The sequence below is a fragment of the Blastococcus goldschmidtiae genome, from assembly GCF_031845325.1.
Taxonomy (GTDB): Bacteria; Actinomycetota; Actinomycetes; order Mycobacteriales; family Geodermatophilaceae; genus Blastococcus; species Blastococcus goldschmidtiae.
Genome location: NZ_JAVREI010000003.1, coordinates 1 through 55,538, shown reverse-complemented (window position 1 = coordinate 55,538; position 55,538 = coordinate 1). Strand labels below are relative to the sequence as shown.

The following is a 55,538-nucleotide window of genomic DNA, read 5'->3' as shown; positions in this document are numbered from 1 at the left end:
CGGGTGGACCCGGTCTGGGTTCGTGGAGTGGGGCCCGAAGGGTCCCCGACGGGGATGGGGCTGCAGGGCTCGGCCGGGGTCGGGACGGCTCGTGGACGCGGTGCGATCCGGAGGATCGCGATGTAATGGCCCCGATGAGTGCTGCAGAGAGCTCGCCGGTGCCCCCCGCCAACCCGCTGTTCGGCGCGTCACCGCTGCCCTACGGCCTCCCACCCTTCGGCGAGATCACCCCGGAGCACTGCCGCGAGGCGCTGCTGGCCGGGATGGCCGAGCAGCGGGTGGAGGTGGCGGCGATCGTCGGGTCCAGCGAGCCGCCCGGCTTCGAGAACACCGTCGTCGCGCTGGAGCGCTCGGGTCGGCTGCTGACCCGAGCGTGGAGCGTCTTCGGGAACCTGACCTCGTCGGTCTCCACCCCGCGGCTGCGCGAGATCGAGCGCGAGGTCGCACCGCTGGCGGCCGCGCACTCCGATGCGCTGCGGCTGGACCCGGCGCTCTTCGGACGCCTCGCCGCCGTGCACGCCGAGCGCCACGAGCTCGGCCTCGACGAGGAGTCGGTACGCCTGGTCGAGCGCTACCACCTCGACTTCCGGCTCTCCGGCGCACAGCTGGACGAAGGGGGGCGGGCCCGGCTCACCGAGCTCAACCAGGAGCTCTCCGGCCTGACGACGACGTTCGGGCAGAACGTGCAACTGGCCATGGAGGCCGCGGCGGTGCACGTGACCGACGTCGTACGGCTGGACGGGCTCGGCGCCGAGGAGATCGCCGCTGCGAGGACCGCCGCGGCCGACCGCGGGCTCGAGGGCTGGCTGCTCCCGCTGCTGCTGCCCACCCGCCAGCCGGTGCTGGCCAAGCTGCGGGACCGCGACCTGCGCCGCCGGCTGCACGAGGCGTCGGTGGGCCGGGCGTCTGCCGGCGAGCACGACAACGGACCGGTGGCCGTGCGCATCGCCAGGCTGCGGGCCGAGCGGGCACGCCTGCTCGGCTTCGCCACGCACGCCGACCTGGTGCTGGCCGACCAGACCGCCCGCACCACCGATGCGGTCGACGCGATGCTCGCCTCCATGGTGCCGGCGTCGGTGGCCAACGCGCAGGCCGAGGCCGAGGTGCTCGCGGAGGCGGCCGCCCGCGACGGCGTCGAGCTGGCGCCGTGGGACTGGGCGTTCTACAGCGAGCAGGTGCGCGCCGAGCGCTACGCCGTCGACACCGCCGCCCTGCGGCCGTACTTCGAGCTGGACCGGGTGCTCCACGACGGGGTGTTCCACGCGGCGGAGCTGCTCTACGGCTTCCGCTTCGCCCCGCGCCCCGACCTGGCCGGTTACCACCCCGACGTGCGGGTCTGGGAGGTCTCCGACGCCGACGGGTCCGCGCTGGGGCTCTACCTGGGTGACTACTTCGCCCGCGAGGGCAAGCGCGGCGGCGCCTGGATGAACTCCTTCGTGACCCAGTCGCGGCTGCTCGGAACCCTGCCGGTCGTCGTGAACAACCTCAACGTCTCGCGTGCACCGGACGGCCGGCCGGCGCTGCTGACGCTGGACGAGGTCGACACGCTGTTCCACGAGTTCGGGCATGCGCTGCACGGCCTGAGCTCGGCGGTGACCTACCCGCGGTTCGCGGGCACCAGCGTGCCGCGCGACTTCGTCGAGTTCCCCAGCCAGGTCAACGAGATGTGGGCGATGTGGCCGGAGGTCCTCGCCCACTACGCACGGCACGTCGACACCGGTGAGCCGCTCCCCGGTGCGGTCGTCGAGGCGGTCGACGCCGCCCGCCTCTGGGGCGAGGGGTTCGCGACGCTGGAGTACCTGGCGGCCACGCTGCTCGACCAGGCCTGGCACCGGATCGCGCCCGACGCCGAGATCAGCGACCCCGTGCAGTTCGAGCGGGAGGCCCTCGAGAAGGCCGGCGTCGCCTCGGAGCTGGTGCCGCCCCGCTACCGGACCACGTACTTCAACCACGTCTTCGCGGGGGGCTACTCGGCCGGCTACTACTCCTACATCTGGTCGGAGGTGCTCGACGCCGACACCGTCGACTGGTTCCGGGAGAGCGGCGGCCTGACCCGCGCGAACGGCGACGCCTTCCGGCAGAAGCTGCTCGCCGTCGGTGGCTCGGTCGACCCGCTCGCGGCGTTCCGTGCCGTGCGCGGCCGGGACGCCGACCCCGCCCCGCTGCTGCGCCGCAGAGGACTGGCGCCGGCCTGAGCCGGGTCCGGGACGGCGGTCGTCCTAGTCCGGGTACACGTCGTCGACGAACTCCGGGACCTGGCCGGCGGGGAAGCGCTCGTAGCCGGCCGGGGGCTCCTCGCCGTCCGGAGCACACGCCATCCCGCCGTCAGTCGGGTCGACCGTGCGGACGGGGTACTCACCGGAGCTGCACACGCGTTCCCCGAGCGAGCAGCCGCTCGTGCCGAGACCGGAGACGACGAGCACGGACAGTGCGGCGACCAGGTATCTCGGCACGGCGTCCAACCTACGGACCGCCGCGCGTGGCTGATCGCGGGGAGCTGACCGCCGGTCGGATCCGACCGGCATCGGTCAGGCCAGGCGCGCGTGGAGATGCATGTCGTGCCAACCGTCCTGGTGCAGGCCGGCGCGCCGCTTGGTCCCCTCGAGGACGAAGCCGGCCTTCTCCGCCACCCGGCACGACGCCGGATTGCCGGTGGAGTGCTGGAGCTCCAACCGCTGCAGGCCGAGGTCGAACGCCCAGGCCGCCACGGCCTCGACGGCGGCCGGCGCCACACCCGTGCCGCGTGCTGCGGGTGCCGTCCAGTACGTCACCTCGCCCTGGCCGCCGTCCAGCACCAGCCGGCTCACGGTCACACGCCCGACCAGCGCCTTCTCGCGGACGACGGCCCAGCCGGCCCTCGACCCCGTGCGCCAGAGGTCGGCCCACCGCCGGGCGTATCCCGCGGCCTCGTCGGCATCGAGGAACTCGCAGTGCCAGCGCTGGACGGCCTCATCGGCGTAGACCAGGAGCAGAGCGGGCGCGTCCTCGTCCAGCCACGGACGCAGGGTGAGATCGCCGGCCTGCAGGGTGGGCTGCTGCTCGGGCAGTCCGGTGAGAACAGGCGGGACGAGCGCTGGCATGCGCCGAGGCTAGGGCGCCCGGTGCGCCGACGGTCAGGGTCCCGCGGCCGGCCGAGGATCCGGGCCCGGCCCCGGTGCTGCCGCCCTCCCGGCACGGGCATGATCCACCGGGAGGAGGGAGCTCCTCCTCCCGGTCCCGGTGGTCCGCGCACCGGGGGCCGCCCGTCCCGTGGAGGTCAACGCATGGAGCTCTTCCCGCCGGTCCCGTACCCGGGGTGGTCGGACACGCTGGCGACGGTGCACCGGTTCGCCCAGGTGGTCGGCCGTGTCCGGCTGCTCGCCAGCCCCCGGCGCAACCACTGGTGGAACGTGCCCTTCCACCTGTCCGGCCGGGGCATCACGACCCGGCCGATGGGTCTGGACCCGACCTTCACCATCGACCTGGACCTGCTCGACCACCGGGTCGACGTGAGCACCGTGGCGGGGCGCCGAGCATCCTTCGGCATCGTCGGCCGGTCCGTGGCCGACTTCCACGGCGAGCTGCAGACCGCGCTGGCCGCCGTCGGGGTGCATGGCGTGGACATCGGCTCGGCCCGTCCGTTCGACCTGCCCGACTCCGACCGGCCGTTCGCCCAGGACACCGAGCACGCGACGTACGACCCGGCCGCGGTGACCCGCTACTGGCAGGTGCTCAGCCAGGTCGACGTCGTCCTCGAGGAGTTCGCGGGCCGGTTCTCCGGCAAGACCAGCCCGGTGCACCACTTCTGGCACACCTTCGACCTCGCGGTCACCCGGTTCTCCGACCGGGTCGTGCGACCCGCGGACGGCGCCGACGCCGTCACACGGGAGGCGTACTCCCGGGAGGTCGTCAGCTCGGGCTTCTGGTTCGGCGATCCGACGTTCCCCGAGCCGGCCTTCTACTCCTACACCGCTCCGGAGCCGGCCGGCCTGGCCGATGCCCCGCTCCCGGAGGGCGCGACCTGGCTCGAGCGCGGCGGCAGCCATCTGGCCGTCCTGCCCTACGACGCCGCCCGGGCCGCCGACGACCCGCGAGCGGCGGTGCTGGCCTTCCTCGAGGCGGCGTACCTGGCCGGGGCGACGCGGGCCGGATGGGACGTCGAGGGCCTGGCCTGCCGGGACGGGATCACCGACCCGCTGCTCAGAGGCTGAGCACGGGTCCGGCTACAGCCAGGGGAGCGACAGCACCAGGTCCAGGTCGTCGGGCGACTCGCCCCCGCGGACCAGCCGGTTGGGCTGGCGGTGGCCGCACGCCGTGCAGCGGTGCACCACCTGCCAGCCCTTGCCCGACTTCTCCACCAGCCCGATCGGCTCCATGGGCTGCCGGCACTCGCTCGCCCGATCGCCGGGCAGGTCGTCGACGTGCAGCGACCACAGGCAGTACGGGCAGTGGTTGCGGTAGTGCCCGTCGGTGTTCGCGGGCACCGGGATCGTGCAGTGCACGCAGGCGAACCCGGTGTTCTCGGCCCGACGGGAACGGGTCACCGGCGGATCAGGGGACGAACGGCTCGACGCCGACGACCTCGACGGTCATGTCGCGGCCGTTGGGCGTCTGGTAGGTCACGGTCGCACCCGGGGCGGCACCCATGATCGCCGAGCCCAGCGCCGACTCGGGGGAGTACACGGTGAGCTCGGTGGTTCCGGCGATCTCCCGCGACCCGAGCAGGAACTTCTCGGTCTCGTCGTCACCGGCGAACTTGATGGTGATCACGGTGCCCAGCGCGGCGTTGGTCGCCGTCGTCGGGGGCTCGCCGACCTGCGCCTTGCGCAGCAGGTCGGTCAGCTGACGGATCCGGCCCTCCTGCTTGCCCTGCTCGTCCTTGGCGGCGTGGTAACCGCCGTTCTCCTTGAGGTCGCCCTCTTCGCGGCGGGCGTTGATCTCCGCGGACATGGCTGGGCGGTTCGCCACCAGCTGGTCGAGCTCGGCCTTCAGCCGGTCGTAGGCGTCCTGGGTCAGCCAGACGCCCTGGTCCTGCTCGTCAGTGGGGGTGGACACGACGGACTCCTGAGAATCGGGAGGCCGCCCCCGAACGGGGACGGCCGATGGTCGAACGGCCAAGCTAACACCGCGCGAAGGCCGGATGCACGGATCCGCGAGGCAGCTCCAGGGTTGCGGAACGGTACCGGGTCGGGCGTGACGAGTAGCACATTTCACCCGTCCAGGGCACTGGCCAGCGTCGTCCCGGCGGCCGCTGCGGGACGGTCCGCCGGCTCTCCGGCGGGACGGGGGACAATGCTCCGGTGACCCGACCCGACCAGTTGCGCCTGCTCGCCGTGCACGCCCACCCGGACGACGAGTCGAGCAAGGGCGCCGCCACCATGGCCAAGTACGTCGCCGAGGGCGTGCGCGTCATGGTGGCCACCTGTACCGGTGGCGAGCGCGGCTCCGTGCTCAACCCCGCGATGGACCGCCCCGAGGTCTGGGAGCGGTTGCCCCAGATCCGGGTCGAGGAGATGGCCAGGGCCCGCGAGATCCTCGGGGTCGAGCAGGAGTTCCTCGGCTTCGTCGACTCCGGGCTGCCCGAGGGCGACCCGCTGCCGCCGCTGCCCGAGGGCTGCTTCGCGCTCGTGCCGCTGGAGGAGGCCGCCGCGCCGCTCGTGGCCCTGATCCGCCGGTTCAAGCCGCACGTCCTCACCACCTACGACGAGCGCGGGGGCTATCCCCACCCCGACCACATCAAGACGCACGAGGTCTCGATGTACGCCTTCGACGCCGCAGGCGACCCCGACCGGTACCCGGAGCTCGGGGAGCCCTGGCAGCCGAGCAAGCTCTACTACCACATGAGCTTCACGCTGCCCCGGACCAAGGCGCTGCACGAGGCGATCCTGGCCACGGGTGCGGAGTCGCCGTACACGGAGTGGCTGGCCAACTGGGACCCGGCGCGCGACATCTCCCACCGGGTGACGACGCGGGTGCCGTGCGGGGAGTACTTCTCCGTCCGTGACGCCGCGCTGATCGCGCACGCCACCCAGATCGACCCGCTCGGCCGCTGGTTCGCCTGCCCGATCGAGACCCAGCAGCAGATCTGGCCGACCGAGGACTACGAGCTCGCCCGCTCCCTGATCGACGCCCCCAAGCCGGAGGACGACCTGTTCGCCGGCCTGCGCAGCGAGGTGGGGGTCCGATGAGCACCGCCGTCGCGACCGTGCTGGCCGTACAGCAGGACCTCCCCGAGGACATCGGGAAGTCCGGCCCGCTGGGCCTGCTGCTGATCGTCGTCCTGCTCATCGCCGTGGCCCTGCTGGTGAGGTCCATGTCCGGGCACCTGAAGAAGCTGCCCCGCAGCTTCGACTCCGACGAGGCCGCGCCCGAGGTGCCCGACAGCCCCGCGGAGCTCGTCGACCGGGCGCCCGGCGCGGAGGTGCTGGACAGCCTGCGCCGTCAGCCTCTGGCGATCGAGCCGCCGCGGGACGACGACGGCCGACCGGCGGGCCCCACCGCGCAGGGCTGACTCCGGCCGGCCGCCGTCGGGTGGGCTACCAGCGGTGCGCGACGTCTATGACCAGCCGCGGCCCGAAGTCTGACCGGGCGACGCCTGGCAGCACGAACACCCGGAACGGCAGTCGCGCCCGGACACCGAGGGCCAGCGTGGTCGAGCCCTCGAAGGAGCCGGCCCACGCGACCTGCCGGAAGGTCCGGTAGCCGGCCACATCGACGACCTCGCGACGGTTGGCCGGAGTGAACGTGGCGTTCCCGTCGCCGTCGTAGGCCGGGGCCAGGACCGTGATCTGCAGATCGGCGGCGCCGCGGACCGGCACCGTGCGGCCGGAACCGTCCTCGACGACACCCGGCACGTAGCGGACGTCGTAGGAGCCGAAGGTGGTGTCCTGGCCCAGCAGGTCGACCACCAGCCGGTCGTAGCAGCCATGCCGGCCGGAGCGGACGCCCATGACCATGTCGGTGTCGGCGGGGGCGGCGCCCGCGCCCACTTCGGGCTGAGATCCCCAGACGAGGCCGCAGTACGGCGCGGCCTGCGCAGTGCCGGGGACGGCGACGGCGGCGAGCACCATCGTCAGGGTGAGTGTGAGTCGGCGGATCCGGTGGCGCCTCATGGCGGGCCTCCTGTGGGGGTGTGGGACGCCTGCAGGGTCCCGCCGACACGCCCATTACCACCATGGGTGGAGAACGCCAAGCATTGTCGAAAACGGAGCGCGTCAACTGGCGGCTCTTCCCCATCCGGAGCGGTTCGTCCCGATCCTGAGTTGGCACTTCTCTCCGGCTGGACCGCCCCCTCACCGTCGGTGACGACACGGCTGCCTCGGTCGCGCCTCGGCAGGTGTGTCCGCTCTCGGCGCAACGCGTCCGCGTCAGGGGAGGGGCCGAACGGCCTACCGTGTAAGCGTGTAATCAATCGCTGCCACAGGAGGCCGCCATGCATGCACACCGTTTCGCCGACGCCGACCTCGGTGCCGCCTTCCGCCGCGGGCGGGCCCGCGGGGCCGGCGGCCGTGGGCAGGAGGCGCCCCCGGTCGAGCGCGCCGAGGTGGCCGGCTGGTTCGCCGGCCGGCTGCCGGACGGCTGGTTCACCGGGCCGGTCGAGCTGACGATCGACCGCGACGAGATCGCCGTGGTCGGCACGCTGCCCGAGCCCTCCGCCGGGGAAGGCGACGCCGCGGCCGCGCAGGCCGGGCGGATCGTCCGGTTCCGCGAGGACACCCGCCACGAGCGCATGGGCATCGCGGACGCCGCCCAGCAGCGGTACGGCCGCTCGGTGGCGTGGGGCGCCGCCTGCGGCGGCAGCCGGGAACTGTTCACCAGCCTGTCGGTGCCGGTGATGACGCGACTGCGCCAGCCCGAGCGACTCGTCCTGGACACCCTGGTGGACGCCGGGGTCGCGCGGTCCCGGTCGGAGGCGTTGGTCTGGGCCGTGCGCCTGGTGGGCCGCAACGCCGAGGACTGGCTGGCCGAGCTGCGCGCGGCGATGGCCTCGGTGGAGGAGGTCCGGGCGCGGGGGCCGCAGGCCGACTGAGACGACCAGGGACACTGGGCGGCGTGCCAGCCAGCGCCGTCCCCGCCGCGACCGACGTCCTCGTGGTGGGGGCCGGCCCGGCAGGCGCTGCCGCCGCAGCCTGGGCCGCCCGCTCCGGCCGGGACGTCGTCCTCGCCGACGCGGCCGTCTTCCCCCGGGACAAGACCTGCGGCGACGGCCTGACCCCCCGCGCGATCGCCGAGCTCGACCGGCTCGGTCTCGGGGACTGGGCCCGCGGTAAGGCGCGGAACCGCGGGCTGCGGGCGGCGGGCTTCGGGCGGGAGTGGCAGCTGCCCTGGCCGGGTGGGGACCTCCCCGACCACGGCAGCGCGGTGCCGCGCACCGAACTCGACGCCCGCATCCGGCAGGTGGCCCTCGATGCCGGGGTCCACGCCATGGACGGCGCGCGGGCCGTCGACGTCGAGCGGGATGGCGAGCGGGTGCGGGGGGTGGTCTTCGAGCACTCCGGCGGGGAACGGTCCACGGTGTCCTGCCGGCGGCTCGTGGTGGCCGACGGGGTGCGCTCGCCGCTGGGCCGGGTGCTCGGCCGCGAATGGCACCGGAACACCGCCTACGGAGTGGCCGCCCGCGGGTACGTGCGGTCCACCCGTAGCGACGACGAGTGGATCTCCTCGCACCTGGAGCTGCGTGGGGTCGACGGCGAGCTGCTGTCGGGCTACGGCTGGATCTTCCCGCTCGGTGCCGAGGCCGGTGAGGTGAACATCGGCGTCGGGACGCTGGCGACGGCCCGCCGTCCGGCCGGGGTGCAGCTCAAGCCGCTGCTGGAGAACTACACCGACGCCCGGCGGGACGAATGGGGGATCGACGGTCCTGTCCGGTTGCCGGCGTCGGCGCTGCTGCCCATGGGCGGCGCGGTGTCCGGGGTGGCCGGGCGCAACTGGGCGTTGATCGGCGATGCGGCCGGCTGCGTGAACCCGCTCAACGGCGAGGGGATCGACTACGGCCTGGAGACCGGCCGGTCGATCGCGGACCTGCTCGACGAGCCCGACTGGTCGGCGGCGTGGCCCGCCACGCTGCGGCGGCACTACGGCGAGGCGTTCTCCATCGCCCGCCGCCTGGCGGGACTGCTGACGATCCCGCGTTTCCTCCCGGCCGCCGGGCCGGTGGGCATGCGCTCCCGCCCGCTGATGACCGTGGCGCTGCGCGTGATGGGGAACCTGGTGACCGAGTCCGACCGCGATGCCACGGCCCGGCTGTGGCGGGCGGCCGGACGACTCTCGGTGCGCCTGGACGACCGACCGCCGTTCAGCTGACGCCGCCGTCCGGCGCGCCCGGTGCCTCGCTGCGCGCGGTACTGCGCACTGAGCAGTACTGTGCGGAGCACCGACCGGGAGGCGCTCATGGACACCACGCAACTGCTCAAGGGAGTGCTGGACCTCGCCGTCCTGGCCGTCCTGGACGACGAGGACGGCTACGGCTACGACGTGGTCCGGCGGCTGCGCGCGGCCGGCCTCGACGACGTCGCCGACGCCTCGGTCTACGGCACCCTGCGCCGGCTGTTCGCCGCCGGGCACCTGACGTCCTACGTCGTGCCCTCCGTCGAGGGACCGCACCGCAAGTACTACGGCCTGAACGCGTCGGGCCGCGCCGAGCTCGAGGGCTCGGCGAAGACCTGGTCGGGCTTCGCCGACACGATGGCGGCCCTCCTGGCCGCGCGGAAGGAGGTGGCGGCATGACCGCCCCTCAGCAGGCCGAGCCGGACGTCGAGGTGCGCGCCTACGCCCGCCAGGTGCGCACCGCGCTGGCCGACGTCCCGTCCGAGCGGCTGGCCGAGCTGCTGGAGGACCTCGAGGAGCACCTGGTGGAGGTGGCCGCCGAGGGGGGTGAGCCACTCGCCCTCCGGCTGGGGCCACCGGCGGAGTACGCCGCCGAGCTGCGCCGTGCGGCCGGCCTCGCCGAGCCGGCCGAGCACGCCACCCCGGCCGACGCCTCGTGGAACGCCGGCCTGGCCGCCCACCTGGACCGGCTGACCGCCACTCCCCAGTACGCAGCGGTGCGCGACTTCCTGCCCGAGCTGCGGCCGGCCTGGTGGGTGCTGCGCGCCTGGGCCCCGCTGGTCGCGGTCGACGCCGTCTTCTTCGGGGGCACGTCGTTCCCCGTGCCCTCCCTCGGGCTGAGCCCGCTCGTCGGGCTGGTCGTCACCGGGGCGGTGATCGCCTGGTCGGTGCGACGCGGCCTGCGCGTCCGGCAGGACCCCGATCTGGCCGACCCGCGGTTGGCGCTGGTGGTGAACGGCGCTCTCGCGGTCGCCACCCTCGTCGCCCTCGTCGCGGTGGCCGATCAGCCGGAGCCGGCCATGGCCTACTCCCCGTACCCCGACCAGCCGGCCGCGGAGCTGGCGCACGAGGACGGGACGGCGATCACCAACATCCACCCGTACTCCTCGACCGGGGAGCCGCTCGAGGGCGTGCTGCTCTACGACCAGGACGGCCGGCCGATCGACAACCTGGCCACCTACACGGCCGAGGGCGGGGAGGTGCAGCGGCTGGACCAGGACCCGCCCGCACCGGCCAACGCCTTTCCGCAGGAGCAGCAAGTGCTGACCTTCGACGACCGGGGCAACCCGGTCTGGGTGCGGCCCAACACCGGGCCGAGCGCCTCGCCCTCGCCGTCGGCACCTGCCGGCGAGCGTGTCCCCGAGGTGGAGCCGCTGCCCGGGTCCGACGTCGAGCCGGTGCCGGGACCCGCGGCGGAGCCGCTTCCGGGGGCCGACGTCGAGCCGCTGCCCGGACCGGTGGGGGAGCCGTTGCCCGGGCCCGACGTCGAGCCGGGACCCGGACCGGCGGTCGAACCCACCCCCTGAAGGCTGCCGTTCAGGTGAGCGGGGAGTTGTACATCGCGAAGTAGACGGCGATGTAGTGGCAGATCGCGGCCACGACGGTCATCGCGTGGAACACCTCGTGGTAGCCGAAGGTGCCCGGCCAGGGATTCGGCTTCTTGATGCCGTAGGCGATCCCGCCCAGCGTGTAGAGCACGCCGCCGGCCGCGAGGAGCACCAGCGAGGCGACGCCGGCGAAGTGCAGGATGTCGGTCAGCACGAAGACCGCGACCCAGCCGAGGGCGATGTAGAGCGGCACCCCGACCCAGCGGGGCGCCGTCGGCCAGGTCATCTTCAGCGTCACGCCTGCGAGCGCGCCGATCCAGACGACGGCGAGCACCCAGAAACCGGTCACCCGGTCGACGGCGAGCAGGGCGAAGGGCGTGTAGGTGCCGGCGATGAACAGGAAGATCATCGAGTGGTCGAGGCGCTTCATGATCCGCCAGCCGCGCGGTGCCCAGCGGCGGCGGTGGTAGAGCGCGCTCACGCCGAAGAGGCCGCAGATGGTGAGGCAGTAGACGGACACGGAGAGACCGGCCCGCAGGCTCTCCGCGTAGGCCAGCGGGACCAGGACGGCCCCGGCGATGATCGCGCCGAAGAACGAGAACAGGTGCAGCCAGCCGCGCATGCGCGGCCGGGTGTCGGGGTGGGTCCAGTCCTTGTCGGCGAAGTCGTCGGCAGTCCACGCCTGCTCGACGTGCTCGCCTTCCTCCAGCACGGTGGTGAACGCCTGCCGGCGCGGGGCTTCGAGCTCCGCGCCGTCTGTCTCCACCCGGACGGGCTCGCGGTCGGAGGGGGACGAGGTGCTCATGAACCGAGGTTACGGAGCAGTAGGTCCGCCGTCATGCGCAGGAGCTGTGAGCTTGCTGCCAGGTCGACCGCGCCATCGCCTGCCCGCACGGGCGACGAGGCCTAGGGTGAGCGCTCGTGGGTGTGCGGCGACGGGTGCGGGATGCGCTGACCCACGTCTACGAGCGCCGCCTGGCGCGCGCCCTGGTCGGGGCCGACGTGCCTCGCCACGTCGGCGTGATCATGGACGGCAACCGCCGTTGGGCCCGCTCGATCGGGCTCGAGGACGTCGCCCACGGCCACCGCCGCGGCGCGAGCAAGATCGTCGACCTGCTGGGCTGGTGCGACGACGCCGGCGTGCAGGTGGTCACCCTGTTCATGCTCTCCACCGACAACCTGCGGCGGCCCGAGCCCGAGCTCAGCGCGCTGCTGACGATCATCGAGGACGTCGCCGTCGACCTCGCCGGTCCGGGACGGCGGTGGAAGATCCGGTCGATGGGCGCGTCGGAGGTGCTGCCGCCGGAGACGGTCGCCGTCCTCAAGCAGGTCGAGGAGGAGACGCGGGACCGACCGGGCGCGACGGTGAACCTCGCCGTCGGCTACGGCGGCCGGCGGGAGATCGCCGACGCGGTGCGCTCGCTGCTGGCCGAGCACGCGGCCCGGGGCACCTCGCTGGACGACCTGGTGGAGGCCCTCGAGGTCGAGCACATCGCCGAGCACCTCTACACCCGCGGGCAGCCCGACTGCGACCTGGTCATCCGGACCAGCGGCGAGCAGCGCATGTCCGGCTTCCTGCTCTGGCAGACGGCGAACGCCGAGTTCCACTTCACCGACGTCTACTGGCCCGACTTCCGCCGGGTGGACTTCCTGCGTGCGCTGCGGGACTACTCGGCCCGGCACCGCCGCTTCGGCGGGTAGCCGCGGGCTGGAAGACTGCCGGCATGAGTGCCCGAGCCCTCGACCTGCCCACGGAGTACGTGCGGCTGGGCCTGCGCTTCGACCGCCTGGAGCCCGGTTTCGTCGACGCCTACACCGGTGATCCCCGCACCCGGGCCCAGGTGCGGGACGAGCCGGCGCCCACCCCGCAGCAGCTGCGCGACCGCGCACGCGAGCTGCTCCGTGAGCTGGCTACCGCCGACCTCCCGGCGGATCGGACGGAGTTCCTGAGCGGCCAGCTCACCGGCCTGGAGTGCAGCGCCCGCAAGATGAGCGGCGAGCCGGTGGGCTTCCTCGAGGAGGTCTCCTGCTACTTCCAGGTGGACGTGTCCCTGGGGGACGAGGCGACCTACGCCGCGGCGCACGCCGAGCTGGACGAGCTGCTGCCCGGCACCGGTTCGCTGACCGAGCGGTACGCGGCGCACCGGCGTCGCGAGGAGTGCCCGCCCGACCGCCTGGAGGCAGCCGTGCACGCGCTGTCCAGCGCGCTGCGCGACCGGGTCCGGGGCCGGTACGGGCTGCCCGAGGTCGAGACGGTCCGCTACGAGGTGGTCACCGACAAGCCCTGGTCGGGCTTCAACTACTACGAGGGGGACTACCGGTCCCGGGTGGCGATCAACGCCGACCTCCCGCACCGGCTCTCCCAGCTGGCCCACCTGGTCGCCCACGAGTCCTATCCGGGTCACCACACCGAGCACTGCCGCAAGGAGCGCGGTCTGGTGGAGCGGGCCGGGCGGGCCGAGCACACCGTCTTCCTGGTGAACACCCCGGAGTGCCTCATGGCGGAGGGGCTGGCCGACCTCGGTGTGGAGGCCGCGATCGGGGAGGGGTGGGGGCCCTGGGCGGCCGAGATCCTGGGTGACCTCGGCCTCCGGTTCGACGGCCACCTGGCCGGGCGCATCGCGGCCGCCGCAGCACCGCTGAACCGCGTGCGGCAGGACGCGGCGATCCTGCTGCACGACCGCGGTGCCGACGCCGACGAGGTGGCCGGCTACCTGCAGCGGTGGTCGCTGGTCGCCGGGGACCGGGCCCGCCAGCAGCTGCGCTTCCTCACCGATCCGCTCTGGCGCGCCTACATCTCCACCTACGTGGAGGGCTACGGGCTGCTGTCGCGCTGGCTGCAGGCGCGCCCGGAGGAGCAACCGGTGGCCGATCGCTTCCTGCGCCTGCTCGACGAGCCGCTGACCCCGGCCGCCGTCGCCGGCGAGCTCGTGGGGGCCTGAGCGTCGTGCGCCGCCCCGATCCGCGGCGCGCCCGCGTGCTGGGGCTGTGGACGGCGGGCTGGCTGGCCGCGTTCCTGCTGTCCGGGATGTTCTGGCTGGGTGAGCCGTCGGTGCAGTGGCCGGTGCTGGCCGTGCCGCTGCTGTGGGCGCTGGTCGCACTCCGTCCGCGGCGCAACCGGTCTGATCGTGGCCGGGACGACGACTGGGCCGACGACGACGGGTGGGACGACCGCCGGTGGGACGACGGCCGGTGGGACGACGACCGGTGGGACGACGACCGGTGGGACGACGGCCGGTGGGACGACGGCCGGTCGGACGACGGCCGGTCGGACGACCGCGCGACGGCGGACCCGCGCCGGCACCGGCAGCCACCCGCGGCGCCGACGCCGGCCGAGCGCACCGACACGGTCGAGCGCCCGGCGCTGCGCCGCCCGTCGGAGGACGACACGCGGGGACACGGTCGCGGCCACTGACGCCGCCGTCGCCCCCGCTCCCGTCGCCGCAGTGGTGCGGCTACGGAGGGTGGGGTGGGCGAGGCGGGTGTGACCCCTCCAGGTGAACGTTGGGTTCCCTTCGGGGTGGGCGGTGCGCTTTCGTCGGTGGCCGGTCCTACCGTCGAAGGTGAACGGCCCGGAGTTGCCCGGATCGTTCACGGGAGGCCCGGTTGGTGCTGACGAGTTCGTCGACCAGGGGGGCCGGCACCCGGCCTCTGCGCCGGGGCCCGGCCGCCATCGAGTCGGGGCGCGCTGTGCGCCCCACGGGAGCCGACACGTGAACCCTCGCCGCACGTACGTCCTCGACACCTCCGTCCTGCTCTCCGACCCGGGCGCGCTGCTGCGCTTCGGCGACTCCGACGTGGTGCTCCCGCTCGTCGTCATCGGTGAGCTGGAGGCCAAGCGCGACCATCCCGAACTGGGCTGGTTCGCCCGCCAGTCGCTGCGCATGCTCGACGACCTGCGCGTCCGGCACGGCCGGCTCGACGCCCCGGTGCCGGTGGGGGAGGCCGGCGGCACCCTGCACGTCGAGCTCAACCACAGCGACTCCTCGGTCCTGCCGGCCGGGTTCCGCAACGACAGCAACGACAGCCGGATCATGGTCGTCGCGCTGAACCTCCGCGCCGAGGGTCGCGACGTCTGCCTGATCACCAAGGACGTGCCGCTGCGCGTCAAGGCGGCGGCGGTGGGTCTGGCGACCGACGAGTACCGGGTGCACGACGCCGTCGACACCGGGTGGACCGGGATGGCGGAGATCTCGGTGGACGACGGCGAGATCGACGAGCTGTACGAGTCCGGCCAGGCCTACCTCCCGGCGGCCGCCGAACTGCCGACGCACACCGGGCTGGTGCTGCTCTCCTCGCGGGGCTCGGCCCTGGGCCGGGTGCTGCCGGACAAGCACGTGCGGCTGGTGCGCGGCGACCGGGAGGCGTTCGGGCTGCACGGCCGCTCCGCCGAGCAGCGGGTGGCGCTGGACCTGCTGCTCGACCCCGAGATCGGGATCGTCTCGCTGGGTGGCCGTGCGGGCACCGGCAAATCGGCGCTGGCCCTGTGCGCGGGGCTGGAGTCGGTGATGGAGCGCCGGGCGCACAAGAAGGTGGTCATCTTCCGGCCGCTGTACGCCGTCGGCGGTCAGGAGCTGGGTTACCTGCCCGGCGGCGAGGGCGAGAAGATGTCGCCCTGGGCGCAGGCCGTCTACGACACCCTCGGTGCGCTGGTCTCGACCGCGGTGCTCGACGAGATCGCCGACCGCGGCCTCATCGAGGTGTTGCCGCTCACCCACATCCGGGGGCGGTCGCTGCACGACTCGTTCGTGATCGTCGACGAGGCGCAGTCGCTGGAGCGGGGCGTGCTGCTCACCGTGCTCTCCCGGCTGGGGGCCGGGTCGCGGGTCGTGCTGACCCACGACGTCGCCCAGCGCGACAACCTGCGCGTGGGCCGGCACGACGGCATCGCGGCGGTGGTCGAGAACCTCAAGGGGCACCCGCTGTTCGCCCACATGACGCTGACCCGCTCGGAGCGCTCCCCGATCGCGGCGCTGGTGACCGAGATGCTGGAGGACCTCCCGATCTGACGCCCGCTCCGCCCGCTGATGCGGTGGTTCTCGCGCCCCGGGGGTATCGCACGCCCCCCCCGGAGCGCGAGGACCGTCCCAGGGGGTGGTCCAGCGCCTGGTCGGGCCGGGTCCCTGCGCACGGGCAGCGCCCGGGGCCTGCCGGACCCGAGGAGCACGAGGTACACCGCCGGGGCGGACCCGGCCGCGTCGACGAGTTCGTGCGCGGGTTCAGGCGGCGGGCTCGTCCTCGGCCACCGGCTTGTGGGGAGGGCGAGCCCTGCGCTTCGGACGCGCCGGGGGAGTGCTGGCCAGCCGCAGCAGTGCCACCGCGCCCCAGCCCGCCGCCAGGCACCACGGCAGCCGAGTCACCACCTCTTCAGCGCTCAGGTCCCCCCGGAGCCCGAGTGCGAGCACCGGAAGAGCCAGCACGAACCCGACGAGGAGCACGTCCCAGCGCAGCGGGTTCATGCCGGTGCGCTCTCCAGCCGCTCGCAGAGGACCGAGGCCCACCGGTGCGGGGTGGCGCGCAGCCCGTCGACGACGGCGACCGGCGCGTCCAGGCGGTCCAGCACGGCGGCCGGATCAGCGGAGAGATCGGTGTCCTGCACGATGAGCGCATCCACGCGGCTGAGGCCGTCGAGCCAGTGCTCGAGGTCCTCGGGCTTCCGGGTCGCCTCGACGACCGCCCAGACGGCGACCGGGGACCAGATGGCCAGCATCTGCGCCATCCAGTAGGCGTCCGAGCGCAGCGGCGCGTCCACGGCCACGATCGTCACGGTCCCGGACGTCGCGGCGTCCTGCCGGCGGCGCAGCGCGGTGTCGATGGTGCTCATCCGGCTCGCCTCCGGGGAGAGCCCCACCAGGTCACCGCGCGTGGCCCACTGCACGCGGTCCGGGTCCAGCCGCAGGGTGGCGGCCAGCGAGCGCGCGGCGCGCAGGGTCTCGACGCCGGGACCGACGACGAACAGCACGTCCCCGGCGCCGGTCGGCAGTTCCGGAGCCTCCGGCAGGCGCGCGCCGAGCGCGCGGGTCAGCGCGGCGTAGGTGCCGTCGGCCGCCACGTCCGTGGTGAACGCAGGTCCGAGCAGGTCGGACGGGACGCCGAGGGCGGCGAGACGCGAGACGACCTCCGCGGGCGTGCTCGGCGGGTCGATGCGCACGCGCGCCGGCCGGGCCGGGACGACGGCGGGCAGGTCGACCGCGCCCAGCAGACCCGAACCGTCGGCCTCCATCAGGTCGGCCAGGTCGGCCAGGTCCGGCCGGTCCGGCGTCTCGGGCGTGGCCATCAGCGGAGCGACCGGGAGCCGGGTCACCGTGGCCAGTAGCCCGGACGTGCGGCCGGAGGACGGCGGGACGTCGTCGCCACCAGTCGTCGACGGGGCGATGGGACCGGCGGACGACCCGGCAGGGATCCGGGAGCGCGACGCCGGGACGGACGGGCGGCCGGTGCGCGGCGGAACGGGCGGCAGCCCCCGGCCACGGGAGGGCGAGCCCGGCAGGAGCGAGAGCGGCGGCATCACGGTGGTCTCGTCCATCGTCATGGACCGGCCGACGGGGGCGGGGTCGCTGGCGGTGCGGGCCAGGACGGGAGCGACCTCGAGGTCCATGCCGATCCCGGCCTCGACGGCGGCGCTCTCCGTCGCGGCGCTCTCCGCCGTGGGGCTCTCCGTCAGGGGGCTCTCCATCACGGGGCTCCCCGTGCGGGCGGGCTCGACGGCCACGGTCTGCGTGCCGGCGGCCGGGACGGCCGCGAGCTCGTCGAGCCCGGGCCGGCCGACGCCGGTGTCCGCGGCCGCGGCCTCCCCGAACAGCGACGTCCCGACGGCAGGCGCGTCCACCAGGGGGGAGGGCAGCTCGGTGACGGGGGCCGGCTGGGCCGGCGTGGCCGGTGCCCAGATCGCGACCGCCGGCTCCTCGGCGCGGATGTTCGCCACCGGGGCGGGGGCAACCTCGCCCCACAGGCTGACGGGTGCAACCTCGACGGGGGTGGCCGCAGCCGGGACGGGGGCCGGCGTGGCGGCGTGGCCGACGGGAGCGAAGAGGTCGGCGTTGGACCCGGCGGCGGACACGGACGAGGAGGCATCGGCCACCAGCGCCTCGACCACCAGCGCCTCGACCACCGGCAGCTCGGCTTCGGGAAGCTCGGTCACCGGCACCTCCATCTCGGGCACCTCGGCTACCGGCGCCTCGGCCTCGGGCAGCTCGGCTACCGGCGCCTCGGCCTCGGGCAGCTCGACCACGGGCGAGGAGGGGACGTCATCCGCTGCGGCGACAGCGGGCTCGACCAGGGCGGTCTGCGGCGAGTCCCCGGCGACGACCCTGCGCAGGATGCCGGCCAGGGCGTCGTCGGAGTGCCCCTCGGCCAGGGCCGCGCGCAGCACCTCGGCGATCGCCTCCTCACGGGAGGCCGGCGGGGGGACGGCGGCGGGCAGCTCGGCGATCGACGTCCCGCTGGTGACGGGCCTGCCGACGTAGGGGGCATCCGCGAACGACTCGTCGGGGAACGAGGCGCCGTCCTCCCAGGTGAGGGACTCGGTCCGCTCCTCGAACGTCGTGGAGGGCGGCGCGATGACCTGGTCTCCCACCGTTTCCTCCTTCTGGCGCGGCACACGTGACCACACTGCGGGCTGGTTCGTCGGCTCGGGTCCGATGTCGTGCTCGGGCGCGGGCGGGGGCTCCGACTGGGGCTCGGGTCGCACCGCCCGTCCGCCGCTGTGCGCCTCCCCGGAGCGCAGCGCGTCCGACGTCTCCAGCGCTTCCCGCACCGCGTGCTGGACGTCGCGGTCGCCGGCCACCATCCGCGCGAGCGCGGCGGTGAACGGCGAGGGGGCGCCGGTGGCGGGGGCCTCGTCGTCGCCCCGGCCATTCCCGGGGGCGTCGTCCCCGACGCCCGGCACCGGGCGCTCCCGGGTGGCGCGCGCGAAGCTGGCAGGTGCCACCCCGGGACGGGAGGCGACGGCCGGCTGCCGCGGCGGCGTGGCCGCACCGGCGAGGAGCCCGGCGAGCTCGTCGACCCGGGCGTCGTCGGCGGGTTCGGAGCGCGGAACCGGCGCCTCGACCCGGCGGCCGACGGTCGCACCGGCGGGCGCAGGCGTCGCGCGGGGGGTCGCGCGGGCGGCAGGAGCGCTGGTCCGGGCTGCCTCCGCGGCCCAGGCGGCCGCACCGTTGCGGGGCGGAGCCGTGCGGGCGCGGGCCGGCGCCGCGGAGGCGAGCGGCGAGCCGAACGCGGCCAGGGATCCGGTGTCGGGGTCCTCGGTCAGCGCGCCGGCCGGCCGCGCGGGGGCCGGCACCGGCACGCCGGGGACGCCGTACGGGTCGGGCGCGACCTCGGCGACGTAGCGCTCGGTCGCGAAGAACCCGAGCACGCCGCCGGAGCGGACGCGACGGACCCCGACGACGCGGGCGGCCGGGCCGAACTGCTCGCGCGCGGCCGCGATCGCGTCGTCGCGGGAGGCAGCCTCAACGGATCGCAACGGCACCGCTCACCACTCCCAGCGACTCGATCTGTGCTGTCCGGGAGACCTCGGCGTACGAGATCACCGGAAGCCGGGGAAGAACCTGACGCATGAGCCGGGCCAGGGCGGACCTGACCTGCGGCGAGCAGACGAGCACGGGGGACAGGCCCTGCCGCTCGGCGTCCTCGAGCAGACCGCTGCAGCCGACGACGAGCGCGTCGACGGCACCGGCGTCCAGGGCCAGCACGGCACCGGCCTCGCTCTGCCGCACCGATTCCAGGAGCCGCTGCTCGAAGCCGGGGTCGAGGGTGAAGACGTGCAGACGCTCGTCGGGGGTCACGTACGGGTGGCTGATCGCCGAGCCGAGTGCGGCGCGCGCGGCCTCGACGAGTCCGTCCAGGTCCGTCGACTGCTTCGCACGCACAGAGAGTGCCTCGAAGATGCGGACCAGGTCCCGGATCGACACACCCTCTTCGAGCAACGCGTGCAACACGCGCTGCACCTCTCCCAGGGTGAGCAGGGCGGGGGTCAGTTCCTCGACGACGACGGGGTGCGTGCGGCGGATCATCTCCACGAGCAGGCGCACGTCCTCGCGGCCCAGCAGGTCCGCGGCGTTCTGCCGGACGACCTCGGCCAGGTGCGTGGTGATGACCGAGGAGCGGTCCACGACGGTGGCCCCGGCCATCTCGGCGGCGCGCTGCAGCTCGACCGGGACCCACTTGGCGGCCAGCCCGAAGACCGGCTCGCGGGTGGCCTTGCCCGGCAGCCCGTCGAGGTTGTCGCCGATGGCGAGCACTGTGCCGGCGGGGGAGATGCCCTTGGCCGCGGGGACGCCGTTGAGCCAGATGACGTACTGGGAGCCCTGCAGGTCCAGGTTGTCGCGGGTGCGCACCAGGGGGATGACCAGGCCGGTCTCCATGGCGACCTTGCGGCGCAGCGCCTTGACGCGGTCGAGCAGGTCGCCGCCGCGCGCGGTGTCGACCAGCTCCACCAGGTCGTAGGCCACCTCGAGCTCCAGCGGGTCCACCCGCATCTTCTCGACGATCGCCTCGTGGGAGTCCGGCTGCGGCTCGGCGTCGGCGGCGGCTGCCCGCGCCTCGGCCTCCTCGTCGACCTCCGGCTCGTCGGTCATGCGGGCGGCCAGGACCAGGAAGAGCCCGCCGACCAGCAGGAAGGGGAGCTTCGGCAGGCCGGGGATGAGGCACAGGGCGAGGGACGCTCCGCCGGCGATGCGGACGGGCTGCTTGAAGCGGCCGAGCTGGGCGATGAGGTCGCTGCCCATGTCGCCCTCGGTGGCCGACCGGGTCACGATGATGCCGGTCGCGGTCGACATCAGCAGGGCCGGGATCATCGAGACCAGGCCGTCGCCGACGGTCAGCAGCGAGAACGTGGTCACCGCCTCGGCCGGTGCCATGCCGCGCTGCATGACGCCGATGGCGAAGCCGCCGATCAGGTTGACCAGCGTGACGACGATGCCGGCGATGGCGTCGCCCTTGACGAACTTGCTGGCGCCGTCCATCGAGCCGTAGAAGTCGGCCTCGGCGGTGACCTCGTGCCGCCGCTTGCGGGCCTGCGTCTCGTCGATCAGGCCGGCGTTGAGGTCGGCGTCGATGGCCATCTGCTTGCCGGGCATGGCGTCGAGGGTGAAGCGGGCGCCGACCTCGGCCACGCGGCCGGCGCCGTTCGTGATCACGACGAACTGCACGACGGTCAGGATGATGAAGATGACCAGGCCGACCACGAGCGAGCCGGCGATGACGATGTGGCCGAACGCCTCGATGACCTTGCCGGCGTAGCCGTCGGTCAGCACGAGCCGGGTCGAGGAGACGTTGAGCGACAGCCGGAACAGCGTCGCCACCAGGAGCAGCGACGGGAAGACGGCGAAGTCCAGCGGCTTCTTGATCTGCATCGCGACCAGCAGGATGAGCAGCGAGACCGCGAGGTTCAGGCCGATCAGCAGGTCCATGGCCGCCGCGGGCAGCGGCACCACCAGCATGAGCACGATCGAGACGACGCCGACGGGGACGGCCGCCTTGCCGATGCCCTTCACGCGTCCGCTCCGGGGGTGCAGGGCAGGCGCGGGCTCACGTCCTACTCATCGGCAGGCGCAGAGGCGGCCGGTACCGCCGTCCTCCCTGGCCCCGTCCCGAGGCTCGCGCCGAGCGTGCGAGGCGTGAGGAGGACGGGGTCCTTCCGCTGATCGTGGCCGGGGCTCAGGCTGCCGGCTGGACGACCCGGCGACGGCCCGCCTTGGGCAGGTCGGTGGTGTCCGGCGGCTCGAAGCCGGGCCGGTGCAGGCCGCCGCGCACACCGCGCGCGCCCAGGTGCATCACGAAGGCGAGCACCCGGGCGACGGCGGTGAACAGCTGCGGCGGCACCTCCTGCCCCAGCTCGCAGGAGGCGTGCAGCGCACGGGCGAGCGGGATGTCCTGCACCATCGGCACCCGTGCCTCGGCGGCGATCTCGCGCAGCTTGGCGGCGACCTCGCCGGCGCCCTTGGCCACGACCCGCGGAGCGCCCTTGGCCGCCTCGTACTTGAGCGCGACGGCGACGTGGGTCGGGTTGACCAGGAGGACGTCGGCCTCGGCGACCTCGCTCATCATCCGGTTGCGCGACATGGACAGCTGCACCCCCTTGCGGTGGGCCTTCATGTGCGGGTCGCCCTCGGCCTGCTTGTGCTCCTGGGTGATCTCGTACTTGCTCATCCTGAGCTGCTTCATCATCTTCTTGCGGACCACGAGGTAGTCGGCGACGGCGATGACCAGGCCGGTCACGGCGACGACGCGGAACATCAGGATGGCCGAGTCGATGAAGGTGTCCACCACCACCGACAGCGGCAGCGCCCCGGCGGAGGAGACCAGTGTCTGCGCCCGGTCGCTGGTGATGATGACGACCGTCCCGAGCGCGACCGTCTTGATGAGGGCCTTGGTCACCTCCCAGAGTCCCTGGGTGCCGAACATCTTCTTCATGCCGGTGAGGGGGTTGAATTTCTTCAGGGTCGGCTTCATCCCCTTGGTGGCGAAGGTGACGCCGCCCTGGCTCGCCGACGCGACCAGGCCGACGACCATCAGGCCGAGCGCCAGGGGCAGTACCGTCATCATGAACGCGCGCAGCGCCTGGCCGAGCAGCGCCGCGATCGCCGACGCCTCGGGCTGCGCGGCCACCGCATCGATCTGCACGAACAGCTTCTGCACCTCGGCAAAGCCGTTCTCCCCGATCATCGGCAGCAGCACGCTCGCCGCCGCGATGCCCACCCAGGTGCCCAGCTCCTGGGTACGCGGGATCTGCCCCTCCTTGCGCGCCTTCTTCAGGCGCTGGGCAGTGGGCGCCTCGGTCTTCTCGCCGCCGGGACCGTCCTTGGCCATCGGTCAGCCGCTCCGGAGCGAGCCCATGGCCCGCACCCCGTGCTCGAGCAGCGCATCGAGCGCGGGCGGCAGCAGCGGGAAGGTGAGGCCGAGCATGAGGAGGGTCAGCGTGATCTTCACCGGGAAGCCGATGGCGAAGATGTTGAGCGAGGGTGCGGCGCGGCTCAGCAGCGCGAGCGCGACGTCCGCCAGCAGGAGCACGGCGACCATGGGTCCCGCGATCTGCAGTGCGGCCAGGAACATCATCGACACGGCCTGGATCAGCATCGCGCCGAGCTGGTCGACGGGAACCTCGCCCCCCACGGGCAGGCCCTGGTACGAGGTCGCGAAGCCCCTGACCAGCAGCAGGTGGCCGCCGCTGGTGAACAGCAGGGTGACGGCCAGCAGGTAGTGCAGCTTGCCGACCGCCGAGTTCTGCGTCATCGCCAGCGGGTCGTAGGCCGGCTGCAGCGAGAACCCGCCGGTCAGGTCGATGAGGTCGCCGGCCATCTGGACGGCGGTGAAGAGCACCTGGACGACGAAGCCCAGTGCCGCCCCGATGATCACCTCGGTGACGGCGGTGACGACGATGAAGCCGGCCGTCGGCTCGGGCAGCGTGGGTGCGATCTGCGTCGACAGCAGCAGCGACAGCGCCATGGCCAGCGCGCCCTTGACCGGCCCGGGGATGGTCCGCGAGTTGAACGGCGGAGCCATCAGCACGAACCCGGCGGCCCTGGCGGTACCGAGCAGCAGAGCCACCAGGGTGACGGCGGGGACCGAGAGGTCCATGGCTCAGGTCCGGTCGAGCAGTCGGGGCAGCTGGGCGAACAGGTGCTCGGTGAAGTCCACCACCGAGGCGAGGATCCAGTTGCCGGTGATCAGCAGGACGACGGAGACCGCGATCATCTTGGGGACGAACGACAGCGTCGGCTCCTGGATCTGCGTGGCCGCCTGGAAAAGCGAGATCAGGAAACCCACGGCCAGTGCCGTGAGCAGGATGGGGGCGGCCACCTTGGCCGCCAGCAGCATGGTCTGCAGCGCGATCTCGGTGACGTCGGCATCGCTCATTGTTCGACTCCGGGCTCGTTCCGCTCCTCGGTCGCCGTCCTCCGCAAGCGGGAGGGCCCCCCAGCCTGCAGCGATGCTCGCTCGCCCGTCGTTCTCACGTCGCTCACGCCTAACCACCCCCGCCGTAGGAGCCGACGAGCGCGGTGGTGACCAGCGACCAACCGTCGACCACGACGAACAGCAGCAGCTTGAACGGCAGGGACACGATGGTCGGCGGCACCATCATCATGCCCATCGACATCAGCGAGGCGCTCACGAGCATGTCGAGCACCAGGAACGGGATGAAGATGACCAGCCCGATGATGAAGGCGCTCTTGAGCTCGGAGAGGACGAACGCCGGGACGAGGGTGGTCATGCTGACCTCGGTCGCGTCGGCGGGCGCCTCCTCGCCGGAGAGGCCGATCATCAGCTTGAGTTCGTCCTCGCGGGTGTTGCCCAGGAGGAACTCGCGCAGCGGGACGACGCCGGCGTCGTAGGCCTGCGACACGGTCATCGCGCCGTCCATGTACGGCTGTACCGCGACGTCGTTGATGTCACCGATCACCGGGCCCATCACGAACAGCGTGAGGAACAGGGCCAGGCCGGTGAGCACCTGGTTGGGCGGCGACGTCGGCAGCCCGAGGGCGTTCCGGGTGATGCCGAGGACGACGATGATCTTGGTGAACGAGGTGGCGAGCAGCAGCACCGAGGGCGCGACCGACAGCACCGTGATCGCCAGGATCAGCGTGATCGACGTGCTCGCCGAGCCCCCGCCGATCGAGATGTCCACGCTGCCGTCGGCCCCGCCCACGCCCGGGACGACGGGGGCGGTGGGCTCGGTCGGGGCGGTGGGTGCGGCGGCGGCCGGACCGGCGAGCAGCACCGCCGCCACGCCGGAGAGCAGCAGCAGCAGGAGGAGGGCTGACGCGCGCCACCGGCCCGCCGCTACGGGCATCCGCCCCTGGAGCAGCGTGGTCATGACCGCCGGACCGTCCGCTCGCGCAGCTGGTGGACCAGGCCGCCCCAGCTGTCGCGATCGAGGACCGAGCCGGCGAGCGCGCCGGACGGGGCCGAGGACCGGGCGACCAGTGTGGGTGAGTCGTCGGCGTCCATGTCGCGGGCGGCCGTCAGGCGCACCGGCGTCCGTTCGCGCAGCGCGCCGTCGATCGTCTCCGCGTCCATCTCGGCCAGGAGCGTGATCTGCTCCTCGGTGGCGCCGACGACGAGGACGACGTCGGCGATCCGGACGACGTTGACCGAGCTGGTGCGGCCCAGGCGCTGGCTGGACACGACCTCGATCAGGCCCGAGCCCTGCCCCAGGCCGCGCTTCTTGGCCAGTCGGGCGGCGTAGACCAGCACGACGGCGATGAGCCCCAGCGACAGGATCAGCCGGATGATCATCCAGGTCATGCGCCGACCCCGAGCTCGGCGGCGTCGCTGACGATCTCGCTGATCCGCAGGCCGAAGTCCTCGTCGACGACGACGACCTCGCCGCGGGCGATGAGGGTGCCGTTGACCAGCAGGTCCGCCGGTGCGCTGGCGGCGCGGTCCAGCTCGACCACCTCGCCGGGGTGCAGCGAGAGCAGCTCCTGGACCGTCATGCGGGTGCGGCCGATCTCGACGGTGACCTCCATGGCCACGTGCCGGAGCAGCTCGAGGCTGCCGCCCTGACCGCGGGCTGCGGGCAGGTTCACCTGCAGCGCGAACGTCGCCTGGTGCTCGCCGTCGGCCATGAGAGGAACTGCCACGAACATCCCCTTGTCGCGCAGCCCGTCCAGGGCGGCGACCGGCTCCACCAGCCGCTCGGAGGCGACCCGGACCCGGCCGAGGGTCGCCGCGGCGGCCTCCAGGGCGGGGCGCAGCGCGGCGGCGACGTCCATCTTTCCCACGGGGGAGTTGCTGAGGGCCTCGACGACGTCGGCGGAGACGACCAGCACGACGTCGCCGCTGACCTCCCCGGACAGCCCGGCGGTGACCGCCGAGGCGGCGCCGGGCGGCAGGGGGACGGTGTCGGGGTCGCTGACGGGGGCGCCGGCGACCAACTGCGCGGTCGCGGGGACCAGGGTCGCCGCGGCGCGGGCGGCGGCCGCCACCACGGCGGTCACGGTCTGGGAGTCCTGGGTGCTGTCGGTGCTCATGCGGTGTCCTTCACGGCAGCGTGCGGGGTGGGAACGATCGAGGCGGCCAGCCGGCGCCGGTGGTTGCTGGCGATCGCGTAGGCGAAGGTCACGTCGTTGGTGGTGACCTCGAGCGGGCTGTCACGCGGATGGCGCAGCAGGAGTACGTCGTCGACGGCGAGGGAGAGCAGGTCGGCCGAGGACACCGACAGCGGCGAGAACCGCACGCTGACGTCCACCGGGACGAGGTTGAGGCGGGCGGCCAGTGCCTCGGCCGCCTTCTTGCGCTTGCGCAGCGCGGACTCCGACAGTTGCGGCGAGGCGGCGTTGTTCAGCGCCTGGGCGAACGAGGAGAACGGCAGGACGAGCGTCGCTTCGCCCTCGCGGCTGCCCACGGCCATGGCGAAGGTGGCGACCATGACGGTGTCCGAGCCCGAGGCGGCCTGCGCCAGCTGGGGGTTGTACTCGAAGCCCGTCATCGCCGGCTGGAGCTCGGTGATCGTCGCGAACGACGCCGCGAACTCCCGCAGCAGCCGGTCCAGCAGGTGGGTGGTGATGGTGGTTTCCATGCCGGTCATCGGCCGGGCCGGCTGGGCGGCCGCGCCGGAGCCGCCGAGCAGGTGGTCGACGATCGCCATCGCGATGTCCAACGGGTAGGCGAGCATGCCCTTGCCGGCCAGCGGCTCCAGCGTGAACGTGGTGATGAACACCGGGTTGGGCAGCGTCTGGATGTAGTCGTCGTAGGAGAACTGCTCGATGCCCACCAGTTCCAGGCGGGCACCGGCCCGGAGGAACGTGGTGAGGATCGTCGTCGCCTGGCGGGCGAAGGACTCCTGCGCGATCTGCATGACGCGGACGTGCTCGCGGGAGAGCTTCGTGGGGCGGCGGAAGTCGTAGGTGCGGGGCTCGCCGCGACGGCTCCGGGAGCCGCCGGCCGGTGCCGCCGCCGGGGCCTGGGAGCCGCCCCCGCGGGGGGTCGGGCCGGTCTCGGGGGTGGTCACGCACTGCTTCATCGGCTGGGCGTGGGGTCACCCTGACCGGGGGTGGGGGCCGCCGTCGGCGGGACGGGAGAGGTGTGACCGGTGGTGCGGGAGGTGCCCGGCGTGATGCGCCCGTCGCCGTCCCGGCCGCTCCCGCACGTCGACCAGCCGGAACCGCCAGGGCAGGCATGTCCACTTCTGCCCTGGCGGTACCGCGGGGTTACTGCGTGACGTACTCGGTGAAGTAGATGCCCATGACCATCGGCACGCCGTCCTCGGTGTACTTCGCGATGATCTTCTGCTCCAGGGCTTCCTTCAGCGCATCCCGCGCGCCGGTCACGTCGGCGGGGTTGGCCTGCGAGAACGTCGAGATGATCGCGTCGTAGGCCTTGGCGCCGTCGACGCCGCCGCCGCCGTGGCCCCCGCCCGCGGCGGCCGCGGTGTAGTCGAGGGTGATCCCGATCTTCAGGTAGCCGCCGCCGGCCAGGTTGACCGCGATGGGCTCGAGCGCGGTGTAGCCGCCGTGCACCGGTGCCGCGGCCTCGGCGCTGCCGCTCGAGAAGACGAAGAAGTACGCCGCGCCGGCGATGGCCAGCACGGCCACGCCCATGATGAGGAAGAGCTTCTTCTTCCCCTTCGGGGCTTCCTCGTCGGTCTCGGTCTGCTTGTCCTTGCTCATGGGGTTGCCTCCTTGGATGCGGCGTCGATGCCTGGCAGCAGTGCGTTGGCCTCGGCCGAGGCGGTGGAGAGGACGACGACGTCGACGCGACGGTTGGCGCTGAGCGCCGTGGGATCGGAGATCGGCACCAGCGGCTTGGTGGACGAGTAGCCGGCCGCCGACAGGCGGTCCTCGGGGACGCCGTCACCGACCAGGTACCGCAGCACGGTGCTGGCCCGCCACCCCGACAGCTCCCAGTTCGACGGCCAGGGGCCGCCGCGGGTGACCGGCAGGTGGTTGGCGTGGCCTTCGACGCGGAGCACGTTGGGCAGCTCGGTGAGCGTGGGCGCCACGGCGCCGAGGATGGCGGCGCCCTCGGGGCGGAGCACCGCTTCCTCGGCGTCGAACAGCACGGCGTCCGCGACGATGTGCACCACCAGGCCGCGCTCGTCGATCTCGAACCGCGCGGCGTCGGGGTAACCGGCCTCCGCCAGCGCCGCGGCGAGGCGGTCCCGGGCCGCGGCCAGCTCGTCGTAGGCGCTCTGCGCCTCGTTGGCGACCCGGGCGGCGCGCTCCAGGGCGGCCTGCGCCGCCGCGGCGTCGACCTCCGCCTGGTCCACCGTCGTCTCCGGCGGAAGGGCCGAGGCGATGTCGACGGCGCCGGGCAGCCCGTCCAGGACGGCGCCCTCCGGGGTCGGGCTGGTCAGCGCGGTGACGGGGCTGCCGAAAGCCTCGGACAGGCCGGTGGCCAGGGCGGCGAACTTGTCCTTGTCCACCTGGCTCATGGCGAAGAGCACCACGAAGAGCACGAAGAGCAGCGTCATCATGTCCGCGTAGGACACCATCCACCGCTCGTGGTTCTCGTGCTCCTCCTCCTCGTGCTTCTTCGCCCTGCGGCTGCCGCCGTGGCCCGCACTCACCGGTCCTCCTCGCTGGCGCTCGTCGGTCCGCTTCGCGGACTCGCTCCACCCCTGGCGGAGCTCGCAGGCTCGCTCACGCTGCTTCCTTGGCGAGCTCGCTCGGCGGGATCAGGGCGTTCAGCTTCTGGCGGACCGCGCGGGGGCTGGTGCCGGCCTGGATCTCGGCGATGCCCTCGACGAGCAGCTCCATCTGGGCGGCCTGCAGCTCGCTGACGCGCATGATCTTGGCGCCCATCGGCAGGAACCAGAAGTTGGCGGCCATGACGCCCCAGAGGGTGGCGACGAAGGCGGCGGCGATCATCGGGCCGAGCGCCTCGGGGTCGCTGAGGCTCCCCATGACGTTCATCAGGCCGACGATGCAGCCCACGATGCCGATGGTCGGCGCGTAGCCGCCCATCGTGTTCATGAACTTCGCGGCGACCTTGTCCTCGGCCTTCTTGGCCGAGATCTCGCTCTCCAGGACGGTGCGCAGCTCTTCGGGGTCGGTGCCGTCGATGCCCATCTGCAGGCCGCGCTTGAGGAACGGGTCCTCGATGGCCTTGACCTGGGCCTCCAGGGCCAGCAGGCCCTCCTTGCGGGCCTTCTCGGCGAGGCTGACCAGGGTCTGGATCTGCTGGGTCGGGGGCGGCACCTTGGCCGGCAGCACCGCCATCTTGAACCAGCCGGGCATCTTCTTGAGGTCGTCCATCGTCTGGCTGGACATGGCCGCACCGAAGGTGGCCACGATCACGAGGATGATCGCCGGCAGGAAGAGCAGCGACATCGGGTCGGCGCCCTCCATGATCATGAAGACCAGGAGCGCGACCAGGGAGAGGACGAAACCGATCAGGGTGGCCGGATCCATGGGTCAGCGCTCCTCGGGTCCGGGGAAGGGGACGACGGAGGAGACGCCGGCGAGGATCTGGGGGCCCCCGGCGGGCCGGTACTCGCCGCGGTCCATCTCGTAAGACGTCGCGAGGATGCCGGCGCGGTACTCGAGGATCTCCCGGAGCACGTCGTCGACGGTCTCCGTGACCACGTACCGGGTGCCGTCCACCAGGTGCACGACGGTGTCGGGGTGAGCCTCGACCCGCTCGATGAGGTCGGGGTTGAGCGCGAACTGCTCCCCGTTCAGGCGGGTCACTCGGATCACGGGACGGTCCTCTTGCTCGGTGGGGGTGGAGTCGGGAGGGGCGCGAATCGTCACTGTCACCATCGGCGCCGCGGCGCGTGTCCTTGAGCCGAAGCGGCGCCGGCCCGGTCACCCCACGGAGTGACCGGGCCGGGTGCGGCCCGCCTCCGGAGCCGGAGAAGGGCCCGCGATCAGCGCTTGAGGTTGACGAGGTCCTGGAGGAGCTCGTCCGACGCGCTGATCACGCGGCTGTTGGCCTGGAAGCCGCGCTGGGCCACGATCAGGCTGGTGAACTCCTCGGAGAGGTCGACGTTCGACATCTCCAGGGCGCCCGAGGAGAGGATGCCGCGGCCGCCGGCGCCGGCGACGCCGATCATCGCCTCACCGGAGTTCTGCGCGACGCGGAACGAGGAGTTGCCGGCCTTCTCCAGGCCGCTCGGGTTGTTGAACGACGCCATCGACAGCTGCCCCAGGTTCTGCCGCAGCCCGTTGGAGTAGGTGCCGGTGATGGTGCCGTCGTTCGACAGCGCGAAGCCCTGCAGGGAGCCCTGCGCGTAGCCGTCGACCTCGGTCGGCACGACCTCGCTCTTGCCGCCGAACTGGCTCAGGCCCGCCAGGTCGATGGTCACCGGGCCCGGCCACGCCACGGCGCCGGGCGCGAAGCGGATCTGGCCGGCGGGCGCGGTCATCGAGCCGTCCGCCGGGTCGAACCGCACGATGCCGTCGAACGCGGTGCCGTCGGGGTTGGTCAGCGCGAGCGCCGGGGGCGGCGTGGCCGGGTCGCCGTCGTCGTCACCGTTGTTGACGGTCATCTGCCACTCGTTGTCGGCGAGCTTGGTGAACGTGTAGGTCACCTGCTGCGCCACGCCCATCTGGTCGTACATGCGGACCGGGGTCTGCACGAACGCGCCGACCTCGGCGGCGGAGTTCAGGTTGCCGCCGAGGCCCGAGGTACCGGTGGGCTGCGGCGGGACCGTGGCGCCGTAGGGCACGGTCAGGTCCTGGATCGGGCCGTTCGGGTTGACGACGCCGTTGGCGTCGGCGATCCAGCCCTGCAGGATGCTGCCGTCCGGGGTGACCAGGCGGCCGCCGGCGTCGAAGTCGAACGAGCCGGCCCGGGTGTAGAGCTGCTCGCCCCCGGGCCCCCGGGTCACGAAGAAGCCGTCGCCCTCGATCATGAAGTCGGTCGACCGGCCGGTGGACTGGGCGGCGCCGTTGGTCCAGTTCGTCGTGATCGCCGCGAGCTTGACGCCGAGGCCGATCTGGGCGGGGTTCGTGCCGCCGCGGTCGGCGGCGGGGGCGCCACCGGCGCGGACGACCTGCGAGAGCGTGTCCTGGAAGACGGTGGAGCTGCTCTTGTAGCCGACGGTGTTGACGTTGGCGATGTTGTTGCCGGTGACGTCCATCTTCGCCTGGTGGGCCTTGAGGCCGGAGATGGCGGAGAACATGGAACGGAGCATGCGGAGGATCTCCTCGGGTGTCGGGGCGGGAAGTGGATCAGGACGCCGCGGAGGAGCTCGTCCCTGAGCTCGGCGTGGGGGTGGAGAGGGTGGTGATCCGGCCCACCTGCACCTCCTTGCCGTCGACGACGGCGACGGCCTCGGAGTTGCCGGAGGCGAGGCGGACGGAGGAGACCAGGCCGGTGACCGGGACCCCGTTGGTGTCGGTGTAGGTGACCTGGCGCCCGACCATCGCGCCCGCGGCCGCGTGCTCCTGGAGCACCAGCGCCGTGGCGCTGGACTTCGCGATCTGCTCGAGCTTCTCCACCTGGGTGAAGGTCGCGGTCTGGGCGATCATCTGGGAGGAATCGACCGGCTTGGACGGGTCCTGGTACCGCATCTGGGCGACCAGGAGCTTGAGGAACGTGTCCTTGCCCATCTGGTCGCCGCGGTCGAGCTGCTGGGTCGCGTAGGTGGTGGGGGCGCTCGCGGCGCCGCTGACTGCGTCCGGCATGGGTGGGTCTCCTGTTCAGACGCGGACGTCGACGCCCGAGGACGTGGATCCGGCGCTCGGGACGGTCCTGGTCTCTCCGCTATCGGCAGTGCGGAGCCATGGTCGTGACCGTCCGTCGGACTGGCCGTGCCGGCCGGGCCGCTCACCGGAGCCCTGCTGGGCCTGCTGACCGGCGGCGTGCCGGTCGAGCCAGGCGCCGCCGCTGTCCTTGGAGACCTCGAGCTTGGCGGTCACCAGGCCCGCGGACTCGAGGTCGCGGCGCAGGTCGGGCAGTGCGTCGAGGAGCGCGGCGCGACCGTGCTCGTGTGCCCCGCGCAGGACCAGGTCCACCGTGCCCTTGGTGACGGTGACGGACACCTCCACCGGTCCGAGCGTCTCGGGGGTGAGCACCAGGGTCATCGTGTGCGAGCCGTCGGCCGCACCGCGCAGGACCGCGACCTGGCGGGCGACCTGCCCCGCCACGGGCACGCTCGCCGCGGTGCCGGTCGCGCCGTCGGCATCAGCGGTCGCCGCTCGCGCCGCCGAGGGTGCCGGGCCGGAGATGCCGAAGGCGGTCGGTTCGGCCTCCCCGTCGCCGGGCGCGGAGCCGTCGGCATCCTGGTCGGTCCCTGCGGTGTCGGCGCCGGCGGACGAGGCGTTCCCGACGCCGGGCAGCGCGGTGACGGCGGCTGCCGGGGCGCCTGCGGGGGCGGAGTCGGGAGACGGAGCCGAGGTCACGACGCCGGCAGCCGCGGCGGCCACCTCGGTGACGAGGGGCACCGCGCCGGCGGTCGCGGCGCCGGCCGGTGCGGGCGTCGATCCGGCCGGGCCGGAGCCAGGCGTGCCCACTGCGCTGGTGCCCCGGGCGGATTCGAGAACGACGTCCGGAGCGGGTCCGGCACCCGGCGTCGGCAGCACACCACCGCCCGGGGCGACCGCGCCCGCCGCAGGAACAGCCGGGCCGGCCGGTGTCGCGCCGGGAGCGGACACGACGGACGGGTCGGCGCCGGCCGGGACCGTGCCGGCTCCCGTGCTCCCGGGGACGCCCGGCAGCCCGGTACCGGTGACCGCGGCGTCGGCGCCGGCCGTCGGGACGGTCACCGGCGACGTGCCGAGGGCCAGTGCCCAGAAGGGCGTGACCAGGCCGAGAGGGGGAGCTTCGGTGGCTGCGGTCCCCTCGAGGACGACGGTCCCGGCCGGGAGCTCGGGGTCCTGCTGTTCGCCGTCGCCGGTCGCCCCGTCGTCGACGGCGGCGCGGCCCTCGGACAGGGCGCCGTCCAGGGCGGAGGCGAACGGGGCGGCGCTCCCGGCGCCGCCGGCGTCCGACGTGCCACCGGTCGAGGGAGCGCGCGCGGCGGGAGCCGAGGGCATCACAGGTGCGGTCATCGGTAGCTCTCCGCCTTGTTCATGACGTCGCGGACGTAGTTCTGGGTCTCGGGGTAGGGCGGGATGCCGCCGTGTCGGCTGACCGTGCCCGGTCCGGCGTTGTAGGCGGCCAGGGCCAGCTCCGTGGAGCCGAACTGGCCGGTGAGGTCCTTCAGGTACCGCGCGGCGCCGTCGACGGCGGACGCCGGGTCGAGGGGAGACACCCCGAGGCCGCGCGCGGTGGCCGGCATGAACTGCATGAGCCCCTGGGCGCCGGAGGGGGAGACCGCGCTGGGGTCGAAGTTCGACTCCTTGGACGCGACGGCCGCCAGCAGCGCGGCGTCCACGCCGTGACGGCCGGCCGCACTGGTGAACAGGTTGGCGTAGGGCACGCCACCGATGCCGCCCGAGCCCGACGACGACGCGGCGACCGATGCGGCGAACGGCGGGGCGGTCGGGAGGACGCGGCGGATGGCGGTCGGTGAGCCGACGTCCTGCACCTTCACCACCTCGCCGGCCTGCGGGGCGGCGATCATCTTGCCCGCGCCGATGTAGATGCCGACGTGGTCGATGCCGGCCCGCGACGACGAGTTGTCGAAGAACACGAGGTCGCCGGGGCGGGCCTCGCCGAGCGAGGCCACCGCGGTGCCGCTGGTGGCCTGCTGGGAGGAGGTGCGGGGCAGGTCGATGCCCAGCTTGCCGAAGACGACCTGGACCAGGCCGGAGCAGTCCAGCCCCTTCGACGGGTCGGTGCCGCCCCACAGGTAGGGGGTCCCGAGGTGCTTGGTGGCCTCTGCGACGACCGCGGTCTCCGAGGCCGTCCCTGCCGCGGCCGTGGCCGAGATGCCCGGGGCGGACGTCGTGCGGGTGAGACCGGCGGCGGCGGCGGCCGACGCCCAGCCCTTCGATGCCGACTGGATCTGTGGGGTGAAGCGGGTCTGGATCTCGCTGATCCTCGCCTGCACCGCGGTCAGGCCGTCCACGGGACCTCCTCCTCGGCGGGTCCCCGGCCGGCGCGGCCGGTGACCAGGTCGTCGGCGGCGCGCTCCTCGGCGGCCGCCTCGGCGTGGCGCTGGGCCTCGAGGTGCCGCTCGCGGAGGCGCTCCATGGCCTTGGTGCGCTGCGCCGCCGCGGTCCACTGCGCGCGCACCGCCTCGGCCTGCTCGGCGGAGGCGGTCGCGGCGGCGCGGGCGTCGGAGGCGTCGGTCGCGGCGATCCGCAGCAGGGTCATCGCGGTGAGGAAGTCGCCCGAGGGGAGGGAGCGGGGCAGCTCCGCCGTGGCGAGCGCCGTCTCGTACCCGGTGGCGCGCCGTGCGGCGTCGGCCGCGGCACGGGCCGCGGTGGCCGAGGCCGCGGCGGCGGCGCGCTCCTGGGTGCGGCGCAGCTCGAGGACCGGCTGCAGCCGGAAGCCGGCCCGCTTCACGAGCTGCTCCTCCGCGACTCGGCAGCCTTGGTCCCGATCCACTCGCGACCCCGCGCATGGATGGTCACGAGCGGATGATCCGCTGCAGCCACGCCCAGGCGTCGGCCGTCGGCGTGGACTCGCCCATGGGCTGCTGCAGGAACGCCTCGATCTGCGGTGCGAGGTTCCGGGCCCGGTCGACCAGCGGGTCGCTGCCCGCCTGGTAGGCGCCGATCTCGATGAGCTCCTTGACGTCGCGCAGCGCGCCCATCAGCCGGCGGATCTCGCGTGCGTCGGTCATGAGGGCCGGTGGCACCACGGCGGTCGCGACGCGGGAGATCGACTCCAGCACGTCGATGGCCGGGAAGTGCCCGACGGTGGCGAGCGAGCGGGTGAGCACGATGTGCCCGTCCAGGATGGAGCGCGCGGTGTCGGCGATCGGCTCGTTGTGGTCGTCGCCCTCGACCAGGACCGTGTAGAGGCCGGTGATCGAGCCGACCGCGCCGGTACCGGCCTTCTCCAGCAGCTGAGGCATCATCGCGAAGACGCTCGGCGGGTACCCGCGGGTCGCCGGCGGCTCGCCGGCGGAGAGCCCCACCTCGCGCTGCGCCATGGCGGTGCGGGTGATCGAGTCCATGAGCAGCAGCACGTCGCGGCCCTGGTCGCGGAAGGCCTCGGCGATCCGGGTGGCCACGAATGCGGCCTTCAGGCGGACCAGCGGCGGCTCGTCGGAGGTGGCGACGACGACGACGGTCCGCGCCATGCCCTCCGGGCCGAGGTTCTCCTCGAGGAACTCGCGGACCTCGCGCCCGCGCTCGCCGATCAGGCCGATGACGCGGACGTCGGCGTCGGTTCCGCGGGTGATCTGGGCGAGCAGGCTGGACTTGCCGACCCCGGAGCCCGCGAAGATGCCCAGGCGCTGGCCCTTGCCGCAGGGGACGAGCGTGTCGAGCGCGCGCACCCCGAAGGTGAGCGGCTCCTCGACCCGGGTGCGGGCGAGGGCGTGCGGCGTCTCGCTGGCCAGGTCCACCCAGGAGACGTGCGAGGCCAGCGGCGGCCCCCCGTCGACCGGCCGGCCGAGCCCGTCGAGGACGCGGCCGAGCAGCGCCTCGCCGACGGGCACCTGGAGCGGCCTGCCCGTGGCGCGCACCGGTGCGCCCGAGTGCACCCCGGACAGCGTGCCCAGCGGCATGCAGGTGAGCCGGTCGCGGCCCACGGCCACGACCTCGGCCAGCAGGGGGCGTGCGCCCGGGTTGATCTCGACCAGGTCGCCGACGGCCGCGACGATGCCCTCCACGGTGAGCGTCAGGCCCATCGCCCCGGTGACCACGCCGGTGACCTGGGGCGCGGCGGCGGCGCGGGCGCGGGCGAAGAGGGCGGCGGGGAGGGGCGAAGGGGAGGCGGGGATGGCGGTCGAAGCGGCGGCGGGTGTCATGAGGACAGCACCGCCTGCACCCGCTCGAGCGCGGTCACGAGCTGGGCGTCGATGCGCCGGGAGCCGGTCTCGGCGATCGCACCGGCCCGCTCGACCGTCGTGTCGCCGACCAGGCGCACCGAGTCGGGCAGCCCGGCGAGCGCGTCGGCCGGGATCTCCGCCAGGTCGTCGGGGTGCACCCGGACGAGGGCGGGGGCGTCGGACGGGCACAGGGTCAGCGCGCGGTGCAGCGCATCCAGGACGGGGGACTCGGCCAGGGCCAGCTCCCTGCCCAGCAGGTCCTCCACCAGGGTGAGCACCGACCCCAGGACGGTCTCCCGGATCTCGTCGGCCGTCGGCAGGGCGGCCTCCTCGAGACGGGCAGCCGCGGCACCGAGGGAGGCCGCGGCTGATGCGATCCGGCGCTCCCAGCGCTGCTGCGTCTCGGCCAGGCGCTCGGTCGCGGCGCGCTCGGCCTCGGCCACGACCCCGGCGGCCGCCGTCATGCCCTCGGCGTGCCCGGCGGCGAAGCCCTCGGCGTGCGCCTGGCGGCGCAACCGGTCCAGCTCCTCGGCGTAGACCTCGCCGAGCCGGAACGTCGGCCGCCCTCCGGCCACGGGCTGGTCCTCCGCACGGCGGACCGTCGTGCGCCGCTCGACGGGGGAGGCCTGCGGTGGCACGGCCGGCGGCGCCGAGGCGTCGGCGAGCGGCCGGTACGGGCGGGCGGTGCTCGCCGCGCCACCGCGCAGCACGGCGCCCTCGCGCGGTGCCCGCGGGGCCGGCGGCCCGCCGGCATCCGCGCCGCGCAGCACGACGGCCATCGCGGCCGGCGGGGCCGTCGGCGTCGCGTTGCTCCTGCGGATGTCAGGCAACGAACTCATCGTCCCCGCCGCGCGAGATCGTCAGCACGCCCTGCTCCTCGAGCGTGCGGATGACACCGACCACCTTGGCCTGGGCCTCCTCGACGGTGCGGGTGCGCACCGGGCCGAGCATCTCGATCTCCTCGGTGAGGTTCTCGGCCGCGCGCTCGGAGAGGTTGCGCTTGATCTTGTCCTGGACGTCGGGACGCACGCCCTTGAGCGCGGTGGCTAGGTCGTTTGCCTCCACCTCGCGCAGCACGAGCTGCAGGGACCGGTCGTCGATCGTGACGATGTCCTCGAAGACGAACATCTGCGAGCGGACCTGGTCGGCCAGCTCGGGGTCGGTGTTGTCCAGCCACTCGAGGATGGAGCGCTCGGTGGGCCGCGGCGAGCGGTTGATGATCTCGACGAGGGCCTCCACACCACCGGCGGTCGTCATGTCCTGGTGGGCGAGGATCGAGCCCATCCGGCGGCCCAGCTCCTCCTCGACCAGGCGCACCATCTCCGGGGAGGTGCGGTCCATCGTGGCGATGCGGTGGGCGACCTCGGCCTGCTGTTCGGGAGCGAAGCCGGACAGCACCTCGGCGGACTGCCCCGCCGGGAGGTGGGCCAGCACCAGCGCGATGATCTGCGCGTGCTCGTCCTTGAGGAACGTGACGAGCTGCCGCACGTCGGCGTTCCGCAGGGAGGCGAACGGCACCTCGGTGTAGACGACGTTGAGCCGGGAGAGGATGCCCTCCGCCTTGTCCTCGCCCAGACCGGCGGCGAGGATCTCGCGGGCGAAGTCGACACCACCGCGGCCGATGAACTGCTGGGCGCTCATCAAGGTGTGGAACTCGCTCAGGACGCCGTCGACGTCCTCGACCTCGACCGAGCCCAGGCGCATGAGCTCCCGGGTCAGCGACTCGACCTCGCGCGGCCGCATCTGGGCCAGCAGGAGACCGGCCTCCTCCTTGCTCATCTGGGCCAGGAAGACCGCGGCCTTGCGCAGGCCTGGGAGCTCGGGGCGCGGCGGTGCGGGCGGGACGGCGGGCAGGTTCGCCCCGCCGTTGCCCAGGAGCTGGTCCATCCCTGCGAGCGTCATGACTTCTCCTCGCTGGCGCTCGTCGCAGTCATGACGGGCCGTGCTGGGCTCGCAAGCTCGCTCACGACTTGTTCTCCGTCAGCCAGCCGCGCAGCATGGCTGCGACCTCGTCGGGGCGTTCGCTGATCATGGTGGAGATGTCGGTCCGCACCTTCATCCGTTCGGCGGCCTCGAGCTCGGCTGCGCGGTTGTCGATGGTCGGTTCCTCGCGGGTGCTCGCGATCCGGATGCGGTCGAGTTCGGCGAGCATGTCGTCGGTGAGCTCGAGGGGCTCGTAGTCCTCCTGGACGTCCCCGCGCTTGCGGGAGCGCAGCCAGACGATCAGCACGACCAGCGCGATGCCGGCGGCGATGCCGCCGGTGCGGATCATCGACCACATCTGCTCGGCCGCCTCGGCCTCTCGAGCGGCCTCCATGTCGGCGGCGGCGGCGTCGGCGGCCGCGTTGTCGAACGGCATGGCCGCCACGGTGATCGCGTCCCCGCGCGCCTGGTCCAGCCCGACGGCGTTGCCGACCAGTGCCTGGATCTGGGCCTGGGGGAGGTTGCCGGCGACCTCGGCGTCCATGACCACGGAGACGGTTAGCCGGTTCAGGCCACCGGGCGCGGCCTGGACGACCTCGGTGGTCTCGCCGACGGCGTTGTTCGCCGTGGTCGACTCCTTGGTGTAGTTCGCGTCGCCACCGTTCGCCCCGGCGTCGGGCATGTTCTCCGGCCCCAGGACGCCGCCGACGATGGCGCCGCCACCGCCTTCGTACTCCTCGACGTCCCGCTTCTCCGAGATCGGCGGGATGCCCTCCTCGTAGGTGTAGGTCTTCGAGGTGGTGTCGCGCTGGTCGAGGTCGACGTCGGCGCGGACGGAGACGACGGCCCTGTTGGGGCCGAGGACCCGGTCGAGGATCTGCTGGGCGTTGGCCGCCAGCCGGTTCTGGTATTCCATCTCGACCTGCGAGCGCGCGTCACCAGCGGCTGCCGTGATCCCGCTGCCCGGGCTGGACAGCACCTGGCCCGCCGTGTTCGTGACGGTCACCTGCTCGGGCGAGAGGTTCACCACGCTCGAGGAGACGAGGTTCGTCACCGCCTGGATCTGCTGACCCGAGAGCTGGGTCCCCGCGGCCAGGTCGAGCAGCACCGAAGCGGTGGGCTCGGCCCGCTCGCTCACGAAGACCTCTTCCTCGGGCAGCGCGACGCTCACGATCGCCTGGTTGACGCCGTCCAGGGACTCCAGGGTCTTGGACAGCTCGCCCTCGAGCGCCCGCTTGTAGGTGATCTGCTGCTGGAACTCGCTGGTGGTGATGCCCTGCTCGTCGAGCAGTGAGTAGCCGGTGTCCGCGCCGGCCGGCAGGCCCTGGCCGCTCATCTGCAGGCGCAGGTCGTAGACGGAGTCCTTGGCGACCATGATCGTGCCGCTACCGTCGGCGAGGTCGTAGTCGATGCCGGCGGCCTGGAGCTCCTCGACGATGGCCGAGGCGTCACTGGCCGCCAGGTTGGTGAACAGCGGTGCCTGGGTGGGCGTCGTGATCCACCGCGAGAAGAAGAAGCCGCCGAGGAGCAGCCCGGCGAGCAGAAGGCCGATGACGACCTTCTGCGCCATGCTGACCGTGGCGAACGTGGAGCGGACGCGCTCCAGCGTCCCGGCGAGTGCCGACTGCATCAGACCGGCATCCTCATGATCTCGTTGAAGGCCTCAACGGCCTTGTTCTTGATGCCCACGACCATCTCGACCGCCAGGGAGGACTCGTTCCTGGCGATCATGTAGTCGTGCACGTCCTTGAGCTCGCCGGTGGCGGCCTTGGCGGCCAGCCCGTCGGTCTTGGCCTGGGTCGCCTGCAGCTGGTCGAAGCTCGAGGCCAGGACCGAGGAGAAGGCGTCTCCGTTGACCGCGTCCGCGACCGCGGGCGTGGGCGCGATGCCGGCCATGCCGCCGATCCCGGAGGAGGCGCCGATGCCGGGGATGCCGCTGATGGGGAACGTCATGATCAGCCCTTCCCGAGCTGCAGGGCGGCCTGGTAGGCCGCGGTCGCGCGTTCCACCACGGAGAGGTTCGCCTGGTAGCCGCGCTGCGCCATGATCATCTGCGTCATCTGGTCGCCGAGATCGATGTCCGGGTACTTCACGTAGCCCTCGTCGTCGGCCAGCGCGTGGTCGGGCTGGTAGACGAGGCGGCCCTCGGGGTCGCCGAACTCCGCGCGGGCGACGCGGACGCCGCCCTGCCCCGTGCCGTACTCGACCGCCTCCGCGATGACCATCCGCTGCTGGAACGCGTCCTCGTCGGTGCGACGCACGGTGTTGACGTTGGCGATGTTGTCCGAGACGGCATCCAGCCACTTGCGGTGGGTCATCAGGCCGGAGCCGGAGATGCCGAAGGTGTCGAAGATGGCCATCACTGGGTCCTGAGTGCCGTGCGGATGGAGTTGTACTTGCCGTCCAGGGCGTTGAGGGCCAGCTGGTACCGCAGGCCGGTCTCGGTGGCGATGAGGGTCTCCGCATCCAGGTTCACGTTGTTGCCGTTCGTGTTGGTCGGCTCCAGGGACCGCGCGACGGTGCCGCCGTTGATGCTCGGCGTCTCCCCGTTGCGCAGGGCCCCGCGGAGCGAGCCCTCGAAGTCCACGCGCCCGGCGAGGAAGCCGGGGGTGTTGATGTTGGCGATGTTGTCGGCGGTGACCCGCTGACGCTGGGCCAGCCCGGACAGGCTGGCGTGCAGGGCGGCGGGAGTGATCTCGCCGATCATCGGTCGGGCTGAGAGGGAGAACGGGACACGATCGACCTCCGGGGTAGGCGGAAGAAGCACTCGTGGTGAGTGCGTGGTCCGCCGATCCGTGGCGAAAGGGCTTGCTCTCCGTGCCCCTGCCTCATCGGCAGCGCCGGTCCGCCGGCTGACCGTCGGCCCGGTCCGGGAGGGATGCCTGAGTCCGGGAGTGGGAGCGGTGACGGATGGGGCCTGCGGTGATCTCGCCGTGTCCTGGGCCGACGGGGACGCGGGAGTTGGCACATTCCGTGCCCCTTCGCGGGTATCAGGGCCGGGGCACCCCGGAAATGCACGAACGCCCCGTCGGTCGACGGGGCGTTCGTGGGGAGTCGCGGAGTCAGCTCGTGGCTGCGGCCAGCCGGCCGGCGCCGAGGGCGCGCGAGCGGGTCTCACGAGCGGTGCGCCAGGCCGCGGCCCATCGCTCGGCGGTGTGCTCGGTGAGGTGCTGTGCCAGCACGCGATCCCGGGCCGCGGCGGCGATCTCGCGGCGCCGGTCGGCATCCGTGATGCCGAGGGTGATCCACTTCGCCCAGTCCTTGGGTGCCCGCGCGGGCATCCCGAGGCCCAGCCGCTCGTACTCGTCGGTCCGGGCGCGCACGCAGTACACGCCCCGCGCCGAGTACTCGAGCGGCTTGAGCCAGCTCTTGCTCGTGTTGAAGCGGTCCACCCGCAGCGGGGCGATCCCGACGTCGAAAAGCTCGCCCATCCGCGCCGCGTACCCGTCCACGTCCATCACCCAGGGCACCTCGTCCGGCTCGTCCGGCAACCCCAGGCGCTTCTTGATGTCCCACTTCTGGCCGAGGATCACCAGCCGGCTCTGCCCGCGGGTCCGGTCCAGCGCCTGCTGCAGCCCGGACCCCATCTCCTGCAGGTCGTACGGATGGCTCGGCACGCTGCCGGCCCAGCCGATGGTCACGGTGCCGGGGGTGCGCTCGTAGGCCGGCGGTAGCTCGGCGGTGCGGCGGGGAACGGCGTTCTCGATGACGGCGCCGCGGCCGTGCCGGGCGTACTCCTTCAGCAGCGCGGGCGTGGACGTGGTCACCAGGTCCGCCTCGCGGGCGGCCTGGGCCGCGAATTCGCTGCTGCCGGCCCGGACCAGGGCGTCGTGCCCCATGTGGCCGTACGGGACCCCGGACAGCAGGTCGTCCATCTCCACGACGACCGCGATCCCCTGCGCCTGCAGGAGCCGCTGGACCTGCAGCATCTCGGCGGTCTTCGGCAGCTGGAGGACGACGACGTCGGCTCCCTGGGCGTCGACGTCGACGACCTCCATCGGCGCGCCGTCGGTGACCGAGCGCATGGTGGTGCCGATCCCGCGGGAGACGGCGACCTCGACGCCGAGATCGGCGGCCTGGACGGCGCGCGCCGGCTCCTCGATCCGGTAGTACGTGGAGCCCGTGGCGATGGCGTGGGTGAGGAGGACGCGCATGGTGGGGACCTTTCGGTGGATGCCCGCCGAGGACCGGCTGGGTGGGGACGCCGCCCCGTCGTCCGGGCCGGTGCTCGTCCCTCTGTCATCGGCAGCGCAGTGAGGCGACGGGTTGCGTCAGCGCCGATTTCTCCCCGGCGGTCGACTCAGAGACCGCGGTCGATGAACGAGGCCGCGGGGCGCTGGTCGCCGTAGGACATGCGGGCGGCGACGTCGCGCTGCTTCTGGGACTGGGTGATGCGCTCGACCAGGGCCTCGGCCACGGCGAGCTGGCGCTGGAGCAGCAGGGCCGCGCGCTCGCGCAGGTCCGCGGGAACGGGGCCGAGGCCGGTGGGGGGGATCCAGTCCGTGCTCCGCCGGCCCCAGGCGGCGATCTCGTCTGCCCGCCCGCGGGCGAGGCTCTCCTGCGCGTCGAGGACGTCGCCCTCCAGCTCGGTGAGGGCCTCGTGCCAGTCCGCGGGGGCGCGACGACGACCGCGCCCTCCGGTCGCCGCGTCGCCGGGGTGGCCGGTCTGCCCCGGGGGCGTGTACGGGCTCTGACCGAACCCGGCCAGGGCCGAGCCGCCGACCGGGCTGACGGTCACGACGCCACGCCGGCCAAGGAGGCTGCGGCCTGGCGCCACGCGTCGCGCAGCGGCTCGACCACCTGGCGGCAGGAGGCGATGCGGTTGCCGTCCATCTTCATGTTCGCCTGGACGAGCTCGCTCAGCAGCCAGTGGTAGAGAGCGGCCAGCCGGGGGCCGCCCTCCCACACGTCCACCTGGAGGCTGGAGAGCAGTTCGAGCACGATCGCCTGCGCATGCTGGAGTTCGTCGTTGGCGCGGGCCCGGTCACCGTCGGCGGCCGCGACCTGAGCGCGTTCGAGGTCGAGGGTCAGCCGGTCGTACAGCATGACCAGCACCTGCTGCGGCGAGGCGGTGGCGACGGAGTCGCCCAGGTAGCGGGCGCGAAGCGAAGCGGCACTCATCGGTTGGGGCTCCTGGGGCGAAGGGTCGAGAGGGTGCGGCAGGTGATCAGGACGACAGCGAGCCGAGCTGGCCGGCCAGCCAGTTCGACTGATTGTTCAGCGAGCTCAGGGCGGTCTCCATGGCGGTGAACTGGCGGGTGAGTGCCGCCTTGCGCGCGGTGAGCCGGATGTCCCACGCGGCGATCCGGTCCTTGATGTCGCGTGCGACGGAATCCTGGCCCTGGGCCATGGAGGTCAGGCTGCCGGTGGTGGCGTCGGAGGCGGCCTTGGCGACGTCGCGGACCCGCGCGGCCAGGCCTTCCACGGCGTCGGGCTCGCCGGCTACGCCGCTGCCCGCCACGATCCGTTGTGCCAGGTCGGGCGTGGCCTGGAGGGCGGCGGTGAACTTCTCCTTGTCGAAGGTGATCAGGCCCTCCCGGGTGGTCTGGAAGCCGATCTGGGCCGGCGAGCCGTCGGTGCCGACCGCCTCGGAGACCGCTTGTCCCAACTGCGCGGAGATGGAGGTCACCGCGTACTCGCCGCGCAGCCCCGCCTTGCTGCCCGGCGTGTTGTCCGTGTAGGTCTTGATCGTCGAGATCGCCTTGTTGATCGCGTCGACCAGGCCAGAGACCTTGGTGGCGACGGCGGCCGGGTCCGCGGCCACGGTCACGGTCACGGGGGTGGTCTCCTCCTTGCTGACCGTGAACGTGGTGCCGGAGAGCACGCCCTCGAACGTGTTGCTGGCCGAGGTGACCGTGTAGGCGCTCGTGGTCGCAGTGTCCGAGCCGACCTTCAGCTCGGCGTTCTGGCCGACGGTGGTGGCCGTGAACGCCGTTCCGCCGATGGTGAAGCCGGCGGCTGCCCCCGACGTGCCCGCGCTGATCTGGAGGGCGAACTCTCCGGGAGCGACCTGCACCGCCGACGCCTTGAGGCCCAGCGCCGTGTCGGCGTTGATCTTGGCCGCGGCCTGCTCGAGGGTCTCGGTGCCGTCGAGGGCGATCGTGCCCTTGCTGACGGTGCCGTCGGCGGAGCGGATGTCGAGGCTGGTCAGCCCTGCGGCGGTGGTGGTGCTCGACCAGCGGCCGGTGCTGACGCTGGAGGCGGTCGTCGCGACCTTGCTGACGGTGAAGGTGAGGGAGCCCGGCTGCGCGTACGAGGCGGCGGTGACGGCGACCGACGCGGCGGAGCTGCTGGCGGTGGTGCTGGTCCAGGTCTCGGGCTTGAGGAGCGAGTCGGCGGCGGTGGTCAGGGCCGCGAGCGAGCTGTTGACGGTGCGGTACGCGCTGGCGGTGATCTCGGTGGTCGACAACCGGATCTTGAGTGCGGTCTGCTGCCGCGCCTCGAGCTGCATGAGCTGGTTGATCATCGTGCCCGTGTCGATCCCGGACGCAAGGCCGGTGTTGATGCTCATCGTCATGTCACTGGCTCCTGGTCGACGGGGCGCGGGCGTAAGCGAATGAGGGGGGAGGCACGGAGGCCTCCCCCCTCACCCGGGGTGGTGCTGAGGGTCTGCTGCCTCAGCTACTCAGCTGATCGGGATCAGCGGAGCAGCGACAGGACGCCCTGCGAGGCCTGGTTGGCCTGCGCGAGCATCGCGGTGCCGGCCTGGGTCAGGATCTGGGCGCGGGTGAACCCGACCATCTCCTGCGCCATGTCGGCATCGCGGACCCGGCTCTCCGACGCGCTCAGGTTCTCGATCGAGACGTTGAGCGAGTTGATGGTGCTCTCGAAGCGGTTCTGCTTCGCACCGAGGCTTGCGCGGGACTCCGACACGTTCTTGATCTGCGTGTCGAGCGTCGCCAGGTCGGCCGTGGCGCTGTAGGTGCCCGAGGCCGACATGTTGGTGGCCACGCCGGTGACCGCCGTGGCGACCGTGGTGACGTTGCTGAGCTCCACGGTCATGGTCTCGCCACCGTTGGCACCCGTCTGGAACGACAGGCTGGAGGCGCTGCCGTTCAGCAGCTTGGTGCCGTTGAAGTCGGTCCGGGCGGCGATGTCGGTCAGCGCGCCGGCGAGCTCGGTGACCTCCTTGGCGATGTAGCCCCGGGCCTTGTCGTCGACGACGCCGCTGTTGCCCGCCTGGACGGTCAGGTCACGGACGCGCTGCAGGATCGAGTGCACCTCGGTGAGGGCACCTTCCGCCGTCTGCACGACGGAGACGCCGTCCTGCGAGTTGCGGACGGCGACCTTGAGGCCACCGACCTGCGAACGCAGGCCCTCGGAGATCGCCAGGCCGGCCGCGTCGTCGGCGGCGCGGTTGATCCGGAAGCCGGAGGACAGCTTCTCCAGCGACTTGTTCATCTGGTTGTCCGTGATGGACAGGTTGCGGTGAGCGTTGAGCGCCGCGATGTTCTGGTTGATGCGCAGACCCATGATGATCCTCCTTGGATGGGGTCGTACTTTGTGTTCCCGCTGCATCCGTGCTGCGGGGCCGTGCAGAGAGGGTTTCGGCGCCGGGGTGGGGGTGCTTGAGCCGAGCGGCCGATTTTTTTCCGTTCGGGTGGATCAGGGGCTGGATCAGGCGGTCCGGGCCGTGCGGCCGCGGCTGGCCGGCCAGGCCGACCGCTGGCGGGGGAGCGGCTTGACGCTGCGGCCGGTCACCCGCTCGACGTAGGCCGTCTGCTGGTTACGGGCACGCACGCCGCCGTCGGCGGGCACCTGGCGGCCCTCCCATACCTCGCTCATCGCGGCGTGCAGGAGGGTGAGTGCACGGGCGCGCATCTGCGAGACCCGCGACAAGGTCACACCGAGGTCCTCGGCGATGTCCGTGAGCGATTCGTCACCGAAGAAATTGCGCTCCACGACCTCGTCGAGGCGGTCGGGGAGGGCTCGGATCGCCTCGTGCAGGTAGCGGGCCCGCTCGCCGCGCAACAGAGCGCGCTCCGGTGACTCACCGGTGTCCGGCAGGTCCAGCGATCCGCCGTCGGAGCTCGTCTCGGCGTCGATGCTGACCATGACCGCACGGTGCACGTCCACCTGCAGGCTCTCCAGCTCGCTGCGCGGCACGCCGAGGGCGGCGGCGAGCTCCTCGCGCGTGGGGGGTCGGCCGAGCGAGACGGCGAGCGCGTCGGCGGCGGCATCCGTGCGCCGCGCCGCGGCGCGGACCGACCGGCTGGCCCAGTCACCGGAGCGCAGCTCGTCCAGGACGGCGCCCTGCAGGCGGGCCAGGGCATAGGTGGCGAAGGAGGCCCCCGCCGTCGGGTCGAACCGCTTCGCGACCTCGACCAGGGCGACGTGCGCGCAGGACACGAGGTCGTCCCGGCTGACGTGGGCGGGCAGCGAGATGCGCGCGGCGACGGCGTTGACGGCGAAGGCCGCGAGCGGCAGGTGCTCGGTCACCAGGGCGTCGACCTCGGCCGGCGAGCGACCGGGGGCGGCGGCGCGGGACGGGTGAGCGACCCGTCCGGACGCGCTCCGCTCTCGGGCGGTCCGCTCGTGGACGGGGCGCTCGGTCATGACGGCGCGGGCTGGGCTCACGCCCTCCTTCTCGGCTGACCCGGTCGTCGGTGGCACCACCCATCGGCAACTTTCCTGCCGACCTTGAGCCCGGACCGGCCGCTCGGCTTGAGGTGCGGTCAGCCGGTGCCGAAGCCACTTGCAACGAGGGCAGCGCACGGCGGTCGAACCGTCGAGGCGCTCGAGTGCGAGACGACGGAGAGGCGGTGGGCACGTGGAGTACCAGCACCTGTCGACGTTGCTGTGGCGGGAGCAGGAGCTCCTGGACCTCCTGCTGTTCAAGGCCGAGGAGAAGCAGTACCTGATCCTCACCGGGAAGACCCGGTGGCTGGCGCGCATCGCGCACGAGCTCGAGGTCGTGCTCGACCAGTTGCGCACCCTGGAGGTGGAGCGCTCGGCGGCCACCGAGGTCATCGCCGCGGCGCTCGGCCTGGAGACCAACCCCTCGCTCCGCCAGGTGGCCGACGCGGCGCCCGCGCCGTGGGGCGACCTGCTGGGCAAGCACCACGAGGCGTTGCTCGTGCTGATCACCGACCTGCGCAGCCTGTCCGACGCGAACAAGGAACTCATCGAGGGCGGCCTGGCCGCGATCGGGGACGCCCTGGCGCAGACCCGGGCGCCCTCGGCCGGCACCTACGGCTCCACCGGCCGGCACTCCGACGGGACGCACCGCGCGGTCACCCTGGACGGAGCACTCTGACATGAGCAGCTTCGGTTCCCTGAACACCGCGACCACGTCCCTGTGGGCGCAGCGCCGCGCCCTCGACGTCACCGGGCAGAACATCGCCAACGTCAACACCGACGGTTACTCGCGTCAACGGGCCGACCTGCGTGCCATCGGCGGCAGCGCGGTGCCGGCCTTCTACTCGACGAGCTCGGGCATCGGCGCCGGCGTCAGCGTGGACGACGTCATCCGGATCCGGGACTCCTTCCTCGAGGGTCGAGGGCACACCGAGCACGGCAACAGCGCGCGGCTCACCGCGGAGAGCGCGGCGTACTCGCTGGTCGAGCAGGCCTTCCGCGAGCCGGGCACCACCGGGCTGCAGAACCTCATGTCCGACATGTGGCGCGGGTTCCAGGACGTCGCGAACAAGCCCGAGGACCCGGCGGCGCGGGGTCAGGTGCTCAAGCGCCTCGAGACGCTGGTGGGCGGCCTGCACTTCAGCAGCGGCCAGCTCGACGGGCAGTGGAACCAGACGCGGGAGAGCCTCGACGTCCTGGTGAAGGACGTCAACGCGGCCGCCGACACGATCGCGCAGCTCAACACCGCCATCCTGCGCGCCAGCCAGAGCGGGCTGCCGTCCAACGACCTGATGGACCAGCGCGACGTGCTGGTCATGAAGCTCGCCGACCAGGTCGGCGCCACGGTCCGTCCCCGGGACGGCGGCGTCGTCGACGTCGTGCTCGGGAGCGTCACCCTGGTGGCCGGCGGGTCGTCTTCGAAACTCGCCGTCGAGGGCTCCATCGATCCCACGGACTCGGCCGGCGACCCTCCCCGGGTCGTGACGGCGACCGGCTCGCTGACGGTGTCCGTCGGCGGGACCGCCGGTGGGCAGCTGCATGCGCTCAACTCGATCATCCCCACTTCCCGTGCCGCGCTGGACGGCATCGCCACCCAGCTGGCCACCGCGCTCAACGACGCACACAACGACGGCTTCGACCTCGACGGAGTCCGGGGCGGTCCGCTGATCGGCTCCACGACAGGCACCGTGACGGCGTCCTCCATCACCGTCGCGATCACCGACCCGCGCAAGATCGCGGCCTCGGCCATCGGCGCGGACGACGGCTCCGTCCCGGCGAACCTCGACCGCGGTAACGCCGACAAGCTCGCCCAGCTCGGCACGGGCGTCGGCTCGCCCGACACCGCCTACCGCCGGATGATCGTGGAACTCGGCGTCCAGTCGGCGGTCTCGCAGCGCAACCTCGGGATCCAGTCCGTGATCACCGGCCAGGTCGACGCCGCCCGGGAGTCCGTGGCCGGCGTCAACCTCGACGAGGAGATGACCAACATGCTGTCCTTCCAGCACGCCTACTCGGCCGCTAGCCGGCTGGTCAGCACGATCGACGAGATGCTCGACGTCCTGATCAACCGCACCGGCCGCGTGGGGCTGTGATCTGAGTGCGCATCACGCAGAAGGCCGTCGCGCTCACCAGCCTGCAGGGCCTCAACCGCAATCTCGACACGTTCGGCAAGCTGCAGCAGCAGCTCACGTCGGGGCGGGTCATCAACGCGCCGTCGGACTCGCCGACCGGCACCAACAGGGCGATGCAGATCCGGTCGGACCAGGCCGCCGTCGAGCAGTTCGCGCGCAACATCTCCGACGCCGACAGCTGGCTGTCGATCACCGACTCGACCTTGCAGAACATGCTCGACGTCACCCGCCGGGTCCGCGATCTCACCGTCCAGGGCGCCAGCACCGGTAACTCGTCCGAGGCCAGCCGCCGGGCGCTGGCCACCGAGGTCGAGTCGTTGCGCAGCAGCCTCCTCGGTCTGGCGAACACCACGATCCAGGGCCGCCCCATCTTCGGCGGGGTGACGACGGGTGCCAGGGCCTACGACGGGGACACCGGGAACTTCCTCGGCATGGCCGTGCCGGGTGGCGACGTCCTGCGGCGGGTGTCCTTCACCGAGGAGGTCCGCGTCGACCTGACCGGCCGCGAGGCGTTCGGCCCCGCCGGTGACGACCTCTTCGCCGTGGTCGGCCGGATCGCCGACGACCTGGTCAACGACCCCGCGGCGCTCGGTCAGGGCCTCGAGGACATCGACGCGGCGATGCGGCGGATGCTCGGCAGCGTCGCCGACGTGGGCGCGCGGGCGGCGCGGGTGGACCGCGAGCAGCAGATCAACACCGACCTCGCGCTCACCCTGGAGATCCAGCTCGGCGACGTCGAGAACGTCGACCTGCCGGGCACGATGATGCGGCTGCAGATGCAGCAGGTCGGCTACCAGGCGGCGCTGCAGGCGACGGCGAAGGCCATCTCCCCGACGCTGATGGACTACCTGCGCTGATGTCCGGCTGCCTCGTCCCCGCAGCCGGCCCCTCGAGGAGGTGCCCCGCATGACCCCGTCCCCGGCTGCCCTGGCCGCGCGTCCGCACGCCCCCGCGTCCGCGCCGGTCCGGTCCCGTGCCGGCGCCGTGATCCCCGCGATGCAGGTCCTCACCCTGACCGAGGCGTTGCCGGGCTTCCCGGCGCACCGGGACTACGCGCTCGTCCCGGCCGACGGCGCCGGTGTGCTCTCGTGGCTCCAGTCGGTCGCCCCCGACGGCCCGCGCTTCCTCGTCGCTCGCGCGACTGCGTACTTCCCGGAGTACGCGCCCGAGCTGCCGTGGGCGGCCTGCGCCGAGCTCGGCCTCGGGGAGTCCGCGGACGCGCAGGTGCACTGCCTGGTGACGGTTCCCGACGGGGACGTCGCCGCGGCCACGGTGAATCTCCGGGCCCCGCTGGTGGTGAGCCCCCTCACCGCCCGGGCGCGGCAGGTGGTCCTGGCCGATCCGTCCCATCCGGTGCGGTGCCCATTGCGCCGATAACACCTGCAGCGGCGTCCAGCGCCGCTCGCCCGGTGCCGCCGGGCACGCCACGGACGGCCACATACACACCCATGGAGGGGTACACGTGCTCACACTCACCCGCAGCGTCGGCGAGACCATCCGCATCGGCGACGACATCGAGATCCACGTCGTCGAGGTGCGCGGAGGGACGGTCCGGCTCGGCTTCAAGGCCCCGCGCGAGATCGCCATCCACCGCGAGGAGGTCTACCGGCAGATCGCGGAGGCCAACCTGCTCGCCGCTCAGGTGACCGCCGACACCCTCGGTGCCCTGGCTGCCTTCGCCCCCCCGGCGGTCGGTGCGGACACGGCGGCCGGCACCGCGGAGCTGGCGAGCGAGGACGCGCAGGGCTGATCGCTCAGCGTCGGGCGGCGGCTTGGGCAGAGACTGCCAAAGCCGCCGCCCGTGCCGCGACCGCACCAGCGACACGGGCAACTTCTGCCGAAGTATTTGCTCACAGGTGCGTATGACACGGCGAGTGTTGTGCCCTCGGTTGCCGAGGGGATGCGGCAGATTTCTCCCCAAGCAAGTGACAGGGGGCGATCAACATGCAACACACTGCATCCAACGCGCAGACCGACGGCGACCACGGCGGTGAGCAGGAGTCCGTGGTGGTCCACGTGCAGCTGCGGCCGCGGCGGGGCGCCACGCGTAAGTGCCTGGCCGCACTCGCGTCGCTCGCCGCCGAGCACGACGAGGTCGCCTTCGCCGTCTCGGGTCTGAGCAAGGACGACCGCGTCGTCCGGGTGACCGTCGGCGTGGACCTCGGTCCGCGGACCGGTGTCGCCAAGTTCTCCCCGCAGGCGCAGGCCGCCTACGCGTTCGTCAGCGCCGTCTTCACGTCGCTCTACGACCACATGCCGGTGTACGTCGCCGAGCCCAGCGGCGCCGAGCGCGCCGCCGCGGCCGTGCTCCTCGAGCGGGCCGGCGGCGGGGTCACCGCCGCGGACGTGGTCGAGGCCCTGCCTGCGTCGCCCGCCGCGGCGCCGATCCCGAGTCCGCGCACCGCGGGCCCGGGGGAGCGCATCCCGGCCTGAGGTTCTACCTCCCGAGCGTTGTCGCAGGCCTCCTTCCCCGAGGTCTGTCCTTCCCCGTAGTGCCCAGGAGTTCCGGTGTCCGAAATGCTCGTGTCCGCCCCGCCCGCCCTCGACCCCCGCGCCCGTCAGCCGCTCGTCTTCGGCGGCCTCCCCGAGGCGGAGGGCTGGGCTCTCGCCCCGATCACCCCGCGCGACCGGGTGCACTTCCGCCTCGACCGCGAGCTCCCGCTGGACGAGTTCCGGGCGGAGCTTCCCGACGGCGTCACCGTCAGCTACGACCAGGGCGACGGGCTCTACCGCGTCGACGGCGCCCGCGGCTCGGCGTCGGTGCTCGCCGACTGGGTGCGCGCCTGGTGCGCCCGGCACGGCTGCACCACCGTCGGGCTCCGCGCCGAGACCGACGTCCGTCGCCGCGCACCCCGTGACCTCCCCCCGGAGTTCCTGGCCGACCTGTGCCGGCACTACGGCCCGGTGAGCCTCAAGCGCCTGCAGCGCAACATGAGCACGATCCGGCTGCACCTGCCCGACCCCGACGACCTCGGCCAGCAGGTGTACGAGTGGGTGCTCAAGGCCGTCGGGCAGTTCGACGAGACCAAGTCCGTCCCCTTCGGCGCCTTCCTGGCCACGCAGCTGTCCAAGTGGGTGCACGACCTGGGCCGCAACGCCCACGGGCGCACCGCGGCCGACACCGAGCACAAGCAGCAGAAGGCGATCGCCACCTTCATCGCCGAGCACCAGCGCCGGCCCAGCGAGAAGGAGCTCGCCGCCTACATGGGGCAGAGCGTGGCCACCCTGCGGCGCAACTCGCAGACCGTGGCGACGCTGAACGGGCTGCGCAACCTGCAGTCCCTGGACGGCGGCCCCGACGGCACCGAGATCCTGCTGCCCGACTCCGGCGAGGCGCCCGACGAGATCATGGGCGAGGCCGAGCAGACGCTGCTCTCCCACGCCCTCACGGCGGCCTGCGCTCCGGACCCGAACGCGCGTCGCGACCAGCGTGCCGGCCAGCCCAACGTGCTGGGGTGGGCCACCTGGTACCTGACCACGTGGGGCGGGCAGACCAAGACGCAGCTGTCGTCGGATCTCAACACCTCGGTGCGCAACATGAACGTCTACGCCGACCGCGTGGAGAAGGCCCTCAAGGACCGGCTGGCCGAGCTCGCCGACTGAGGAACGGCCCCGTCCTCCCCACCCTTCGCGCGCTCAGGGTGGGACCCGGGACGGGGCCGTTCCGGTCCGTCACCGCCAGGCGGTGAGGACGTCGTCGGCGACGACGCCCTCGCGGACGCGCTGGGGGTGGTCGCCGACGACGATCGTGGCGATCCGCTCGGCGGTGTCGTAGTCGATGACGACGACCTGGTCGGTGCCGCTGACCGAGACCCAGCACTCGTCGTCGTCCACGCCGGTGGTGGACCAGTAGGGCTTCTCGCCCACCTCGACCAGGCGGTGCTCCCCGGTCTCGCGGTCGATGATCGCCGCGTAGCCGTCCATGGTCCCGGCGGCGCACAGCGTCGTCCCCGCCGGGTCGATGGCCAGGCCGTGGTGGGCGGAGTCGAGCACGTACCGCTCGCGGGGTTCGGTGGTCCGCTTCGGCAGGTCGACCACCCGGGTGACAGCCCCGACCGCGGGCTCGCCGTCGTAGGTGCGGCTGGTGTCGGCGTCGGGCGCCTGGGTGTCGAACTCGATCCAGCCGTGGAAGAACGAGACCTGCAGGTAGACGTACCGCTCGTCCGGCGCCAGCGCCATCGGGCGGACGGCGGAGGCCATGCCCGGGTAGCCGGCCTCCTCGAGCTCGCGGCCCATGTCCCACCGCTGCTCCACGGCCAGTCCGTCGGTCCGGACGATCTGGAAGTACTGCTCGCCCTTGAGGGTGTCGAACGGCTGCCGCAGGACCGGCCGGTCGACCGGCGTGTAGACACGGCCGATGCTGGCGTGGAACACCCGCGACCCGTCGGCGGTGTAGTTGTTCTCGTGCGGACTGTCCCCGCTGGGGAACTCGCCGGTCTTCGCGCCGGTGCGGATGTTCAGTTCGTGCACCTTGTTCGCGGTGGAGTCGCTGACCAGCAGCCGCTCGCCGTCGGGCGAGACGCCCATGTGGTCGGAGCGGTAGCCCTCCATCGGGAAGCGCCACACGATGTCGCCGCTGGCGAGGTCGATGCCCACCACGTCGGCGAAGCTGGGCCGGCTCACGGCCAGCAGCCTGCCGTCGTGCGTCGTGTACATGTCGTCGGCGTACTGCGCGTGGCCCTCGCCGATGGCCGCCGTGATCGCGAGGTGGAACGCGAGGGCGTCCGGCCGGGTGAGGATCTCGACCATCCGCCGGTGCCGGTCGGGGATGGTGTCGACCGTCGCGATCGGTTCGTGGGTGGCCGCGTCGACGACGGTCGCGGTCCCGTCCCAGTTGTTGCCCACGAACATCACCGGTCGGGGGTCGTCCGCCGGCGCGCCGGTCGCGGCGGCGGGCACGGTCGATCCCGCGGCGGCCAGGACGACGGCGAGCGTGGCGGCGGTCAGAGCGGGAGCGGTGGCACGGCGCATGAGGGGCCCTCGGCAGTCGGCGACACCTGGGAAACGGCCCGCGGACGTCCCGGTTACGCCCGGCGGACGAGCGGTGCGAGTCCGACGGGACGGTACGAGGCCAATTCGTCGCCGTGGACGGGTCGATCGGGCCTCTGTCCTGCCGATATCCACCTCGTGACGCTTCGCCCGGGTACCCGCCGCACCACAGGCGGGGACGGCGCGGGGACGGATGCCGGGCGACCCGGTCCGGGCGGCGTTCGATGAGCGCGATGCCCACCGGCGAGGCCGGGGTGCAGGTCCTGGTGCCGCACTGGCTCGCCTCTCCCGAGCGTGTCCAGCTCGCCACCGCCGTCCGAGCCGCCCTGGGCAACCCGGCGGTCCACCCGGTCGCCGCGCTCCACCTGGAGGACGTGCTCACCGAACTGCACGTGGCGGCCGCCCGCGACGCCGTCTGGCCTGCCTCCGCCGCCCGGGTGCGACTGGCGACGGGCTGGGATGCCGACGTGCTGCCCGTGCGCCTCAGCGTCGCCGAGCTGACCGCCGTCCTGGCGCTCTGCGCCCTGCCCCACGGGCTGCGCGACCGCCTCTGCGTGGCCGGGGCGTGAGCGCCTTCGGACCCGGGAGCTCCGCCGGGCTGCTGCAGCGCCTGCGCCCGAGCCGCATCGACCTCGCCGACCTGCTGGACGTGGTCTCCGCGGTGCTGCCAGGGCTGGCCGGTCCGCAGGTGCGCGTGGAACTGGTCCGCCGGCCGTCCGCGGGATCGGCGCTCCTCGTGGAGGAGGACGAGCGCACGCTGCGCGTGGACCTCGCCGACCTCGCCGACGACATGACCCGGGCCGGCGTGGCCCCCACCCCGGACGGGATGACCGCTGCCCTGCACTCCTGGGTCGCGCACCGCCCGGTGGCCGATGCGTCCGCGGCCGCTGCCGGGATCGCCGTGCTCGACTGGGCCGACGCGGCCCGTGCGGCGGTCGGGTGGCGGGTCGTCGTCCGCCGCGGCGACCTGACGCTGCCGTGGGTCCCGGTGCCGGGCACCGCTCCCGGGCAGCTGGCCCCCACCCGGTCGGCGGCCATGGGCCGGTCCGGCGAGGTGGAGCTGGCCTTCCACGTCGAGGGGCCGGTCGCGCTGTGGTCGCACCCGTCGATGCCGGTGCTCGCGACCACCGTGCTGGTGGCACCCGAGCGCCTGCTCGGCCGGGTCACCGACGCCGGACTGCCGGTGGACGACGTGCACGTGGTCGTCACACCGCACCGGCCGGTCGCCTGTGCCGGTCGGAGCGTGGCGGCGCGGCTGGCGGGGGAGTCCTCCGAGGCCAGCGTGACCCTCCCGTGGGAGCGAGTGGCCGACCTGCCCTGGCTCTGACCCGGCGGCCCGCTCTGCCTCAGGCCACGCTGCTCCCGGTGTCGTCGTTCTCCGGGTACTGGGGCCAGCTGCTCCGCCAGCCCATGGTCCAGTTGTTCCCGCCGACGGCGATGGTCAGGACCGGCCTGGTCCGGAGAATGCCGCTCGTGTGCTCGACCGAGCCTCCGCCGCGCAGATAAGCCTCGCCGACCAGCGCCAGCAGGCGGAGGAGCGCGTCCATGTGGTCCTCGTCGTCGTACTCGACGAACCCCGTGCGGACGTCGAGGTCGACGACGAGTAGTTCAAAGACCCCCGTGGTCGTCGCACGGAGACGGACGGTGCGGCGGTCGGCCCCTCGGTCCGCGGGAGCGTGACCCGATGCATGTGAGGGACACCGGACTGTGTGTCCCACGCTGCGTCTACGTCCTGGCCGAACACGTCGTGCACGACTCGGCGCAGCTTGCGCTCGACGTCCACGGGCACCGGGGCAGTCGTGCACCGCGCCTCGACCCGCACGCGAACGACGAGCCTCCGGGAGACGCCATTGAGCCCCGCCGACCACGGGCCGGCGGGGCTCAGTGCGAAGACCTGGGGAAGCAGGGCCTTAGGTCAGAGCCCGGTCTGATTCACGCCGTACTCTGCCTGCCCGGGCGTGAACCCTTCAAAGATCAGCTGGTCGATTAGGCCCTGGCGGGAGAAGTTCGAGAAGCTCAGGTACTCCTCGGCGGACTTCGCGGCCTGCTGGTTCCAGTCCGGGTCAACTCGATCGACCGCGAACGTAGCGTCGGCATTGGAGTAGCCCTCGAACTCCAGCTGCTCAATGAGCCCGCTCCGCGAGAATGACGCGAAGCTCAGATAGTCCCGCGCCGACCCCACTGCATTCTCCTGTGCGCGGGACATTCCCGGCACCCCCTCCGGCGCCGGAGGCGGCGGCGGAGGCGGCGGCGGCGGCGGGGGAGGCGGCGGGGGAGGCGGCGGCG

At 73.0% G+C, this 55,538-nt stretch carries 62 protein-coding genes; 21 read left to right on the top strand and 41 right to left on the bottom strand.

Features of this window, described 5'->3' with window-relative positions; all coding sequences use genetic code 11:
* Positions 1-134 precede the first annotated feature (134 nt).
* Entirely contained in the window at positions 135-2,195 is a 2,061-nt protein-coding gene (locus RM425_RS07180; protein ID WP_311344508.1) for a M3 family metallopeptidase, read from the top strand.
* A 24-nt stretch (positions 2,196-2,219) separates the two neighbouring features.
* Here the strand turns inward: RM425_RS07180 and RM425_RS07175 are convergent, their stop codons facing one another.
* Together RM425_RS07175 and RM425_RS07170 are read right to left on the bottom strand one after the other, a co-directional pair.
* Positions 2,220-2,453 (bottom strand): hypothetical protein, encoded by a 234-nt coding sequence (locus tag RM425_RS07175; RefSeq protein ID WP_311344507.1) that lies wholly within the window; start codon positions 2,451-2,453, stop codon positions 2,220-2,222.
* A gap of 75 nt (positions 2,454-2,528) precedes the next feature.
* Positions 2,529-3,080 carry a GNAT family N-acetyltransferase gene (locus RM425_RS07170; RefSeq protein ID WP_311344506.1) on the bottom strand — a complete coding sequence of 184 codons (552 nt, stop codon included), beginning with the start codon at positions 3,078-3,080 and terminating at the stop codon, positions 2,529-2,531.
* Positions 3,081-3,263: 183 nt separating this feature from the next.
* Between RM425_RS07170 and RM425_RS07165 the strand changes: the two genes are divergently transcribed.
* On the top strand, positions 3,264-4,190 hold the full coding sequence (locus RM425_RS07165) for a DUF5996 family protein (RefSeq protein ID WP_311344505.1): 927 nt from the start codon (positions 3,264-3,266) through the stop codon (positions 4,188-4,190).
* A 12-nt stretch (positions 4,191-4,202) separates the two neighbouring features.
* Here the strand turns inward: RM425_RS07165 and RM425_RS07160 are convergent, their stop codons facing one another.
* The gene (locus RM425_RS07160) at positions 4,203-4,523 is read right to left on the bottom strand and encodes an RNHCP domain-containing protein (RefSeq protein ID WP_311344504.1); all 321 of its coding nucleotides are present in this window, start codon (positions 4,521-4,523) and stop codon (positions 4,203-4,205) included.
* A 7-nt stretch (positions 4,524-4,530) separates the two neighbouring features.
* Positions 4,531-5,034 (bottom strand): transcription elongation factor GreA, encoded by a 504-nt coding sequence (gene greA / locus RM425_RS07155; RefSeq protein ID WP_311344503.1) that lies wholly within the window; start codon positions 5,032-5,034, stop codon positions 4,531-4,533.
* Positions 5,035-5,279: 245 nt separating this feature from the next.
* On the opposite strand from greA, the gene mca reads away from it, so the two are divergent.
* Positions 5,280-6,167: a mycothiol conjugate amidase Mca gene (mca, locus tag RM425_RS07150; protein ID WP_311344502.1), complete on the top strand. Its 888-nt coding sequence runs from the start codon at positions 5,280-5,282 to the stop codon at positions 6,165-6,167.
* Complete coding sequence (locus RM425_RS07145; protein ID WP_311344501.1) at positions 6,164-6,490, top strand: hypothetical protein; 327 nt, start codon at positions 6,164-6,166, stop codon at positions 6,488-6,490. Before mca ends, RM425_RS07145 begins: the two co-directional genes overlap by 4 nt.
* A gap of 25 nt (positions 6,491-6,515) precedes the next feature.
* Here RM425_RS07145 and RM425_RS07140 read toward each other — a convergent pair whose 3' ends face one another.
* Positions 6,516-7,091, bottom strand: coding sequence for an AMIN-like domain-containing (lipo)protein (locus RM425_RS07140; protein WP_311344500.1), 576 nt, complete (start codon positions 7,089-7,091; stop codon positions 6,516-6,518).
* 320 nt (positions 7,092-7,411) lie between these two features.
* On the opposite strand from RM425_RS07140, the gene RM425_RS07135 reads away from it, so the two are divergent.
* The 4 genes from RM425_RS07135 to RM425_RS07120 are packed head-to-tail and all read left to right on the top strand — an operon-like array spanning position 7,412 to position 10,832.
* Positions 7,412-8,008: a hypothetical protein gene (locus tag RM425_RS07135; protein WP_311344499.1), complete on the top strand. Its 597-nt coding sequence runs from the start codon at positions 7,412-7,414 to the stop codon at positions 8,006-8,008.
* Positions 8,009-8,031: 23 nt separating this feature from the next.
* Positions 8,032-9,282, top strand: a complete 1,251-nt coding sequence (locus tag RM425_RS07130; RefSeq protein ID WP_311344498.1) for a geranylgeranyl reductase family protein — start codon at positions 8,032-8,034, stop codon at positions 9,280-9,282.
* Positions 9,283-9,342: 60 nt separating this feature from the next.
* On the top strand, positions 9,343-9,705 hold the full coding sequence (locus tag RM425_RS07125; RefSeq protein ID WP_311344497.1) for a PadR family transcriptional regulator: 363 nt from the start codon (positions 9,343-9,345) through the stop codon (positions 9,703-9,705).
* The gene (locus tag RM425_RS07120) at positions 9,702-10,832 is read left to right on the top strand and encodes an HAAS signaling domain-containing protein (protein WP_311344496.1); all 1,131 of its coding nucleotides are present in this window, start codon (positions 9,702-9,704) and stop codon (positions 10,830-10,832) included. Before RM425_RS07125 ends, RM425_RS07120 begins: the two co-directional genes overlap by 4 nt.
* Before the next feature lie 10 nt (positions 10,833-10,842).
* On the opposite strand, the gene trhA is transcribed toward RM425_RS07120, so the two are convergent.
* On the bottom strand, positions 10,843-11,658 hold the full coding sequence (trhA, locus tag RM425_RS07115) for a PAQR family membrane homeostasis protein TrhA (protein ID WP_311344495.1): 816 nt from the start codon (positions 11,656-11,658) through the stop codon (positions 10,843-10,845).
* 116 nt (positions 11,659-11,774) lie between these two features.
* Between trhA and RM425_RS07110 the strand changes: the two genes are divergently transcribed.
* From RM425_RS07110 to RM425_RS07095, 4 genes are all read left to right on the top strand, one after another.
* Positions 11,775-12,554, top strand: coding sequence for an isoprenyl transferase (locus tag RM425_RS07110; RefSeq protein ID WP_311344494.1), 780 nt, complete (start codon positions 11,775-11,777; stop codon positions 12,552-12,554).
* Positions 12,555-12,577: 23 nt separating this feature from the next.
* On the top strand, positions 12,578-13,795 hold the full coding sequence (locus RM425_RS07105) for a DUF885 domain-containing protein (RefSeq protein ID WP_311344493.1): 1,218 nt from the start codon (positions 12,578-12,580) through the stop codon (positions 13,793-13,795).
* Between the two features lie 5 nt (positions 13,796-13,800).
* Entirely contained in the window at positions 13,801-14,268 is a 468-nt protein-coding gene (locus tag RM425_RS07100; protein WP_311344492.1) for a hypothetical protein, read from the top strand.
* A gap of 298 nt (positions 14,269-14,566) precedes the next feature.
* Positions 14,567-15,862 (top strand): PhoH family protein, encoded by a 1,296-nt coding sequence (locus tag RM425_RS07095; RefSeq protein WP_311344491.1) that lies wholly within the window; start codon positions 14,567-14,569, stop codon positions 15,860-15,862.
* A gap of 210 nt (positions 15,863-16,072) precedes the next feature.
* On the opposite strand, the gene RM425_RS07090 is transcribed toward RM425_RS07095, so the two are convergent.
* The 32 genes from RM425_RS07090 to RM425_RS06935 all read right to left on the bottom strand — a co-directional run bounded on the left by RM425_RS07090 (position 16,073) and on the right by RM425_RS06935 (position 46,131).
* Positions 16,073-16,312 carry a hypothetical protein gene (locus tag RM425_RS07090; protein ID WP_311344490.1) on the bottom strand — a complete coding sequence of 80 codons (240 nt, stop codon included), beginning with the start codon at positions 16,310-16,312 and terminating at the stop codon, positions 16,073-16,075.
* Positions 16,309-19,317, bottom strand: a complete 3,009-nt coding sequence (locus RM425_RS07085; RefSeq protein WP_311344489.1) for a hypothetical protein — start codon at positions 19,315-19,317, stop codon at positions 16,309-16,311. Before RM425_RS07085 ends, RM425_RS07090 begins: the two co-directional genes overlap by 4 nt.
* On the bottom strand, positions 19,304-21,349 hold the full coding sequence (gene flhA, locus RM425_RS07080; RefSeq protein ID WP_311344488.1) for a flagellar biosynthesis protein FlhA: 2,046 nt from the start codon (positions 21,347-21,349) through the stop codon (positions 19,304-19,306). The genes RM425_RS07085 and flhA overlap by 14 nt, the downstream gene beginning before the upstream one ends.
* A 163-nt stretch (positions 21,350-21,512) precedes the next feature.
* Complete coding sequence (locus RM425_RS07075; RefSeq protein ID WP_311344487.1) at positions 21,513-22,664, bottom strand: EscU/YscU/HrcU family type III secretion system export apparatus switch protein; 1,152 nt, start codon at positions 22,662-22,664, stop codon at positions 21,513-21,515.
* Positions 22,665-22,667: 3 nt separating this feature from the next.
* Complete coding sequence (fliR, locus tag RM425_RS07070; RefSeq protein WP_311344486.1) at positions 22,668-23,432, bottom strand: flagellar biosynthetic protein FliR; 765 nt, start codon at positions 23,430-23,432, stop codon at positions 22,668-22,670.
* A gap of 3 nt (positions 23,433-23,435) precedes the next feature.
* A complete protein-coding gene (gene fliQ / locus RM425_RS07065; protein ID WP_311344485.1) occupies positions 23,436-23,711 on the bottom strand; it encodes a flagellar biosynthesis protein FliQ in 276 nt (91 codons plus the stop codon).
* A 109-nt stretch (positions 23,712-23,820) separates the two neighbouring features.
* Positions 23,821-24,669 (bottom strand): flagellar type III secretion system pore protein FliP, encoded by an 849-nt coding sequence (gene fliP, locus RM425_RS07060; RefSeq protein ID WP_311344484.1) that lies wholly within the window; start codon positions 24,667-24,669, stop codon positions 23,821-23,823.
* The gene (locus RM425_RS07055; RefSeq protein WP_311344483.1) at positions 24,666-25,100 is read right to left on the bottom strand and encodes a FliO/MopB family protein; all 435 of its coding nucleotides are present in this window, start codon (positions 25,098-25,100) and stop codon (positions 24,666-24,668) included. The genes fliP and RM425_RS07055 overlap by 4 nt, the downstream gene beginning before the upstream one ends.
* A complete protein-coding gene (fliN, locus tag RM425_RS07050) occupies positions 25,097-25,828 on the bottom strand; it encodes a flagellar motor switch protein FliN (RefSeq protein ID WP_311344482.1) in 732 nt (243 codons plus the stop codon). Before fliN ends, RM425_RS07055 begins: the two co-directional genes overlap by 4 nt.
* A complete protein-coding gene (locus RM425_RS07045; protein ID WP_311344481.1) occupies positions 25,825-26,808 on the bottom strand; it encodes a flagellar motor switch protein FliM in 984 nt (327 codons plus the stop codon). Before RM425_RS07045 ends, fliN begins: the two co-directional genes overlap by 4 nt.
* A 199-nt stretch (positions 26,809-27,007) precedes the next feature.
* On the bottom strand, positions 27,008-27,466 hold the full coding sequence (locus tag RM425_RS07040) for a flagellar basal body-associated FliL family protein (protein ID WP_311344480.1): 459 nt from the start codon (positions 27,464-27,466) through the stop codon (positions 27,008-27,010).
* A complete protein-coding gene (locus RM425_RS07035; protein WP_311344479.1) occupies positions 27,463-28,365 on the bottom strand; it encodes a flagellar motor protein MotB in 903 nt (300 codons plus the stop codon). The genes RM425_RS07040 and RM425_RS07035 overlap by 4 nt, the downstream gene beginning before the upstream one ends.
* 73 nt (positions 28,366-28,438) lie before the next feature.
* Positions 28,439-29,209, bottom strand: a complete 771-nt coding sequence (locus RM425_RS07030) for a motility protein A (RefSeq protein ID WP_311344478.1) — start codon at positions 29,207-29,209, stop codon at positions 28,439-28,441.
* A gap of 3 nt (positions 29,210-29,212) precedes the next feature.
* A complete protein-coding gene (locus RM425_RS07025; protein ID WP_311344477.1) occupies positions 29,213-29,497 on the bottom strand; it encodes a flagellar FlbD family protein in 285 nt (94 codons plus the stop codon).
* Between the two features lie 170 nt (positions 29,498-29,667).
* Positions 29,668-30,936, bottom strand: a complete 1,269-nt coding sequence (locus tag RM425_RS07020; protein WP_311344476.1) for a flagellar hook protein FlgE — start codon at positions 30,934-30,936, stop codon at positions 29,668-29,670.
* 37 nt (positions 30,937-30,973) lie between these two features.
* Positions 30,974-31,429 (bottom strand): flagellar hook assembly protein FlgD, encoded by a 456-nt coding sequence (locus tag RM425_RS07015; protein ID WP_311344475.1) that lies wholly within the window; start codon positions 31,427-31,429, stop codon positions 30,974-30,976.
* A gap of 15 nt (positions 31,430-31,444) precedes the next feature.
* Positions 31,445-32,794 carry a flagellar hook-length control protein FliK gene (locus RM425_RS07010; protein WP_311344474.1) on the bottom strand — a complete coding sequence of 450 codons (1,350 nt, stop codon included), beginning with the start codon at positions 32,792-32,794 and terminating at the stop codon, positions 31,445-31,447.
* A complete protein-coding gene (locus RM425_RS07005) occupies positions 32,791-33,756 on the bottom strand; it encodes a transglycosylase SLT domain-containing protein (protein ID WP_311344473.1) in 966 nt (321 codons plus the stop codon). Before RM425_RS07005 ends, RM425_RS07010 begins: the two co-directional genes overlap by 4 nt.
* On the bottom strand, positions 33,744-34,196 hold the full coding sequence (locus RM425_RS07000; protein WP_311344472.1) for a flagellar export protein FliJ: 453 nt from the start codon (positions 34,194-34,196) through the stop codon (positions 33,744-33,746). Before RM425_RS07000 ends, RM425_RS07005 begins: the two co-directional genes overlap by 13 nt.
* A gap of 64 nt (positions 34,197-34,260) precedes the next feature.
* Positions 34,261-35,610: a FliI/YscN family ATPase gene (locus tag RM425_RS06995; RefSeq protein WP_311344471.1), complete on the bottom strand. Its 1,350-nt coding sequence runs from the start codon at positions 35,608-35,610 to the stop codon at positions 34,261-34,263.
* Positions 35,607-36,470, bottom strand: a complete 864-nt coding sequence (locus RM425_RS06990) for a FliH/SctL family protein (RefSeq protein WP_311344470.1) — start codon at positions 36,468-36,470, stop codon at positions 35,607-35,609. The genes RM425_RS06995 and RM425_RS06990 overlap by 4 nt, the downstream gene beginning before the upstream one ends.
* Positions 36,454-37,533 carry a flagellar motor switch protein FliG gene (gene fliG / locus RM425_RS06985; protein WP_311344469.1) on the bottom strand — a complete coding sequence of 360 codons (1,080 nt, stop codon included), beginning with the start codon at positions 37,531-37,533 and terminating at the stop codon, positions 36,454-36,456. Before fliG ends, RM425_RS06990 begins: the two co-directional genes overlap by 17 nt.
* A 61-nt stretch (positions 37,534-37,594) precedes the next feature.
* Entirely contained in the window at positions 37,595-39,184 is a 1,590-nt protein-coding gene (gene fliF / locus RM425_RS06980; RefSeq protein ID WP_311344468.1) for a flagellar basal-body MS-ring/collar protein FliF, read from the bottom strand.
* Positions 39,184-39,507, bottom strand: a complete 324-nt coding sequence (fliE, locus tag RM425_RS06975; protein WP_311344467.1) for a flagellar hook-basal body complex protein FliE — start codon at positions 39,505-39,507, stop codon at positions 39,184-39,186. Before fliE ends, fliF begins: the two co-directional genes overlap by 1 nt.
* Positions 39,508-39,509: 2 nt before the next feature.
* On the bottom strand, positions 39,510-39,914 hold the full coding sequence (gene flgC, locus RM425_RS06970; protein ID WP_311344466.1) for a flagellar basal body rod protein FlgC: 405 nt from the start codon (positions 39,912-39,914) through the stop codon (positions 39,510-39,512).
* A complete protein-coding gene (gene flgB, locus RM425_RS06965) occupies positions 39,914-40,261 on the bottom strand; it encodes a flagellar basal body rod protein FlgB (protein ID WP_311344465.1) in 348 nt (115 codons plus the stop codon). Before flgB ends, flgC begins: the two co-directional genes overlap by 1 nt.
* Before the next feature lie 355 nt (positions 40,262-40,616).
* Positions 40,617-41,708, bottom strand: coding sequence for a glycosyltransferase family protein (locus tag RM425_RS06960; protein ID WP_311344464.1), 1,092 nt, complete (start codon positions 41,706-41,708; stop codon positions 40,617-40,619).
* Between the two features lie 146 nt (positions 41,709-41,854).
* Positions 41,855-42,292: a hypothetical protein gene (locus tag RM425_RS06955; protein ID WP_311344463.1), complete on the bottom strand. Its 438-nt coding sequence runs from the start codon at positions 42,290-42,292 to the stop codon at positions 41,855-41,857.
* Positions 42,289-42,675, bottom strand: a complete 387-nt coding sequence (gene fliS / locus RM425_RS06950) for a flagellar export chaperone FliS (RefSeq protein ID WP_311344462.1) — start codon at positions 42,673-42,675, stop codon at positions 42,289-42,291. Before fliS ends, RM425_RS06955 begins: the two co-directional genes overlap by 4 nt.
* Positions 42,676-42,721: 46 nt before the next feature.
* Entirely contained in the window at positions 42,722-44,071 is a 1,350-nt protein-coding gene (gene fliD / locus RM425_RS06945; RefSeq protein ID WP_311344461.1) for a flagellar filament capping protein FliD, read from the bottom strand.
* A 122-nt stretch (positions 44,072-44,193) separates the two neighbouring features.
* Positions 44,194-45,027, bottom strand: a complete 834-nt coding sequence (locus RM425_RS06940) for a flagellin N-terminal helical domain-containing protein (RefSeq protein WP_311344460.1) — start codon at positions 45,025-45,027, stop codon at positions 44,194-44,196.
* A 144-nt stretch (positions 45,028-45,171) separates the two neighbouring features.
* Entirely contained in the window at positions 45,172-46,131 is a 960-nt protein-coding gene (locus RM425_RS06935) for a sigma-70 family RNA polymerase sigma factor (RefSeq protein WP_311344459.1), read from the bottom strand.
* A 193-nt stretch (positions 46,132-46,324) separates the two neighbouring features.
* Here RM425_RS06935 and RM425_RS06930 point away from each other — a divergent pair, with 193 nt between their 5' ends.
* From RM425_RS06930 to RM425_RS06900, 7 genes are all read left to right on the top strand, one after another.
* Positions 46,325-46,810: a flagellar protein FlgN gene (locus tag RM425_RS06930; protein WP_311344458.1), complete on the top strand. Its 486-nt coding sequence runs from the start codon at positions 46,325-46,327 to the stop codon at positions 46,808-46,810.
* 1 nt (position 46,811) lies between these two features.
* Positions 46,812-48,224: a flagellar hook-associated protein FlgK gene (gene flgK / locus RM425_RS06925; RefSeq protein WP_311344457.1), complete on the top strand. Its 1,413-nt coding sequence runs from the start codon at positions 46,812-46,814 to the stop codon at positions 48,222-48,224.
* 5 nt (positions 48,225-48,229) lie between these two features.
* Complete coding sequence (gene flgL, locus RM425_RS06920; RefSeq protein WP_311344456.1) at positions 48,230-49,120, top strand: flagellar hook-associated protein FlgL; 891 nt, start codon at positions 48,230-48,232, stop codon at positions 49,118-49,120.
* 49 nt (positions 49,121-49,169) lie between these two features.
* Positions 49,170-49,640, top strand: a complete 471-nt coding sequence (fliW, locus tag RM425_RS06915) for a flagellar assembly protein FliW (RefSeq protein ID WP_311344455.1) — start codon at positions 49,170-49,172, stop codon at positions 49,638-49,640.
* A gap of 85 nt (positions 49,641-49,725) precedes the next feature.
* Positions 49,726-50,013 (top strand): carbon storage regulator CsrA, encoded by a 288-nt coding sequence (csrA, locus tag RM425_RS21795; RefSeq protein WP_311344454.1) that lies wholly within the window; start codon positions 49,726-49,728, stop codon positions 50,011-50,013.
* 194 nt (positions 50,014-50,207) lie between these two features.
* The gene (locus RM425_RS06905; RefSeq protein ID WP_311344453.1) at positions 50,208-50,696 is read left to right on the top strand and encodes a hypothetical protein; all 489 of its coding nucleotides are present in this window, start codon (positions 50,208-50,210) and stop codon (positions 50,694-50,696) included.
* An 84-nt stretch (positions 50,697-50,780) separates the two neighbouring features.
* Complete coding sequence (locus tag RM425_RS06900) at positions 50,781-51,866, top strand: sigma-70 family RNA polymerase sigma factor (RefSeq protein WP_311344701.1); 1,086 nt, start codon at positions 50,781-50,783, stop codon at positions 51,864-51,866.
* Between the two features lie 69 nt (positions 51,867-51,935).
* On the opposite strand, the gene RM425_RS06895 is transcribed toward RM425_RS06900, so the two are convergent.
* A complete protein-coding gene (locus RM425_RS06895; RefSeq protein ID WP_311344452.1) occupies positions 51,936-53,234 on the bottom strand; it encodes a YncE family protein in 1,299 nt (432 codons plus the stop codon).
* Between the two features lie 251 nt (positions 53,235-53,485).
* On the opposite strand from RM425_RS06895, the gene RM425_RS06890 reads away from it, so the two are divergent.
* Both RM425_RS06890 and RM425_RS06885 read left to right on the top strand, forming a co-directional pair.
* On the top strand, positions 53,486-53,821 hold the full coding sequence (locus tag RM425_RS06890; protein WP_311344451.1) for a hypothetical protein: 336 nt from the start codon (positions 53,486-53,488) through the stop codon (positions 53,819-53,821).
* Positions 53,818-54,579: a hypothetical protein gene (locus tag RM425_RS06885; protein WP_311344450.1), complete on the top strand. Its 762-nt coding sequence runs from the start codon at positions 53,818-53,820 to the stop codon at positions 54,577-54,579. Before RM425_RS06890 ends, RM425_RS06885 begins: the two co-directional genes overlap by 4 nt.
* Positions 54,580-54,598: 19 nt before the next feature.
* Here the strand turns inward: RM425_RS06885 and RM425_RS06880 are convergent, their stop codons facing one another.
* Together RM425_RS06880 and RM425_RS06875 are read right to left on the bottom strand one after the other, a co-directional pair.
* Complete coding sequence (locus RM425_RS06880) at positions 54,599-54,799, bottom strand: hypothetical protein (RefSeq protein ID WP_311344449.1); 201 nt, start codon at positions 54,797-54,799, stop codon at positions 54,599-54,601.
* 368 nt (positions 54,800-55,167) lie between these two features.
* Positions 55,168-55,538 (bottom strand): Ltp family lipoprotein (locus RM425_RS06875; RefSeq protein WP_311344448.1); only part of this gene is annotated, 371 nt, incomplete at its 5' end.

Coding starts and splice junctions, on each gene's coding strand:
- RM425_RS07010 (WP_311344474.1), bottom strand. CDS start 32,794: ATGACCGCACCTGTGATGCCCTCGGCTCCCGCCGCGCGCGCTCCCTCG.
- fliS (WP_311344462.1), bottom strand. CDS start 42,675: ATGAGTGCCGCTTCGCTTCGCGCCCGCTACCTGGGCGACTCCGTCGCC.
- fliR (WP_311344486.1), bottom strand. CDS start 23,432: ATGGACCTCTCGGTCCCCGCCGTCACCCTGGTGGCTCTGCTGCTCGGT.
- RM425_RS07135 (WP_311344499.1), top strand. CDS start 7,412: ATGCATGCACACCGTTTCGCCGACGCCGACCTCGGTGCCGCCTTCCGC.
- RM425_RS07015 (WP_311344475.1), bottom strand. CDS start 31,429: ATGCCGGACGCAGTCAGCGGCGCCGCGAGCGCCCCCACCACCTACGCG.
- fliW (WP_311344455.1), top strand. CDS start 49,170: ATGACCCCGTCCCCGGCTGCCCTGGCCGCGCGTCCGCACGCCCCCGCG.
- RM425_RS07145 (WP_311344501.1), top strand. CDS start 6,164: ATGAGCACCGCCGTCGCGACCGTGCTGGCCGTACAGCAGGACCTCCCC.
- RM425_RS07075 (WP_311344487.1), bottom strand. CDS start 22,664: ATGGCCAAGGACGGTCCCGGCGGCGAGAAGACCGAGGCGCCCACTGCC.
- RM425_RS07180 (WP_311344508.1), top strand. CDS start 135: ATGAGTGCTGCAGAGAGCTCGCCGGTGCCCCCCGCCAACCCGCTGTTC.
- RM425_RS07040 (WP_311344480.1), bottom strand. CDS start 27,466: ATGAGCAAGGACAAGCAGACCGAGACCGACGAGGAAGCCCCGAAGGGG.
- flgB (WP_311344465.1), bottom strand. CDS start 40,261: ATGATCGGCGAGATCACTCCCGCCGCCCTGCACGCCAGCCTGTCCGGG.
- RM425_RS07055 (WP_311344483.1), bottom strand. CDS start 25,100: ATGACCTGGATGATCATCCGGCTGATCCTGTCGCTGGGGCTCATCGCC.
- RM425_RS06940 (WP_311344460.1), bottom strand. CDS start 45,027: ATGGGTCTGCGCATCAACCAGAACATCGCGGCGCTCAACGCTCACCGC.
- RM425_RS07170 (WP_311344506.1), bottom strand. CDS start 3,080: ATGCCAGCGCTCGTCCCGCCTGTTCTCACCGGACTGCCCGAGCAGCAG.
- RM425_RS07120 (WP_311344496.1), top strand. CDS start 9,702: ATGACCGCCCCTCAGCAGGCCGAGCCGGACGTCGAGGTGCGCGCCTAC.
- flgC (WP_311344466.1), bottom strand. CDS start 39,914: ATGGCCATCTTCGACACCTTCGGCATCTCCGGCTCCGGCCTGATGACC.
- RM425_RS07020 (WP_311344476.1), bottom strand. CDS start 30,936: ATGCTCCGTTCCATGTTCTCCGCCATCTCCGGCCTCAAGGCCCACCAG.
- fliP (WP_311344484.1), bottom strand. CDS start 24,669: ATGACCACGCTGCTCCAGGGGCGGATGCCCGTAGCGGCGGGCCGGTGG.
- RM425_RS06960 (WP_311344464.1), bottom strand. CDS start 41,708: ATGCGCGTCCTCCTCACCCACGCCATCGCCACGGGCTCCACGTACTAC.
- flgK (WP_311344457.1), top strand. CDS start 46,812: ATGAGCAGCTTCGGTTCCCTGAACACCGCGACCACGTCCCTGTGGGCG.
- RM425_RS06905 (WP_311344453.1), top strand. CDS start 50,208: ATGCAACACACTGCATCCAACGCGCAGACCGACGGCGACCACGGCGGT.
- RM425_RS06995 (WP_311344471.1), bottom strand. CDS start 35,610: ATGACACCCGCCGCCGCTTCGACCGCCATCCCCGCCTCCCCTTCGCCC.
- fliN (WP_311344482.1), bottom strand. CDS start 25,828: ATGAGCACCGACAGCACCCAGGACTCCCAGACCGTGACCGCCGTGGTG.
- RM425_RS06880 (WP_311344449.1), bottom strand. CDS start 54,799: ATGGACGCGCTCCTCCGCCTGCTGGCGCTGGTCGGCGAGGCTTATCTG.
- fliE (WP_311344467.1), bottom strand. CDS start 39,507: ATGACGTTCCCCATCAGCGGCATCCCCGGCATCGGCGCCTCCTCCGGG.
- RM425_RS06990 (WP_311344470.1), bottom strand. CDS start 36,470: ATGAGTTCGTTGCCTGACATCCGCAGGAGCAACGCGACGCCGACGGCC.
- RM425_RS06900 (WP_311344701.1), top strand. CDS start 50,781: ATGCTCGTGTCCGCCCCGCCCGCCCTCGACCCCCGCGCCCGTCAGCCG.
- fliQ (WP_311344485.1), bottom strand. CDS start 23,711: ATGAGCGATGCCGACGTCACCGAGATCGCGCTGCAGACCATGCTGCTG.
- trhA (WP_311344495.1), bottom strand. CDS start 11,658: ATGAGCACCTCGTCCCCCTCCGACCGCGAGCCCGTCCGGGTGGAGACA.
- RM425_RS07090 (WP_311344490.1), bottom strand. CDS start 16,312: ATGAACCCGCTGCGCTGGGACGTGCTCCTCGTCGGGTTCGTGCTGGCT.
- RM425_RS07105 (WP_311344493.1), top strand. CDS start 12,578: ATGAGTGCCCGAGCCCTCGACCTGCCCACGGAGTACGTGCGGCTGGGC.
- RM425_RS07165 (WP_311344505.1), top strand. CDS start 3,264: ATGGAGCTCTTCCCGCCGGTCCCGTACCCGGGGTGGTCGGACACGCTG.
- fliD (WP_311344461.1), bottom strand. CDS start 44,071: ATGACGATGAGCATCAACACCGGCCTTGCGTCCGGGATCGACACGGGC.
- RM425_RS06895 (WP_311344452.1), bottom strand. CDS start 53,234: ATGCGCCGTGCCACCGCTCCCGCTCTGACCGCCGCCACGCTCGCCGTC.
- fliF (WP_311344468.1), bottom strand. CDS start 39,184: ATGCAGTCGGCACTCGCCGGGACGCTGGAGCGCGTCCGCTCCACGTTC.
- RM425_RS06890 (WP_311344451.1), top strand. CDS start 53,486: ATGCCCACCGGCGAGGCCGGGGTGCAGGTCCTGGTGCCGCACTGGCTC.
- fliG (WP_311344469.1), bottom strand. CDS start 37,533: ATGACGCTCGCAGGGATGGACCAGCTCCTGGGCAACGGCGGGGCGAAC.
- RM425_RS07140 (WP_311344500.1), bottom strand. CDS start 7,091: ATGAGGCGCCACCGGATCCGCCGACTCACACTCACCCTGACGATGGTG.
- RM425_RS07030 (WP_311344478.1), bottom strand. CDS start 29,209: ATGGATCCGGCCACCCTGATCGGTTTCGTCCTCTCCCTGGTCGCGCTC.